Annotated in this window: 51 protein-coding genes and 1 pseudogene (2 of these 52 cut by a window edge); 26 read left to right on the forward strand and 26 right to left on the reverse strand. The window is 63.4% G+C overall.

Features of this window, described 5'->3' with window-relative positions:
• Positions 1-697, reverse strand: the start of a protein-coding gene (locus BLU39_RS05625; RefSeq protein WP_092710784.1) for a CTP synthase. Its footprint begins 956 nt before the window's first position; the window shows 697 of its 1,653 coding nt (coding positions 1-697); its start codon is at positions 695-697; the stop codon falls past the left edge of the window.
• 244 nt (positions 698-941) lie between these two features.
• Between BLU39_RS05625 and BLU39_RS05630 the strand changes: the two genes are divergently transcribed.
• A complete protein-coding gene (locus tag BLU39_RS05630) occupies positions 942-1,349 on the forward strand; it encodes a PRC-barrel domain-containing protein (protein WP_092710787.1) in 408 nt (135 codons plus the stop codon).
• Between the two features lie 93 nt (positions 1,350-1,442).
• Here the strand turns inward: BLU39_RS05630 and BLU39_RS05635 are convergent, their stop codons facing one another.
• From BLU39_RS05635 to BLU39_RS05655, 5 genes are all read right to left on the reverse strand, one after another.
• Positions 1,443-3,701 carry a TonB-dependent receptor domain-containing protein gene (locus BLU39_RS05635; protein ID WP_092710790.1) on the reverse strand — a complete coding sequence of 753 codons (2,259 nt, stop codon included), beginning with the start codon at positions 3,699-3,701 and terminating at the stop codon, positions 1,443-1,445.
• A 30-nt stretch (positions 3,702-3,731) separates the two neighbouring features.
• On the reverse strand, positions 3,732-4,511 hold the full coding sequence (locus tag BLU39_RS28515) for an energy transducer TonB family protein (protein WP_092710793.1): 780 nt from the start codon (positions 4,509-4,511) through the stop codon (positions 3,732-3,734).
• Positions 4,508-4,933 (reverse strand): TonB system transport protein ExbD, encoded by a 426-nt coding sequence (gene exbD, locus BLU39_RS05645; protein ID WP_092710796.1) that lies wholly within the window; start codon positions 4,931-4,933, stop codon positions 4,508-4,510. Before exbD ends, BLU39_RS28515 begins: the two co-directional genes overlap by 4 nt.
• A gap of 3 nt (positions 4,934-4,936) precedes the next feature.
• The gene (exbB, locus tag BLU39_RS05650; protein WP_092710799.1) at positions 4,937-5,683 is read right to left on the reverse strand and encodes a tonB-system energizer ExbB; all 747 of its coding nucleotides are present in this window, start codon (positions 5,681-5,683) and stop codon (positions 4,937-4,939) included.
• A 141-nt stretch (positions 5,684-5,824) separates the two neighbouring features.
• Complete coding sequence (locus tag BLU39_RS05655; RefSeq protein WP_092710802.1) at positions 5,825-6,742, reverse strand: ChaN family lipoprotein; 918 nt, start codon at positions 6,740-6,742, stop codon at positions 5,825-5,827.
• Positions 6,743-7,018: 276 nt separating this feature from the next.
• On the opposite strand from BLU39_RS05655, the gene BLU39_RS05660 reads away from it, so the two are divergent.
• Positions 7,019-8,335 carry an FAD-binding oxidoreductase gene (locus tag BLU39_RS05660; RefSeq protein WP_254788909.1) on the forward strand — a complete coding sequence of 439 codons (1,317 nt, stop codon included), beginning with the start codon at positions 7,019-7,021 and terminating at the stop codon, positions 8,333-8,335.
• A 75-nt stretch (positions 8,336-8,410) separates the two neighbouring features.
• Here BLU39_RS05660 and BLU39_RS05665 read toward each other — a convergent pair whose 3' ends face one another.
• Both BLU39_RS05665 and BLU39_RS05670 read right to left on the reverse strand, forming a co-directional pair.
• A complete protein-coding gene (locus tag BLU39_RS05665; protein WP_254788895.1) occupies positions 8,411-8,884 on the reverse strand; it encodes a GNAT family N-acetyltransferase in 474 nt (157 codons plus the stop codon).
• Between the two features lie 39 nt (positions 8,885-8,923).
• The gene (locus BLU39_RS05670; protein ID WP_092710808.1) at positions 8,924-12,064 is read right to left on the reverse strand and encodes an error-prone DNA polymerase; all 3,141 of its coding nucleotides are present in this window, start codon (positions 12,062-12,064) and stop codon (positions 8,924-8,926) included.
• A 97-nt stretch (positions 12,065-12,161) separates the two neighbouring features.
• On the opposite strand from BLU39_RS05670, the gene BLU39_RS05675 reads away from it, so the two are divergent.
• A complete protein-coding gene (locus tag BLU39_RS05675) occupies positions 12,162-12,947 on the forward strand; it encodes a PhzF family phenazine biosynthesis protein (RefSeq protein WP_092710811.1) in 786 nt (261 codons plus the stop codon).
• Between the two features lie 165 nt (positions 12,948-13,112).
• On the forward strand, positions 13,113-15,515 hold the full coding sequence (locus BLU39_RS05680) for a TonB-dependent receptor plug domain-containing protein (RefSeq protein WP_092710814.1): 2,403 nt from the start codon (positions 13,113-13,115) through the stop codon (positions 15,513-15,515).
• 73 nt (positions 15,516-15,588) lie between these two features.
• On the opposite strand, the gene BLU39_RS05685 is transcribed toward BLU39_RS05680, so the two are convergent.
• Both BLU39_RS05685 and BLU39_RS05690 read right to left on the reverse strand, forming a co-directional pair.
• The gene (locus BLU39_RS05685) at positions 15,589-15,978 is read right to left on the reverse strand and encodes a GNAT family N-acetyltransferase (RefSeq protein ID WP_217635051.1); all 390 of its coding nucleotides are present in this window, start codon (positions 15,976-15,978) and stop codon (positions 15,589-15,591) included.
• A 114-nt stretch (positions 15,979-16,092) separates the two neighbouring features.
• A complete protein-coding gene (locus BLU39_RS05690) occupies positions 16,093-16,641 on the reverse strand; it encodes a histidine phosphatase family protein (RefSeq protein ID WP_092710820.1) in 549 nt (182 codons plus the stop codon).
• Between the two features lie 145 nt (positions 16,642-16,786).
• Between BLU39_RS05690 and BLU39_RS05695 the strand changes: the two genes are divergently transcribed.
• Together BLU39_RS05695 and BLU39_RS05700 are read left to right on the forward strand one after the other, a co-directional pair.
• Positions 16,787-18,985 (forward strand): OsmC domain/YcaO domain-containing protein, encoded by a 2,199-nt coding sequence (locus BLU39_RS05695; RefSeq protein WP_092710823.1) that lies wholly within the window; start codon positions 16,787-16,789, stop codon positions 18,983-18,985.
• A 23-nt stretch (positions 18,986-19,008) separates the two neighbouring features.
• Positions 19,009-19,608, forward strand: coding sequence for a 2-hydroxychromene-2-carboxylate isomerase (locus BLU39_RS05700; RefSeq protein WP_092710826.1), 600 nt, complete (start codon positions 19,009-19,011; stop codon positions 19,606-19,608).
• Between the two features lie 2 nt (positions 19,609-19,610).
• Here the strand turns inward: BLU39_RS05700 and coaD are convergent, their stop codons facing one another.
• The 5 genes from coaD to BLU39_RS05725 form a co-directional block, all read right to left on the reverse strand.
• Positions 19,611-20,759 carry a pantetheine-phosphate adenylyltransferase gene (gene coaD, locus BLU39_RS05705; protein ID WP_092710829.1) on the reverse strand — a complete coding sequence of 383 codons (1,149 nt, stop codon included), beginning with the start codon at positions 20,757-20,759 and terminating at the stop codon, positions 19,611-19,613.
• A 94-nt stretch (positions 20,760-20,853) separates the two neighbouring features.
• Positions 20,854-22,188, reverse strand: a complete 1,335-nt coding sequence (locus BLU39_RS05710) for an ATP-binding protein (RefSeq protein WP_034750754.1) — start codon at positions 22,186-22,188, stop codon at positions 20,854-20,856.
• Positions 22,189-22,190: 2 nt separating this feature from the next.
• On the reverse strand, positions 22,191-22,850 hold the full coding sequence (locus tag BLU39_RS05715) for a response regulator (RefSeq protein WP_034750756.1): 660 nt from the start codon (positions 22,848-22,850) through the stop codon (positions 22,191-22,193).
• 104 nt (positions 22,851-22,954) lie between these two features.
• Complete coding sequence (locus BLU39_RS05720; RefSeq protein ID WP_092711321.1) at positions 22,955-24,469, reverse strand: Do family serine endopeptidase; 1,515 nt, start codon at positions 24,467-24,469, stop codon at positions 22,955-22,957.
• A gap of 284 nt (positions 24,470-24,753) precedes the next feature.
• Entirely contained in the window at positions 24,754-25,215 is a 462-nt protein-coding gene (locus BLU39_RS05725) for an Hsp20 family protein (protein ID WP_092710832.1), read from the reverse strand.
• 222 nt (positions 25,216-25,437) lie between these two features.
• Between BLU39_RS05725 and BLU39_RS05730 the strand changes: the two genes are divergently transcribed.
• Positions 25,438-25,788: a hypothetical protein gene (locus BLU39_RS05730; protein WP_034783462.1), complete on the forward strand. Its 351-nt coding sequence runs from the start codon at positions 25,438-25,440 to the stop codon at positions 25,786-25,788.
• 74 nt (positions 25,789-25,862) lie between these two features.
• On the opposite strand, the gene BLU39_RS05735 is transcribed toward BLU39_RS05730, so the two are convergent.
• The 4 genes from BLU39_RS05735 to imuA all read right to left on the reverse strand — a co-directional run bounded on the left by BLU39_RS05735 (position 25,863) and on the right by imuA (position 29,604).
• Positions 25,863-26,621 carry an alpha/beta hydrolase family protein gene (locus BLU39_RS05735; protein ID WP_092710835.1) on the reverse strand — a complete coding sequence of 253 codons (759 nt, stop codon included), beginning with the start codon at positions 26,619-26,621 and terminating at the stop codon, positions 25,863-25,865.
• Between the two features lie 70 nt (positions 26,622-26,691).
• Positions 26,692-27,396, reverse strand: coding sequence for a glutathione S-transferase N-terminal domain-containing protein (locus BLU39_RS05740; protein WP_092710838.1), 705 nt, complete (start codon positions 27,394-27,396; stop codon positions 26,692-26,694).
• 80 nt (positions 27,397-27,476) lie between these two features.
• On the reverse strand, positions 27,477-28,964 hold the full coding sequence (locus BLU39_RS05745; RefSeq protein WP_092710842.1) for a Y-family DNA polymerase: 1,488 nt from the start codon (positions 28,962-28,964) through the stop codon (positions 27,477-27,479).
• Complete coding sequence (imuA, locus tag BLU39_RS05750; protein ID WP_092711324.1) at positions 28,894-29,604, reverse strand: translesion DNA synthesis-associated protein ImuA; 711 nt, start codon at positions 29,602-29,604, stop codon at positions 28,894-28,896. Before imuA ends, BLU39_RS05745 begins: the two co-directional genes overlap by 71 nt.
• 206 nt (positions 29,605-29,810) lie before the next feature.
• Here imuA and BLU39_RS05755 point away from each other — a divergent pair, with 206 nt between their 5' ends.
• A complete protein-coding gene (locus BLU39_RS05755; RefSeq protein ID WP_092710845.1) occupies positions 29,811-31,076 on the forward strand; it encodes a putative Na+/H+ antiporter in 1,266 nt (421 codons plus the stop codon).
• 50 nt (positions 31,077-31,126) lie between these two features.
• Here BLU39_RS05755 and BLU39_RS05760 read toward each other — a convergent pair whose 3' ends face one another.
• The 3 genes from BLU39_RS05760 to BLU39_RS05770 all read right to left on the reverse strand — a co-directional run bounded on the left by BLU39_RS05760 (position 31,127) and on the right by BLU39_RS05770 (position 35,969).
• On the reverse strand, positions 31,127-33,160 hold the full coding sequence (locus tag BLU39_RS05760; protein ID WP_092710848.1) for a GNAT family N-acetyltransferase: 2,034 nt from the start codon (positions 33,158-33,160) through the stop codon (positions 31,127-31,129).
• An 83-nt stretch (positions 33,161-33,243) separates the two neighbouring features.
• A complete protein-coding gene (locus BLU39_RS05765) occupies positions 33,244-34,458 on the reverse strand; it encodes an MFS transporter (protein WP_092710851.1) in 1,215 nt (404 codons plus the stop codon).
• 311 nt (positions 34,459-34,769) lie between these two features.
• Positions 34,770-35,969 (reverse strand): extracellular catalytic domain type 1 short-chain-length polyhydroxyalkanoate depolymerase, encoded by a 1,200-nt coding sequence (locus BLU39_RS05770; RefSeq protein ID WP_092710854.1) that lies wholly within the window; start codon positions 35,967-35,969, stop codon positions 34,770-34,772.
• 238 nt (positions 35,970-36,207) lie between these two features.
• Between BLU39_RS05770 and BLU39_RS05775 the strand changes: the two genes are divergently transcribed.
• Positions 36,208-36,795 (forward strand): PRC-barrel domain-containing protein, encoded by a 588-nt coding sequence (locus tag BLU39_RS05775; protein WP_092710857.1) that lies wholly within the window; start codon positions 36,208-36,210, stop codon positions 36,793-36,795.
• A 206-nt stretch (positions 36,796-37,001) separates the two neighbouring features.
• Here BLU39_RS05775 and hrpA read toward each other — a convergent pair whose 3' ends face one another.
• A complete protein-coding gene (hrpA, locus tag BLU39_RS05780; RefSeq protein ID WP_092710860.1) occupies positions 37,002-41,207 on the reverse strand; it encodes an ATP-dependent RNA helicase HrpA in 4,206 nt (1,401 codons plus the stop codon).
• Between the two features lie 57 nt (positions 41,208-41,264).
• Here hrpA and argA point away from each other — a divergent pair, with 57 nt between their 5' ends.
• Positions 41,265-42,575 carry an amino-acid N-acetyltransferase gene (argA, locus tag BLU39_RS05785; protein WP_046685875.1) on the forward strand — a complete coding sequence of 437 codons (1,311 nt, stop codon included), beginning with the start codon at positions 41,265-41,267 and terminating at the stop codon, positions 42,573-42,575.
• Between the two features lie 51 nt (positions 42,576-42,626).
• On the opposite strand, the gene kdsA is transcribed toward argA, so the two are convergent.
• Entirely contained in the window at positions 42,627-43,472 is an 846-nt protein-coding gene (gene kdsA, locus BLU39_RS05790) for a 3-deoxy-8-phosphooctulonate synthase (RefSeq protein ID WP_034750794.1), read from the reverse strand.
• 219 nt (positions 43,473-43,691) lie between these two features.
• Here kdsA and BLU39_RS05795 point away from each other — a divergent pair, with 219 nt between their 5' ends.
• Positions 43,692-43,964, forward strand: a complete 273-nt coding sequence (locus BLU39_RS05795) for an oxidative damage protection protein (RefSeq protein ID WP_034750797.1) — start codon at positions 43,692-43,694, stop codon at positions 43,962-43,964.
• Between the two features lie 167 nt (positions 43,965-44,131).
• The gene (locus BLU39_RS05800; protein WP_092710863.1) at positions 44,132-44,668 is read left to right on the forward strand and encodes a DUF6622 family protein; all 537 of its coding nucleotides are present in this window, start codon (positions 44,132-44,134) and stop codon (positions 44,666-44,668) included.
• A gap of 47 nt (positions 44,669-44,715) precedes the next feature.
• Here the strand turns inward: BLU39_RS05800 and rpiA are convergent, their stop codons facing one another.
• On the reverse strand, positions 44,716-45,393 hold the full coding sequence (gene rpiA / locus BLU39_RS05805) for a ribose-5-phosphate isomerase RpiA (protein WP_092710866.1): 678 nt from the start codon (positions 45,391-45,393) through the stop codon (positions 44,716-44,718).
• Between the two features lie 208 nt (positions 45,394-45,601).
• Between rpiA and BLU39_RS05810 the strand changes: the two genes are divergently transcribed.
• Genes BLU39_RS05810 through BLU39_RS05820 form a run of 3 tightly spaced genes read left to right on the forward strand, consistent with a single transcriptional unit; the run spans position 45,602 to position 47,564 of the window.
• Positions 45,602-45,970: a response regulator gene (locus BLU39_RS05810; protein ID WP_092710869.1), complete on the forward strand. Its 369-nt coding sequence runs from the start codon at positions 45,602-45,604 to the stop codon at positions 45,968-45,970.
• A gap of 2 nt (positions 45,971-45,972) precedes the next feature.
• Positions 45,973-46,599, forward strand: coding sequence for a chemotaxis protein CheC (locus BLU39_RS05815; protein WP_092711326.1), 627 nt, complete (start codon positions 45,973-45,975; stop codon positions 46,597-46,599).
• A gap of 5 nt (positions 46,600-46,604) precedes the next feature.
• Positions 46,605-47,564, forward strand: coding sequence for a GGDEF domain-containing protein (locus BLU39_RS05820; RefSeq protein ID WP_175539229.1), 960 nt, complete (start codon positions 46,605-46,607; stop codon positions 47,562-47,564).
• A 5-nt stretch (positions 47,565-47,569) separates the two neighbouring features.
• Here BLU39_RS05820 and BLU39_RS28890 read toward each other — a convergent pair.
• Positions 47,570-47,884, reverse strand: a pseudogene (locus BLU39_RS28890) (IS1595 family transposase); the annotation flags it as partial.
• A 467-nt stretch (positions 47,885-48,351) separates the two neighbouring features.
• Between BLU39_RS28890 and BLU39_RS05830 the strand changes: the two are divergent.
• The 11 genes from BLU39_RS05830 to BLU39_RS05875 form a co-directional block, all read left to right on the forward strand.
• Positions 48,352-50,019, forward strand: coding sequence for a sensor histidine kinase (locus BLU39_RS05830; protein ID WP_139178178.1), 1,668 nt, complete (start codon positions 48,352-48,354; stop codon positions 50,017-50,019).
• Positions 50,016-50,717 carry a response regulator gene (locus tag BLU39_RS05835; RefSeq protein WP_232731176.1) on the forward strand — a complete coding sequence of 234 codons (702 nt, stop codon included), beginning with the start codon at positions 50,016-50,018 and terminating at the stop codon, positions 50,715-50,717. Before BLU39_RS05830 ends, BLU39_RS05835 begins: the two co-directional genes overlap by 4 nt.
• Before the next feature lie 251 nt (positions 50,718-50,968).
• Positions 50,969-51,115 (forward strand): hypothetical protein, encoded by a 147-nt coding sequence (locus BLU39_RS28520; protein WP_157808810.1) that lies wholly within the window; start codon positions 50,969-50,971, stop codon positions 51,113-51,115.
• A gap of 83 nt (positions 51,116-51,198) precedes the next feature.
• A complete protein-coding gene (locus BLU39_RS05840; RefSeq protein WP_092710879.1) occupies positions 51,199-51,381 on the forward strand; it encodes a Flp family type IVb pilin in 183 nt (60 codons plus the stop codon).
• 92 nt (positions 51,382-51,473) lie between these two features.
• Entirely contained in the window at positions 51,474-51,647 is a 174-nt protein-coding gene (locus tag BLU39_RS05845) for a Flp family type IVb pilin (RefSeq protein ID WP_092710882.1), read from the forward strand.
• Positions 51,644-52,714, forward strand: coding sequence for a phosphatase PAP2 family protein (locus BLU39_RS05850; protein WP_092710885.1), 1,071 nt, complete (start codon positions 51,644-51,646; stop codon positions 52,712-52,714). The genes BLU39_RS05845 and BLU39_RS05850 overlap by 4 nt, the downstream gene beginning before the upstream one ends.
• On the forward strand, positions 52,711-53,298 hold the full coding sequence (locus BLU39_RS05855) for an A24 family peptidase (RefSeq protein ID WP_198511201.1): 588 nt from the start codon (positions 52,711-52,713) through the stop codon (positions 53,296-53,298). Before BLU39_RS05850 ends, BLU39_RS05855 begins: the two co-directional genes overlap by 4 nt.
• Before the next feature lie 40 nt (positions 53,299-53,338).
• Positions 53,339-53,959 carry a methyltransferase family protein gene (locus tag BLU39_RS05860; protein ID WP_092710888.1) on the forward strand — a complete coding sequence of 207 codons (621 nt, stop codon included), beginning with the start codon at positions 53,339-53,341 and terminating at the stop codon, positions 53,957-53,959.
• Positions 53,960-53,990: 31 nt separating this feature from the next.
• Entirely contained in the window at positions 53,991-55,337 is a 1,347-nt protein-coding gene (locus BLU39_RS05865) for an ATP-binding protein (protein WP_198511202.1), read from the forward strand.
• The gene (gene cpaB, locus BLU39_RS05870) at positions 55,334-56,182 is read left to right on the forward strand and encodes a Flp pilus assembly protein CpaB (RefSeq protein WP_092710891.1); all 849 of its coding nucleotides are present in this window, start codon (positions 55,334-55,336) and stop codon (positions 56,180-56,182) included. Before BLU39_RS05865 ends, cpaB begins: the two co-directional genes overlap by 4 nt.
• Before the next feature lie 22 nt (positions 56,183-56,204).
• Positions 56,205-57,027: the 5' portion of a type II and III secretion system protein family protein gene (locus BLU39_RS05875; protein WP_092710894.1), read on the forward strand. The gene runs 770 nt beyond the window's last position; 823 of the gene's 1,593 nt are visible here — the first part of the coding sequence; it begins with the start codon at positions 56,205-56,207; the stop codon falls past the right edge of the window.

Consider the following 57,027-nt stretch of genomic DNA (forward strand, 5'->3'; position numbering starts at 1 on the left):
CGTCTTCCTCGATGTTCGAGAACAGCGAGATTTTCGCGCGTTCGTCTTCCGGGATGGCGCGGTCGGCGCGGCACAGCAACGCGTTTGGCAAGATGCCGATTTCGCGCAGCTTTTGCACCGAGTGCTGGGTCGGCTTGGTTTTCAGCTCACCGGCCGAGGCGATGTAAGGCACCAGGGTCAGGTGGACGAAGGCCGTGTTCTTGCGGCCGGCGCGCAGGCTCAGCTGACGCGCCGCTTCCAGGAATGGCAAGGATTCGATATCGCCGACGGTGCCGCCGATTTCGCACAGGGCCACGTCGTAGCCTTCGGCGCCACGGCGGATGTAATCCTGGATTTCATTGGTGATATGCGGAATCACCTGCACGGTCTTGCCCAGATATTCGCCCCGGCGTTCCTTGCGGATCACCGATTCATAGATCTGGCCGGTGGTGAAGTTATTCACCTTTTTCATGCGGGTGGAAATGAAGCGCTCGTAGTGACCGAGGTCGAGGTCGGTTTCGGCCCCGTCGTCGGTGACGAAGACTTCACCGTGTTGCATAGGGCTCATCGTGCCAGGATCGACGTTGATATACGGGTCGAGCTTGAGCATGGTGACTTTAAGGCCGCGCGATTCGAGGATCGCAGCGAGGGAGGCGGCGGCAATCCCTTTTCCAAGGGAAGACACAACGCCACCAGTGACGAAGACAAATTTGGTCATTGCAGATGGTGCCGAACGGCACGTGCGGGAAATTGAAATTATACACTAAAGCCCGCCTGCGTCGCCCCCCGCGCGCGGAAATTTGCGCCAAATACCGACTATCCCTCCCCCTCCTGCTGTCTACGCACAACAAATGCGCGATGAGAAGAATTGAAATATTTCCCATTCAATATTTTGTGTGGGAGAGCGAACAGACCCTGCCGCACCCTGGCGGCAGACTGGCATTTTCAACAGGAGGTCCATCATGAGCTACGAAGAACGCGACGCCTACGGCATGTATGTCAACCGCGGCCACAAGGGTCCCGGCCCGGAACTGATGGGTGCCGACACCCTGATCGGCGACCATGTGCACAACGCCAAGGATGAGCATCTGGGCGAAATCAAGGAAATCATGATCGACATGCGCAGCGGCAAAATCGCCTACGCCGTCATGTCCCACGGCGGCGTTTTCACCATCGGCGAAAAGCTGTTCGCCGTGCCGTGGGAAGCGCTGCTGCTCGACACCGTCAACAAGCGCTTTATCCTCAACGTCGACAAGGAACGCATCGAGAACGCGCCCGGCTTCGACACGGATAACTGGCCGAACATGGCGGACCAAGCCTGGGCGACGTCGATCCATAGCTATTATGGAACGACGCCACGCGAGTATTAAGAGAGTATTAATTAACCCAAAACGAAGAGCTGGGGTCGTACCCTGCAGGGGGAATCCGAAGGAAACGACCCCAGTATTTGCACTTGGGCTTAACTAAAACCGGTACTCCAGCCCCGCCACATATGTCCTGCCCCGCGCCGTACTCATCGGCGTATTGTCGTTCGACTGCGACGGCATCGAGTTCAGCCGGTTCAGCGCTTCCGAGTAATTCTTGTCCATCGCGTTCTGCACGGACAGGCGCAGGAACAGGTTGTTCGTCACTTGCCAGCTCGCATACAAATCGATCACGGCCGGGATCTTCGGATTGTCCACCTTCGCCACTTCCCCCGTCACCTCATCGGCTTCGTTGTCCGGCGACAGGCGGCGGTTCGATCCCGTGTGCTTGATGATGGCGCCGATTTCCATTTTATTGTCCAGCAAGCGCGTGCCCACGTCGAGGTTGTAGTAGGTGCTGGGCAGCTCACTGATGTCGGACGCGCCAAACCACGCGCTGGCGATCGAGGTGGGCTGGCTGGTCTTTTCACGCGTGTACGACAGCCGCGCAAAAGCCGGGCCCAGCTGGTACTGCGCTTCCAGTTCCCAGCCGCGCGTATGCACGGGCGTGGCCGAGTTGATGTAGATATACATATTGGTCACGTATTCGTCGACCGTCTCCCAGTCCGTGGCGATCACTTCCGACATATTGCACTTGCGCCCGTTGTCACAGACGAGGAAGGATTGGCTGGTGATATAGCCGTCGATCTTGCTCTTGAAATACAAGGCCTTGAAGTTCAGCGCATCGTTGGCGCTCAGCAAACCGTGCAGGCTGGAATTGAAACCCAGCTGATAGGTCGTCGCCTTTTCTCCCTTCAGGAAGGGGTTCATCGAGGCCCCGCCGTCGTTCGAGAAAAACACTTCCTGCGGATTCGGCCCGCGCATGGTGCGGTCGGCGCTGGCAAATGGCTGGAACCACGGCGTCATCTGTGCGGAAACGAGCAGCGAGGGATTGATCCCGTGTTCGTTCAGCGCGATATTCGCCTCCCCTTGCGGGAAACATTTCACGCGCTCGTCACAAGCCGGCTTGTAGCCCGTCAATTCGAAACGCGTGTAATTGAGCCCGGCATTGATCTGATAGATACCGCGGTTGTATTGCAGGCCCGCATACAGGCTGTCGATCTTTTGCTTGCCGGTGGGGCCAAAAATATTGTTTTCAATCGACTGCCGGTTGGCATCCGGATTGTCGGGATCGTCGACGAGGCTTTCCACGTGCTTGCTGTATTGATTGCGCATCCGCTTGCCGCCCACGGTCACCAGCGCGTCGCCGCCCGCCAGCTTGAAACTGCTCGTGTTGTTGATGTCGAACGCGTCGGCGCGATTGGCCGTGCTCGTGTTGACGAAATTGATCAAGGCTTCCGGCATGTATTTCTGCCTGCCGCGGCTGCTGCTGGCCACCACATTGAGGTCGATCAATTCCGAAAACGGCGTGTAGTGATATTTCACATAGTAGTCATCGCTACGGATATCGCGGCGCGTGAACGTATTGCGGTAATCGCGCGCCGACAGTTCCAGCGCATGGAAGTCGCTCAGTTTCAGGTCCAGCTTGAGCAATTGCGACTTCGGCTTTTGTTGATAGAAACGGTTGTAGCCGAAGCCGAATTGCTCGCTGTCCGTGCCCTTGCCATTCTTGTAGTTGTTGCCGATCACGCTCGCGCTCGTGGCGGCCATGAAGCCGACGCTCCCGCCATCGAAGGCGGGGTTTTTCATGGCCACGGCCAGCATGGCGCTGCGTCCCACGCCGTTATTGCCAGCAGACATCTTCGTGCGCGCGCCCATCTTCTCGCCCGCAAACACCACGTCATCGACGCCGATGGTGCGGAAGTTGGCGCTGCCGCCCAGCGCATTGACGCCGTCGCCGCCGACGGCATTACCGCGCGACACGTCCACGCCGATGATGAAATTCGGGTCGATCAGGGCGCCGAACTGACTGCTGGGCACGCTACCATGCGCCACTTCCGACGGGGCGCTGCCATAGTAATTCTGCGTCACGCCATCGACCATGGTGTTGACCCGGCCAAAACCAGACAGGCCGCGGATGTTGACGCTGACAGCCCCTTGCGCGGGATCGATCTGGGTAAACGTGCCCGGCATGCCGCGCAGTATCTGGTCGACCGGCTGCAAGCGCGTATCGGCGCCGCGCGCGCTGACGGCGCCCGGTTTTTCCAGCGCCTGCTGTTCCACGGGCACCGTTTCACCCGAGACATTCAGTGGCGAAAACACGACCTTGCCATTCTCTTGTGCCTGTTGCGCCCATCCCTGCTGCGCGAGCAACGCCGTACAGATGCCCACAGCCTGCGTCATTGTCTTGATATGCATACACCCTCGATTTCTTATGTGATTGAAAATTCAGCTGGTGCCGTGGCCGCTCTCGGCGTCGAGCTTGAACGACACGGGCAAGGTCACCGTCACCGTGCCCTGGTGCAGGACGTCGTCGGGCGGCGCCGGCAGCGGCTGCGCGCGCTGCAGCACTTGCAGCGCTTCGCGGTCGAGCAGCACGGTGCCCGATGAGGTGACCAGTTCGCTGGCCAGCAGCTTGCCGTCGCGGTCCACCTGGAAACGTACCCAGGCGGCGCCAGCCCGCTTGCGCTGGCGCGCGTCGCCCGGATAGCGCTTGAAATGCGCCAGATGGCCGAGCACGCGGCTTTGCCAGCTGGCGGGCGCCGCATTGGTCGACGGCGTATCGCTATCGAATGGTGCCGCCTGCGGACCACGCACGGCGGCGGGCGCCGGCGTGGCGCTGCTGCTGGCTTGCGCGGGCACGGACACTTCCTTCGCGGCATCCTTGCCCGGCTCCGCCGACGGAATCGCTTCCGCCTTCGCTTCTTTTTCTGCGGCGACGATATCCGGCGCGGCGGCGCGCGCCAGCACGGGCAGCGCCTCTCGCCGAGTCGTACTCTTTGGCGGCCGGGAATCGCTGGACGCGGCCGACTGGCGCACCCCTGCCGCTGCCGCCTGTTGCATCTCCGGCGACATCGCTTGCGCGGCAAACACCACCATCACGCTGGCGGGCGGCTGCGTGAGAGCGACGCTGACGGGCTGCCAGCCGGCCCACAGCAGCAGCGCCAGCACGGCGGCCACTACCAGCGACGTGGCGACGCCCCAGCTCAATATCGGACGCGGATTCACCCGCCCTCCCGGCCCACCAGGCCCACTTTCAGATAGCCGGCCTGGCGCAGGGCATCCATCACGCCCAGCACGTCTTCATACGCCGCTTGCTTGTCGGCCTGGAAAAACAGGGTGCGCTGACGGTCACCGCCCGTTTGCGCGTCGAGCAAACTGCCTAACTGCTCGCGCGCCACGGGCGCTTCGCCCAGGTACAGGCTGCGGTCGGCTTTCAGGGAAACGAACAGGGGCTTGTCGGGGCGCGGTGCCGGCTTGGTCGTGGCAGCCGGCAGGTCGATTTTCAGGTCGACGGTGGCCAGCGGCGAGACCACCATGAAGATGATCAACAGCACCAGCATCACGTCGATGAAAGGCGTGACATTGATCTCGCAGAGTTCCGGCATGTCGGCCGTATCGTCGTCCGACGAAGGAAACAGGGACGCCATGATTCAGGCCTGCTTGCGCGTGTCGAGGTCGCGGCTCAGCATCAGCAGCACTTGCGCGGAAGCGGCGCGCAGCTGCGCCTTGTACTGGTTGATGCCGCGGCTAAGTACGTTGTAGATGACGACGGCGGGAATCGCCGCCACCAGGCCCAGGGCGGTGGCCAGCAAGGCTTCCGCGATGCCGGGCGCGACGGTGGCCAAATTCGTGCTCTGGCTGACGGCGATGCCGATGAAACTGTTCATGATGCCCCACACGGTACCGAACAGGCCGACGAACGGCGCCACGGCGCCGATGCTGGCGAGCAGACCGATGCCTTGCGTCATGCTGCGTATATTGTGCGCAATCCACTGTTCCTGGCGAAAGCCAGCCCGCTCCTTCAGGGCCGGCGCCGGCGCGCTGGCGTGCGACAGAGTCAGTTCCTGCTGCACATCGCCGAGCAGCTGTTGCGCCAGCACGGACGCCCCGCTCTTTGCCGCCGCGTCCGGCAGCGAGGTGGCCATCTTCAGCACGGCGACGGCTTGCGACGCTGCGCGCCGCGCCTGCAGCAAACTGGCGCCCTTCACCAGCAAGACCACCCAGGTGGCCAGCGCGGCGACCAGCAAGCCGACGAGCACGCTTTTGACGACCTGGTCGGCAGCGAAGAACATGCCCAGCGGCGACATATCGTGCGGCAAGGCAGACGCTTGCGCCGTGGCATGCAACAGGGAAAGAACGACGCCGCCAGCGGCGGCTTTGAGACAGGAGATACGCATGGAAGCTTCAACAGGTAACAGGCATGGCTGCGCCAACGGCGCGCACGCGCATGCAAAAAAATCGGACGGACTACCTGGCTGCTGCGAAGAAGCTTGCTGGGGGAGAATGCCGGGCTGAACGCCCGGCGGAGGTGCTACGGCTTACTTGGCGCTGGCGACGGCGGGCGCCACAACTGGCGTGAACCAGACGAAATCGGCCTGCGGCGCCAGCACCGTCGCGCCCTGCTGGGCCAGGACCAGCACCAGCGGCGCGGGACCGCCCGTCAAGTCCTGCACGTGCAGCGGCACGCCCAGGTCCTTGTGCGCATGGTAGGCGCCGGCGATCAGCACGGCAGGCGCGGGCGCGGCCAGCAGGCGCTCGGCCATCCGGCGGTCGCGCTGCTGCTGCACCGACAGCATGGCGGCCAGGCGCGGCTCGTCGATCTGGTTGTCGTGCATGACGCGGATAATGTCTTTCAATTTTTCATGCACCTTGCCATCGTTGGCCAGGTTCGAATGCTTGCCCTGCACGGCCGGCTTGTCGATGAACAGTTGCTTGATCTCGCTTCGGTCCAGGTTGGCCGACCAGACGGGATACGGCGCGCGCATCACGGTCATCACCAGGTCGCCATACTGCGCCCATTTCCAGTTCGGCTGCCAGGCCAGCAGCTCGGCCACGTGTTCGGGGCGCACGACGGGATCCGTCTGCAGCCACGGCTTGACCTTGTCCACCTTGGCCTGCTGGTCCGGGTTCAGCATTTCCAGCAGCACGCTGCCTTGCGGACGCTGGCCCTGCAGTTGCTGCAGCAGCCATTGCTCGATCTGGTGATGGCTGAGCTGGTCATGCTGCTCGCCCACGATCACCCGCGGCGCGGCGGCCAGCTGGGCCAGCAATTGCTCGGCGCTCACGCGCTGGCCGCTGCGCAGGTCGACGATCTGGCCCAGCTGGCGCACGTCTTGCGCCGCGGCAGGCACAATGGCGGTGGCGCCGGCACCGGTGACGGGTGCGACGCTGCTACAGGCGCTCAGGGCCAGTACGCAGGCGGGCAGGACGGCGGCGAAGGACAGGGGAAATCTCATGGGCATGGCCTTTCGGGTTGAAGCACGCATTGCAAAATAACTACTGGCGGGCATTTTAATAGAAATGATTCTCATTTACAACCAATGCACGACACACCATGCAGATTTTTTTACGACTGGCAAAAATGGGGCTTCGGTGAAATCTCCAGGTGCGGGGTAGAATAAAAAAAACGGAGGACTTGCGTGAATCAAACTGACCAGTTGGCGGTACTGAAAAAACCGCTGCCAGACTCTCTTGCTGCCGTACTTTCCCTGATCTTTGCCGACCGCTTTTCCATGACGCAAGCCATGCGTGCACACCATGGCCGCGACGAGTCGAGCTATCCCCCCATGCTGCCGGATGCCGTCATCTTCGCCCATTCCACCGAGGAAGTGGCGGCCGCCGTCAAGCTGTGCAGCGCGCACGACGTGCCCATCATCGCCTACGGCAGCGGCACCTCGCTCGAAGGCCACGTGCTGGCCCTGCACGGCGGCGTGACGATTGATCTGTCGCAAATGAATCAGATGGTCGCCGTGCATGGTGAAGACTTGACGGCCACCGTGCAGGCGGGCGTGACGCGCAAGCAGCTCAATGAAGAAATCCGCGACACGGGCCTGTTCTTCCCCATCGACCCGGGCGCCAATGCGTCCTTGGGCGGCATGGCGGCCACGCGCGCCTCGGGCACGAACGCCGTACGCTACGGCACCATGCGCGAAAACGTGCTGGCTCTGACCGTGGTGACGGCCGATGGCCGCATCATCAAGACGGGAACCCGGGCGAAAAAATCGTCGGCCGGCTACGACCTGACGCGCTTGTTCGTCGGCAGCGAAGGCACCCTGGGCATCATCACGGAAGTGACGGTGAAACTGTATCCGCTGCCGGAAGCGATCTCGGCGGCCGTGTGCTCGTTTCCCGGCACGGGTGAAGCCGTCAGCGCCGTGATCCAGACCATCCAGATGGGTATTCCTGTGGCGCGGGTCGAGTTTCTCGATGAAAATGGCGTGAAAGCCATCAATGCCTACGACAAGATGGCGCTACCGGAAAAACCCTTGTTGCTGTTTGAATTCCACGGCACGCCGGCCAGCGTGGCCGAGCAGGCGCAGCTGGTGCAAGCCATCACGGCCGAACACGGCGCCAGCGATTTCGAATGGGCCAGCCGCCCCGAAGACCGCTCGCGCCTATGGGCCGCGCGCCACAACGCGTATTTCGCCCTGCTGCAGATGCGCCCCGGCAGCCGCGCCATTTCCACCGATTGCTGCGTGCCGATTTCGCGCCTGGCCGAATGCATCCTCGCCACCAAGGCCGATTGCGAAGCACAGGGCCTCGTCTACGCCATCATCGGCCACGTGGGCGACGGCAATTTCCACGTGCAGATGCTGGTCGACCCCGACGACCCGGCCGACATCGCGCGCGCGGAAAAGGTCAACAGCGACATGGTCACGCGCGCCATCGGCATGGATGGCACGTGCACGGGCGAGCACGGCGTGGGCATGCACAAGATGGCGTTCCTCGTGGAAGAACATGGTGTAGGCGCCATCGACACCATGCGCGCCTTGAAACATGCGCTGGATCCGAAGAACATCATGAACCCGGGGAAGATCGTGCGCTGGTAATCAATACCAACCCAAAAAGCAAATGCCGGGGTCGTACCCTGAGGGTACGCCCCCAGTCCTTGTCGTTGGGGTGATTTACAATTCCATGCGCATCGGCACGAAGGCAATCCCGCCCGTCTCCACCTTCGGCCCCGTGGCGACAAAACCCAGGCTTTGGTACAGGGGCAAGGCATACATCGAGGAATTGACGGTAAAGGCCGTCACACCGCCCCTGGCCAAGGACGCATCGCGGGCTGCCTGCCACAAACGGCGCGCCATGCCGCGCCGGTGCAGGGCGCGCGGCACGAACATGTGGAACAGATGCGTGTTGTCGCGCATGGCCACGACGCCGGCCAGTTCGCCGTCGATATGCGCGAGCTGGTAATGATAGTTCGGCAGCGACAGGTAATTTTCGATGGCCGGCTGGCGGCAGTTTTCAATGAACTTTTCCGCCCCCGCACCGTCCGGATGCAGGGTCAAAAAGGGCATCAAGTCGTCAATCAGGGCGACGATGGCGGGCGCGTCGGCGACGAGGGCGGGACGCAGTGTCGGTTCGGGGAATGTTGTCATTCTTAAATAATGCCATGCCTTGGTCAAACAAGACAATTCTCAACAGAAATCACGGCTGCTGGTGCGCAAGCGTCCCAGCAGATGCGACATGTCGACCAGGCGCTTGGCCACCAGATTGCGCACGATGCCCTCGCGCTGCCACACGCCGTACACGCCCAGCAGCGGCGCACTCAGCACTTCGCGCCGCTGGCTTTCCACCAGGTCGGGCCAGACGATGACGTTGACCGTGCCCGTCTCGTCTTCCAGTGTCATGAAGATGACGCCCTTGGCCGTCCCCGGCCGCTGGCGCACGGTGACGATGCCGCAGGCACGCGCCACTTGTCCGCTCGTGTACGTCATCAGCGTGGACGCCGGCATGAAACGCTGTTCCAGCAATTGCCTGCGCAGCAGCGCCAGCGGGTGGCGGCCCAGGGTCAGGCCTTGCGTGCGGTAATCGCTGACGATGCTCTCGCCTTCCGTGGGCGCGGCCAGCACGGGCAAATCTTCCTCTTGCGTCGTGGCGCGCAGCAAATCCTTGTCGGGCACGGCGCCGGCCGCCTGCCACAGCGCCGCGCGCCGGTGGCCGGCCAGCGCGTGCAGCGCATTGCCGGCAGCCAGCACCTGCAAGTCATGACGATCCAGGCCGCCACGCCGCGCCAGGTCGGCCACGTCGACAAAAGCGGCGATGGCGCGCGCATCCTCGATGCGCCGGGCCGCCTCGGCACGCATGCCGAACAGGCTGTTCAAGCCCAGGCGCACGGCGGGCGGGGCGTCCTGCCCTTCCTCCAATGCCGCTTCCCAGGCGCTGACGGCCACGTCGACGGGCAGCACTTGCACGCCATGCCGGCGAGCATCCTGCACCAGTTGCGAGGGACTGTAAAAGCCCATGGGCTGGCTGTTGAGCAAGGCGCACAGAAAGGCGGCAGGTTCGTGGCATTTCAGCCAGGAACTGGCATACGTCAGCAGGGCGAAACTGGCCGCGTGCGACTCGGGAAAGCCGTATTCGCCAAAGCCCTCGATCTGGCTGAAGATGGCCTCGGCAAACTTTTTCTCATAGCCATTGTCCACCATGGCATCGACGATGCGGTCATGGTAATTGTTCATGCCGCCCTTGCGTTTCCAGGCAGCCATGGCGCGCCGCAACTGGTCCGCTTCACCGGGCGTGAAATCGGCTGCGATGATGGCCACCTGCATCACTTGCTCCTGGAAAATGGGAATGCCCAGAGTGCGTCCCAGCGCCTTTTCCAGGCCCTTCGGATACTCGACCGGTTCTTTCTGCTGGCGGCGCTGCAGATACGGATGCACCATGCCGCCCTGGATGGGGCCGGGGCGCACGAGCGCCACCTCGATGACGAGATCGTAGAATTCACGGGGCCGCAGGCGCGGCAGCATGCTCATCTGCGCGCGCGACTCGATCTGGAACACGCCGATGGTGTCGGCCTCGCACATCATGTCGTAGGTGGCAGGGTCTTCGCGGGGAATATCCTGCAGGCGGAACTCCTCGCCACGCCGCGCACCGACCAGTTCCAGGGCGCGGCGCAGGGCCGACAGCATGCCCAGCGCCAGCACGTCGACCTTCATCAAGCCCAGTTCCTCGAGGTCGTTCTTGTCCCACTCGATGACGCTGCGTTCGGCCATGCTGGCGTTTTCAATCGGCACCAGGCGCGACAACTTCCCGTGCGCAATGACGAAGCCGCCCGGATGCTGCGACAGATGGCGTGGAAAGCCCAACAACTGCTGCGCCAGGCCGGCCCACTGCTGCGACAATGCCGCTTCCGGGTCCAGACCGCATTCGGCCAGGCGGTCCAGCAGATCACGCTTGCCGTCGAACCAGCGATGCGCCTTGGCCACTTTTTCCACGATGGCCAGGTCGATCCCCAGCGCCCGGCCGCTGTCGCGCAAGGCGCTTTTCGGCCGGTAACTGATCACCACGGCGGCCAGCGCGGCCCGCTCGCGCCCATATTTGCCGTAGATATATTGGATCACCTCTTCGCGCCGCTGGTGCTCGAAGTCGACGTCGATGTCGGGCGGCTCGTTGCGCTCGCGCGACATGAAGCGCCCGACCAGTGAATTGCCGCGCGCCGGATCCACTTCCGTGATGTGCAGGCAATAGCAGACGGCCGAATTGGCGGCCGATCCCCTGCCCTGGCACAGGATGTTTTGCGAGCGGGCAAAGCGCACGATGTCGTACACGGTCAAAAAGTACGCTTCATACGACAACTCGGCGATCAGCTCCAGCTCCTGCTCGATCTGCTCCTGCACGTTGGCTGGAATACCCAGCGGAAAGCGGATACGGGCGCCCGCATACGTTTCCTCGCGCAGATAGGTGGCCGGCGTGTGGCCGCCCGGCACCAGCTCGTCGGGATAGTCATAGCACAGACTGCCAAGGGAAAATTCGCACAGCTTGGCGATGCGCACGGTTTCCGCCAGCGCTTGCGGCGGATACACATTGGCCAGACGCAGGCGCGCGCGCAGATGCTGCTCCGCGTTTTGCGCCAGCGCATAGCCGCACTCGCTCACAGGCTTGCCCACGCGGATCGCGCACAAGGTGTCGAGCAAGGGCTTGCGCGAACGCACGTGCATGCACACGTGGCCGATGGCCACCACGGACAAGCCCAGCGCCTGCGCCGCCTCCTGCACGGCGCCGCGGTGCGCGTCATCCTGTGCCCGCTGCAGCAGGTTCAGGCCAATCCAGCTGCGCTCGCCGCCAAAGGTGGCCGCCATCCACGCGCCTTGCGCGCGCAGCGTTTCGGGCTGGGCCGGATAGCTGGGCAGCAAGATCATCAGGCAGCCGGGCAACCCCCGCAAATGGGCAAACTCGGCCGAGGGCGCGGCGAAATCGTCTGGCGTCAGCAGATAGCGCCCCTTGGCCGCCCGCGTGCGCGCCATCGTGATCAGCTCCGACAAGTTGCCATAACCATCGATGTCTTGCACCAGCGCCAGCAAGGACAGGGCCGGACTGCCGTCGGCCTGCGTCAAATGAAAATGCGCGCCGATAATCAGCGGAAACCCGGCCCGCTTGGCCGTCGCATGCGCCCGCACGACACCCGCCAGCGAGCACTCATCCGTAATGGCCAGCCCCTTGTACCCGAGCTGGACGGCGCGCGCCACCAGCTCTTCCGCATGCGAGGCCCCATGCAGGAAGCTGAAATTGCTCAGGCAGTACAGCTCAGCATACTCGGGTAAGACGGCGCCCCACATGATCTACCTCAATACTGTATATAAACACAGTATATTATACTCATCTGCAATCGGACTTATCGTTTATGCTCGTGTTTTACCTTGCACATCGCGCGCCATGATCGTCCACTTATTAAAATGTTTCGGCGCCGCACCCGGTGGCGGCAATGCGGCGCTGGTCGTGGAAAATGACCATGGCAGCGAAACGGCGCGCCAGCAATTCGCCCGCGAGCGCAATGTGAGTGCCTGCGTCTTCCTCGACCGGCAAGCGGACGGCGGCATCGTGCTCGACTATTTTTACCCGCACACGCGCAGTCCCCTGTGCCTGCACGCCACCCTGGCCGCCGCGCACGTGCTGCTGACGGCGCTTGGCGCCCCGGCAGCCTTGACGGTCACCACGGCCATGCGCGGGCAAGCCTTGCGGCTGCTGCGCCGCGTAGAAAATTTATTCATTGGCCTGGCACAGCAGCCGGCGCCGGCCGTCATGGTGGAAAAATATGTGCCGTCGGAACTGATGGGCCAGCACATGCACTTGCTGTCGCCGCCCGTGGTCGCCTCCGTCGGCAGCCCGAAGCTGCTGCTGGAAGTGGCCGACAGCACCATCCTGCGCGCGCTGCGGCCGAACCTGGAACTGATCGCCGACTGGAGCGCCTTGCACAAGGTTAACGGCTGCTATGCGTATTGCCGCACGGGCGAGAACACATACGAGGGACGCAATTTCAACCACCTCGACCCGGCACTGGAAGACAGCGCCACGGGCGTGGCGGCGGGCGCGCTGTCAGCGCACAGGCAACAGTCGCTGCATCTGCATCAGGGCCACGTGACGCAGCAGCCGTGTCTGATCGAAGTGCAATACAGCCCTGCGGAAATCCTGGTGGGCGGCATGGTGCAGCGCAGCACCTGAACGGGGCATGCCGCACCAGTACAAGGCAAGCCGGGCAGCGGCGAAAAGATAATCAACCAGGAAACAACAGTTACTACAAATTTGTAATAACAAAACAAAGTATCGCTGGTGAATGATGAAATGATGGCACTAGAATCAAGTCACAATACCACTTGGAGATACTGCGTGCCGACCCTCACCACCTTGCGTAAAGCAGTCCTCATCAGCCTGTACGGCAGCGCCGCCCTGGCCGCCTTCAGTCCCGCCGCCATGGCGCAGAGCAACGATCCTGCGGCCACGGAAGGGCCCGTGCAAACGGTCAGCGTGGTCGGCTCGCGCCGGGTCGCCAGTTCCGCCACCGATACCATGGTGCCGGTCGATATCATTCCCATTTCCAAGGTAGCCGAGCAAGGCGGCCAATTCGACCTGGCGCAATCGTTGCAATACATCTCGCCTTCGTTCAATTCCACGCGCCAGACGGGCGCCGACGGGGCCGACCTGATCGATTCGGCCGCCCTGCGCGGCCTCGGCTCCGACCAGACCCTCGTACTGGTCAATGGCAAGCGGCGCCACACGACGGCGCTCGTCAACCTGTTCGGCGCGCGCAACCGCGGCAATACGGGCACGGACATGAATGCGATTCCCTTGTTGGCGATCAAGAACGTGCAAGTGCTGCGCGATGGTGCCGCCGCCCAGTACGGCTCGGACGCCATTGCCGGCGTGATCGACATCGAACTGAAGAAAAACCTGGGTTGCGAAGCGGTGGCCGGCTACAGCCAGTATTCCGCAGGCGACGGCAAGAATTACATGACCTCCGCCTACTGCGGCATCGCGCTGGGCGACAAGGGCACGCTCGCCATCACGGGCGAATACCTGGACCGGGGCCGCTCGAACCGCGCCGATTCCGACAGCATGCGCATCATCGGCGACACCAAGTCCAAGAACAAAACCCTGTACGTCAATGGCGACTACGCCACCAGCGGCACGGGCAAGCTGTACTTCACGGCCGGCACGCAGACGCGCGACGCCTCGAGCGCCGCGTTTGGCCGGGGCGGCATCGGCAGCGACGACATTCCGTCGCGCAATTCGGCGGCCATGTACCCGGACGGTTTCGTGCCTTTCATTAACGGCAAGATCGACGACCAGTACGCCACCATTGGCCACCGCAGCCAGATCGGCGAATGGCATGCGGATTTCTCGCAAACCTATGGCTACAACAAGATGCGCTACGACATCAGCCATACCCTGAATGCCTCGATCGCCAACCGCGATCTGATGAACGGCGGCAAGGGCATCAGCGCCAGCAACTTTGACGCGGGCGGCTTTTCGTTCCAGCAGCTGACCAGCAACGCCGACTTCAGCCGCTACTACGACACGGTAATGAGCGGCATGAACGTCGCTTTCGGCGCCGAATACCGCAGCGAGGAATACAAGATCATGGCCGGTGAAGCGGCTTCCTACATCGACGCCGACGGCGTGGGCGTGGGCGGCAATGCGGGCAGCCAGGGCTTTCCCGGCTTCCAGCCCGGCGACGCCACCAAGGCCCGGCGCCACAGCATCGCCGCGTATGGCGACGTGGAACTGGACTGGACGGAACGCCTGAAAACCCAGGCCGCCCTGCGCTATGAAAAATTCAGCGACTTCGGCTCCACCGTGACGGGCAAGCTGGCCGCCAGCTATAAAGTGGCGCCGAACGTGCTGCTGCGCGGCTCGGCCAGCACGGGTTTCCGCGCGCCATCGTTGCAGCAAGTATATTTCTCGTCCACCTTTACCGACTTCATCGGCGGCGTGCCCACCGACGTGGTGCTGGCGCCGAACGGCGGCACCGTCGCCAACGCGGCCGGCATTCCCAAGCTGAAAGAGGAAAAATCCACCAGTTTTACCTTGGGCACCACCTGGACGCCCACGCAAGCCATTTCCGTGACGGCCGACTTGTACAACATCAAGATCAAGGACCGCATCGTGCTGTCGGGCCGCTTCAATGCCGACAATTACCCTGACCTGGCCGCGCGCCTGGCCCTGCTGGGCGTGGGCGAGGCGCAATTCTTCGTCAACTCCATCGACACGCGCACGCGCGGCCTGGACCTGACGGCGTCGCACAAGGGCGAACTGGCAGGCAACCGCCTGACCACCTTCCTGGCCTTGAACTTGAGCAAGACGGAAGTGACGAAAGTCAAGACGCCCGCCTCGCTGACGGGCTTCGAGGATGTCCTGTTGTCCGAGCGCGAACGCCTGTTCATCGAACAGGGCGGCCCCCGTTCGAAAGCCACCCTGGGCTTCGACTACGTCACGGGCAAGCTGGAATCGGACTTGCGCATCATCTACTTTGGCCCGCAAACCCTGGGTACCTTCAGCGGCACGGCCGCCGGCGTACCCAACGCCCATTACGCGGCCAAGACCTCGGCCGACTTGAGCTTTACCTACAGCATCAACAAAAATACCAAGCTGACCTTTGGCGGCAACAACATCTTCAACGTCAAGCCGACCACGCAAAACGCGGATGAAACGGACAACGGCTTCAAATACGACAGCGTGCAGTTCGGCCTGAACGGCGCCTCGTATTTCGGACGGCTGTGGGTGAAGTTCTGATCACCGTGTCCGCCTGAAAAAACAGCGGCTGCGCCAGCATGGGCAGCCGCTGTTTTTATGTCGGCATCACCATTCAATGCTCCTCGCCCGCATAGATCCACATGGGCTCTGTTTTCCCGGCGCGAACAAATCCCATGGATTCGTAGAACGCGATGGCCCTGCCGTCCGCCGTCAGCATTTGCTGGTGAAACCCCGCGTATCTTTCCAACATGGCCGCCATCATCTTTCTGCCGACGCCCTGGCCTTGCGCCATGGGATCGACAAGCATATGCGGAAAGTAGACAACCAGATGGCCATCGGAAATGGCATTGCCGATGCCAATCAATTTGCCATCGGCACGGGCCGTCACCAGGCTGTGGGAATTGCGCAGCGCGGCCATCAACTCCCTGGGTTTTTCCGCGGACGACCAGTGATTGGCCTTGTAGAGGGCTATCACTTCTTGCTCAGCGATCACATCATTCATGGAAATTTGCATCGGCACGGCCTTCTTTATGGATGACGCTGACCTTCGCAACGGGACGGTCCCAGCGTTTCGATCACATCACCATCTATTGTATCGATCCACGCCCACAAGTTCTCACAGCTCATACACACCCATGCTCCAGTAGCGGCTGCCTTGCCTGTTGCGGGCAAGCCAACCCAATGCCTGCAGTTCCTTGCCGATCAAACGATTCATGATGCCATGCCCGACCAGCAGCACAGGCCCCTTGGCGGCCAGCGCAACAAGCCGCCCGGCGGCAGCCCTGGCACGCTGCCGGGTGATCGTCAGCGAGTCCGAGCCGCGCGCATAACCGCAAAGCCAGAGCAGGCGAAAAATCGCTGCCCAGGCTGGAGGCGGCAGCCAGGGCGCTTTCCAGAGGGCAAAGGGAAGCTCCGCTTCCGTGAAAATCGCCTCTTGTGTGAAGGGGAAATCGCCCAGCGCCCTGGCCGTCGAGCATGCCCTGGGCGCCGTACTGGCCACGATGGTCGACGCGGAAAACGCTGCCACGGGGCACTCCGCAGGGATGCCGCCTTCCTTGATCAGCGATTGATTGTAGAGATCAATCCACTGTGCCATTTGCATGGGCGCTATCCAGCCACCCTTGGCGAGTTGCGGCTCGCCGTGACGCATCAATGTTATACGCATGTCGTCAGATCACCTCGCACATTTATCAGTCCGTTTCATTGCCCTGCGGCTCCCGGCCAGCACGGCCGTCATGAACAATCTTTGCCCTGCGGCGGAAAGCACGGATAATAGCGCCTAACTCATAAGCACTGTATTGGATTACCTCATGGAAATTAAAGTCAACTTTCTCGACAAGCTGCGTCTCGAAGCCAAGTTCGACGATTTTACGGTCATCGCCGACCAGCCCATCCGCTACAAGGGCGATGGCTCGGCGCCTGGCCCGTTCGATTACTTTTTGGCATCGTCGGCCCTGTGCGCGGCCTATTTCGTGAAGTTGTATTGCGATACACGCAATATTTCCACTGAGAACATCCGCCTGTCGCAAAACAATATTGTCGATCCGGAAAACCGTTACCAGCAGATTTTCAAGATCCAGGTCGAGTTGCCGGCCGATATCTCGGCCAAGGACCGCCAGGGCATCCTGCGCTCGATCGACCGTTGCACGGTGAAAAAAGTGGTGCAAACGGGCCCCGAGTTCGTGATCGAAGAAGTCGAGAACCTGGACGCCGATGCCCAGGCCTTGCTGGCCCTGAATCCGGCCCCTGGCGCGAATACCTATATCGTGGGCAAGGATTTGCCGCTGGAACAAACCATCGCCAATATGTCGGGCCTGCTGGCGGGCCTGGGCATCAAGATTGAAATCGCCTCGTGGCGCAACATCATTCCGAACGTGTGGTCGCTGCATATCCGCGATGCGCATTCGCCCATGTGTTTCACCAACGGCAAGGGTGCGACCAAGGAAAGCGCGCTGGCGTCGGCCCTGGGCGAGTACATCGAGCGCCTCAGCAACAACCATTTCTACGCCGGGTCGTTCTGGGGCGAGGACATCGCCAACGCGCCATTCGTCCACTACCCGAACGAGCGCTGGTTCAAGCCGGGGCGCAAGGATGCGTTGCCGAAGGAAATTCTCGATGAGTATTGCCTGGACATCTACAACCCCGATGGCGAACTGCGCGGCTCGCACCTGATCGACACCAACTCCGGCAATGCCGAGCGCGGCATCTGCTCGCTGCCGTATGTGCGCCACTCCGATGGCGAGATCGTGTATTTCCCGTCGAACCTGATCGAAAACCTGTACGTCAGCAATGGCATGAGCGCCGGCAATACCCTGGTCGAAGCGCAGGTGCAATGTCTGTCGGAAATTTTTGAGCGGGCCGTCAAGCGCGAAATCCTCGAAGGCGAAATCGCCCTGCCCGACGTGCCGCAGGAAGTGCTGGCGAAATACCCGGGCATCGTGGCCGGCATCGCCGGCCTGGAAGAGCAAGGCTTCCCCGTGCTGGTCAAGGATGCGTCGCTGGGCGGCGTGTACCCGGTGATGTGCGTCACCCTGATGAACCCGCGCACGGGCGGCGTGTTCGCCTCGTTCGGCGCGCACCCGAGCCTGGAAGTGGCGCTCGAGCGCAGCCTGACGGAATTGCTGCAGGGCCGCAGCTTTGAAGGCCTCAACGACTTGCCGCAGCCGACGTTTGCCAGCGAAGCCGTCACCGAACCGAACAACTTCGTCGAACACTTCATCGATTCGAGCGGCATCGTCTCGTGGCGCTTCTTCAGCGCGAAAGCCGACTACGATTTTGTCGAGTGGGATTTTTCCGGCCACGGCGAAAACTCGAATGCCGAGGAAGCGGCGACCCTGTTCGGCATCCTCGCCGGCATGGGCAAGGAAGTGTACACGGCCGAGTACGACCAGCTGGGCGCCACGGCCTGCCGCATCCTCGTGCCCGGTTATTCCGAGGTGTATCCGGTCGAAGATCTGATCTGGGACAACACCAACAAGGCGCTGCTGTTCCGCGCCGATATCCTGAACCTGCATAAGCTGGACGATGCCGGCCTGGAAGACTTGCTCGATCGCCTGGAAAACAGCGAGCTCGACGAGTACGGCGACATTGCCACCCTGATCGGCATCGAATTTGACGAAAACACGGTCTGGGGCCAGTTGACGACCTTGGAATTGAAGCTGCTGATCCATCTCGCCCTGCAGCAGTTCGAGGAGGCGAAGGAACTGGTGGAAACCTTCCTGCAGTACAACGACAACACGCTCGAGCGCAAACTGTTTTACCAGGCCATGAACGTGGTGCTGGAAGTGGAGCTCGACGACGCGCTGGAACTGGACGATTACGTCGTCAATTTCCGCCGCATGTTTGGCAACGAACGGATGGATGCAGTGCTGGGCTCGGTGGACGGCAGCGTGCGCTTCTTCGGCCTGACCCCGACCAGCATGCAGCTGGAAGGCCTCGACAGGCACCAGCGCCTGATCGACAGCTTCAAGAAACTGCACGCGGCGCGCGCCAAGGCGGCGGCCCGCTAGCATCACCACCTGGAAGCGATGCCATGGCCACACTGGAATTCTGGTTCGATTTCGGCAGCAACTACAGCTACCTGAGCGCCATGCGCATCGAAGCGCTGGCGCGTGAAAAGAAGGTGCACGTGATCTGGAAACCCTTCCTGCTGGGCGTCGTCTTCAAGGCGTTGGGCTGGCAGACATCGCCCTTCATCTTGCAAAAACTCAAGGGCGACTACACGTGGCGCGACATGGCGCGCCAATGCGAAAAGTACGCGTTGCCATGGCAGCAGCCGAGTTCCTTTCCCCGCACGGCCCTGTTGCCCATGCGTGTCGCCTTGATCGGCGCGGACCAGGGCTGGATTGCGTCCTTTGCGCGCCGCATGATGGCGATGAATTTTGCCGCGGACCGCGATATCGACAACATCGAGGCCGTCAGCGAAGCCTTGGAGGAGCTGGGCCTCGATGCGCGCGCCGTGCTGGCGCTGGCTTTGACACAAGATAACAAGCTGCGGCTGCGCCACCAGACCGAGCAGGCACAAGCGCTGAACCTGTTCGGCGCCCCCAGCTTCGTCAGCGCTGGGGAATTATTCTGGGGCAATGACCGGCTCGAGGATGCACTGCTGCATGCAGCAGCCAGCCACCGTTAAGCTCAATTCCCCGCCAGCGCCGCGATCTCTTTGCGCATGTTGTCTATCGCCCGCTCGTTATACTGGTCGGCGAAATACGCATCGCCAAACAGCTGGCCCGCCTGCGCCTTGCCGCACAAATGCTGCAGGGCCAGGCCCCGCTGCTGGTTGAAGCGCACGGGGTCCACGTGCGCGTATTCTCTTCCGATGGCTTGCGTGTAGGCTTGATACACCTCTTCATCCTGCCCCAGGATGGCCAGGTCGGCGCTGAGCATGGCGTCCTTCAGCGCGTGGCTGATGCCGGGTCCCTGGAAATGGTCCGTGGCGCGTATCAATTGCGCCACATCGAGGTTGTCGCCCGCATCAAGGCCGCTGGCCAGCCACAGCTGGGCGCTCGCCTCTTCGCTCGAATACAGGGCATCGTCGTCGTGGCTGTAGACGGCGTCGTGGAACCAGAACGCTTTCTTGACCAGCGCGCTGTCGCGCTTGGGTGCAAAGGTATTGTCGGCCCACACGCGGATCTCGGACAGGCCGTGCACCAGGTGGTCGAGGTTGTGATAGTGGCGATCCGCGCCGCCATACGCCTGCGGTCCCGTCAGGTGGGCGAACCAGTGATCCGCCAGCGCGATGTCGGCCTGCGACGCGGTGGCATAATTCCACAGCGCTTCCCACTCCTTGCGCAGACAGTCGAGTATCCACGCCTGGTAGGCCGGGCCGGGGACGAATTTCTTCATGGTCCAGTTCCAGCCGACGGGCCCTTCCAGCGCCTTGACGAAGCTGGAACTGACGGAGCCGAGGTCGCGCGGCGGCATCACGAAGATGGTCTTGGCGCCCTGCAGCACATCCACATTGGTTTGCTGGATCAGGTTTTCATAGTCGAAATCGGCCGTCGTGCGGATGCCGCGTATCAGGTAGTCGCAGCCGTGCTTTTTCGCCGCGCGCGCCGTGTAGTCGCCCTTGACGATGACCACCTGCACATTGTCCCAGCCGCACTCGCGCGCGCTCTGTTCGATGATACGCTTGCGGTCTTCGGCGGGAAATTGGGGGCGCTTGGCGGGGTTTTGCGACAGGAAGACGATCACCTCGTCGGCGAGCGAACGCGCTTCGCCGATCACCCACATATGGCCGTTGGTGATGGGGTCGAGGGTTCCTGAAAAGCCGATCTTCTGCATGCTGCGCTCCGTTTGCTTGATTGCTTATTGCGCAGACAATATATGCCAGCGGCGCGCGCGTCAATGCAACATGCCAAAGATCATGATCAAAACATTATTTTTTCACGGCTTGCGGGAATTCCACACGCACGCACAGGCCGCCCAGACGCTCGGATTTGTCCAGCACCAGGCGCGCGCCGTGACGCTCGGCAATGGCCTTGATGATGGCCAGGCCCAGGCCGCTGCCGTTGGCGTCCGTGCCGGGCACGCGGTAGAAGCGGCTGAAGACGCGTTCGCGTTCCTCGGGCGGGATGCCGGGGCCGCTGTCCTCCACCGACAAGGTCACGCCGACGGGGCTGGCGCGCAGGTCGATGTCGACCGTGCCGCCCTGCGGCGTGTATTTGATGGCGTTGTCGACCAGGTTGCGCAGCATGATGTTGAGCGCGTCGGCCTGGCCCGCCACCTTGGCCGCGTCCATGTGATGCAGGCCCAGGTCGATCTTGCGCGCCTGCGCGATGCCGGCCATGTCGCCCAGCGCGCGCTTGACGACGTCGTTCAAGTCCACCGCCTGCAACTGGTCGCCGCTGGCGGCGCTCGCTTCCTGGCGCGCCAGCACCAGCAACTGCTCGACCAGGCGCGTGGCCCGTTCGATGCCGGCGCTCACGCGCGAAATGGCCAGGCTGCGCTTTTCCTGCGATTCGGCCCGCTCCAGGCTCAATACCTGCAGCTTCAATGCCGCCAGCGGCGTACGCAATTCATGCGCGGCATCGGCGACGAAATGCTGCTGCGCGTCGAATGCCGTTTTCACGCGGCCGAACAGCAGGTTCAGCTCATGCACGAGGGGGCGCACTTCGTCGGGCAAGCCCGCTTCCGAAACGGGCGACAGATCGTCCGCCTGGCGCGCCGCCACCTGCTTGCGCACGCGCGAGACGGGCGCCAGCGAACCGCTGACGACCCACCACACGACGAGCATCAATATCGGCGCCATCAGCGCGATGGGACCGACCGTGCGCAGCGCCAGGCTGCCGGCCATGCGCTTGCGCACGGCCATGTCCTGGGCGATCTGCACGGTCTGGGAACTGGTTTGCACGGAGAAGATGCGGTAAGTGGTGCCGTTGGCCTTCACGTTGGAAAAGCCCAGCACGGCGCGCTGCGGCAGTTCCGCGCGCGTGATCGAACGGAACACCTGCACGCCGTCCGGCGTCCACACCTGCACCACCATGTCGTTGTTGACGGGGTCGGCCGGCAAGGCTTGCGCATGGTTGGCCAGCGGCGCGCCGGAGCGCAGCGACAGGGCCATCTGCTGCATGTGATAGTCGAATATCTGGTCGGCGTCGTACAGGGCGCTGCGGTAGGCGATCGATGCCTGCGCCAGGGCCGCCATGATGATGGCCGCCAGCAAAAACCACAGCAGGCGGCCGCGCAGCGAGTGCGTCACCGTGACCTTCATCCTCATGCCTTGGGCACCATGTAGCCGAGACCGCGCACGTTCTGGATCAAGTCGCTGCCCAGTTTCTTGCGCAAGCCGTGGATATACACTTCCACGGCATTGCTGTTGACTTCATCCTTCCAGCTGTACAGTTTTTCTTCCAGCTGCGCGCGCGACAGCACGATGCCGGGACGCGCGATCAAGGCTTCCAGCACGGCCCATTCGCGCGCCGACAGGTTGACGGGATGGCCTTCGGCGATCACTTCGCGTGTCAGCGGATTGATGGAGACGCCCTGGTGTTCGAAGACTGGTTCCGGCCGCCCCGAGGCGCGCCGCAACAGGGCGCGGATGCGCGCCAGCAGTTCGTCGAGGTCATACGGTTTGAGCACGTAATCGTCGGCGCCCGCGTCGAGGCCGGCGATGCGCTGCTCGATGGCGTCGCGCGCCGTGGCCACCAGCACGGGCGTGTCGAGCTTGCGCAAGCGCATCGAGCGCAGCACGTCGAGGCCATCCTTGCGCGGCAAGCCCAGGTCCAGCAGCACCAAATCATAGGTCTGCGTCTGCAGGGCCGTATCGGCCATGTCGCCATCCTTGACCCAGTCCACCGCGTAATGCTCGGCGCGCAGCAAATCGAGCACCACCTCGCCGATCATCGTATCGTCTTCTACCAGCAATAAGCGCATGGCTTGCCTCTCTATCTTGTTATGCTTGCTTTCACCCCGACGGGGGAATGTGCCCCAATGGGACACATTCCGATCACGAAGTGACTGCCCCCGGTACTCATTAATTAACCTAAACGCACGGGAATAAAAATCTTGTCGGGTCCCCGCTGTATCAGCAAGGCGACCGATTTGGCGGATTTTTCCACCACGTCGCGCACCTGCTCGACCGTGTTGACGGGGCGGCCATTGACCGACAATAGCACGTCGCCCGGCTGCACTCCGGCATTCGCGGCAGCGCCGCCCGCATCTTCCACCAGCAGGCCGGCGCTGATGCCCGCCTCGCGTTTTTCATCCGATTGTAACGGACGCAGGGCCAGACCCAGCTTTACCTTGCCGGCGGCGCTGTCGCTCTTCGCCACTTCGGCCACCTTGTCGGCCGCATTGCCCAGTGTTGCCGTCAGGCTCACGATCTTGCCGTCACGCCAGACATCCATGGTGATCTTGTCACCTGGCAAGGACGTACCCACCAGCGCCGGCAAGTCGGCCGAGCCGATGATGCGCTGGCCATTCACCTTGCGCACCACGTCGCCCGATTTCAGGCCCGCCTTGTCGGCCGGGCTGCCCCGCTCCACGTTGGCCACCAGCGCGCCTTCCGGCGTGGCCAGCTTGAACGAATCGGCAAAGCCCTGGTTCACTTCCTGCACCGTCACGCCCAGCTTGGCGTGGCTGGCCTTGCCCGTGGCAACGATCTGGTCCTTGATGCGGCCGGCCAGGTCGATGGGGATGGCGAACGACAGGCCCTGGAAGCCGCCCGTCTGGCTGTAGATCTGCGAATTGATGCCGACCACTTCGCCACGCGTATTGAACAGGGGGCCGCCCGAGTTGCCGGGGTTCACCGCCACGTCCGTCTGGATGAAGGGCACGTTGCTGTCGTCCGGCAGGGAACGGCCCTTGGCGCTGACCACGCCGGCCGTCACCGTGCTGTCGAAGCCATAAGGGGAACCGATGGCCAGCACCCACTCGCCCACTTTCAGGTCGCTCGAATGGCCGAGCGGCACGACGGGCAGGTTGTTGGCGTCGATTTTCAGCACGGCGATATCGGTCTTCGGATCCGTGCCCAGCACCTTGGCGCGGAATTCGCGACGGTCGTTGAGCTTGACGGTCACTTCGCGCGCATCGCGCACCACGTGGGCGTTCGTCATGATGACGCCGTCCGGGCTGACGATGAAGCCGGAACCGAGGCCGTGCGTGGGCACGTCGCGGCCACCGCGTTGCCCGCCTTGCGGCCCCTGGAAGCGGCGGAAGAATTCGAAGAAGGGGTCGTTGCCGAAGTCGTCATTGCCGGCCTGGGCCGATGGGTCGTAGGCCACCTTGGTGCTGCCCGTGACGCTGATATTGACGACGGCAGGGCTGTTGCGCGCGGCGATCTGGCTAAAGTCGGGCAAGGCCACCAGCGGCGCGCTGGCGGCGGGCGCCACGGCGGCGGCCACAGGGGCGGCGGGCGAGCCAGCGGCGGCGTTCGCGCCGGCATTGTTCTGATGCACCACCATGGCGCCACCGGCACCCAGCACACCGATCGCGGCCAGCGCGGCTACGGTGCGTTTGATTTTCAGGGATGCGGTATTCGTTTGCTGTTCCATGAATTGCTCCTCATTCAATGAGATTTTGATGTATGCAATAGTGGGCCACGAGTCTTAGGCGGTGCTTAACATTTTTCCATTTGGAAACAGGCATTTGCGCCTTTAAGCATGGCTTAATCTGGCCTGCCGCACGCACCTTGCATGGCGCTCAATGAAGGGCCCGAACGGGCTCCAGACGTGACACTGGCCGGATCAACCGGCCAGTATTTTACTGCATGGGGAAGGAGAAAACCCTCCCGGCCGCCAAGGCGCCCGAAGGGACGCCGAGGTCAGCTCACCTCAGATCAAGCTGCCTGACGCTGTTCCAGGGTGCTGACGGTGGCGCCAGTGCTGGTGCCGATCTCGATCTTGCGCGGTTTCAGCGCTTCCGGCACTTCACGCACCAGGTCGATGGTCAGCATGCCGTTTTCAAACGTGGCGCCCGTGACCTTCACGTGGTTGGCCAGCTGGAAACGCTGTTCGAAATCGCGGGCAGCGATGCCGCGGTGCAAGAACGTGCGTTCGACGCCATCTTTCTGCTTGCGGCCAGTGACGTGCAGGGAGTCGCGTTCGGTGATGATGTCGATCTCTTCACGCGAGAAGCCGGCCAGTGCCATCACGATGCGGTACTTGTCTTCCGACACCAGTTCGATGTTGTACGGCGGATAGCTCGGTTGCGCATCGGCGCGTTGTTCGTTGAGCAGCTGTGCCAGGCGGTCGAAGCCAATGGCGGAACGGTAGAGGGGAGCAAGGTCAAAAGTACGCATGATAAATATCCTTTTCAAATGAAGCGATAAGAGGGGCGGACCTCACCGTGAGCATCCGCTTGTTACCGATATACGGCCTCTCCAGCCCCTTTCAAGGCCTTGAAATTGGCGAAAAACGCCCCAGAGACCGCTCAATTTGTAAGAAATTTTTACATGGCCAGCCCAGGGGGATTTTGCATGACCGCCCCTATGCGCGGCCGGCTTTTGGTGTATGCTGGCGACATGAACAATGACACCGACATCCAGCTCAGCGGCCCCTTCAAGGCCACCGACGGCTCCGGCCGTGCCCACGACATCAAGGCCATCCGCATCTTCGACGAAGGCTACGGCATCATCGACGTCTACGTCGATTTCGCCGCCCCGCTCGAAGCGGGCGCCTACAAGGACAAGACCCTGGTCGGCCACATCCTGGCCCGCCTGCGCAGCCTCGGCTACGTGGGCCCCGACTTCGGCCATGGCGACCTGGGCTTGCAAGACAAGAAACTGATCGTTCTGGAAGCGCCCGAGGAATTCTCGGCCTTTGCCGTGAGCAAGGGCTGGAAAGATCTTTCGGCCGAGTTTGACGAAGACTGATCCGTTTTCTCCCCCATCTGCGCCGCGCCAGCTTCTGCTGCCGCGGCGTTTTTCATGGGCGGCCGCTTAGTGACTTAGCTGATATAGCGCGCGCTCCACGCGGCGATGACGTTGGCGACGTAGGCCGCGTCATCGCGCCCCGTCAACAGATGGTCGGCGTCGTCGAGCGAAACGAAGCTTTTCGGGTGCTTGGCCGCCGTAAAGATATCCATCGCATTCGACAGGCTCACCGTCGTGTCGTTCGGCGCGTGCATCACCAGCAGGGCGCGGCGCAGGCCGGCGATGTGCTCTTTTAAGCTGTGGCTGCCCGCGTCATCGACGAATTGCTGGCGGATGCGGAAGGGCCGCCCTTCCAGCTGCACCAGCGCTTCGCCCTCGGTGGCGATTTTCTCGAGGTGGTCGCCAAACATGCGCGTCACGTAGGCGGGCGTGCCCGGTGCGGCCAGGGTCACCACGGCCGTCGCTTCCGGCACTTGCGACGCGGCGGCCAGCACGGCGGCACCGCCCAGGCTGTGGCCGATCAGCAATTGCGGCGCGGCGTGCCTGGCCCGCAAAAAGTCGGCGGCGGCGACCAGGTCGGCCACGTTCGACGAGAAATTCGTGGCGGCGAACTCGCCCTCGCTGGCGCCCAGCCCCGTGAAGTCGAAGCGCAGCACGGCGATGCCGTGCTCCGTCAAGCCTTGCGCGATGCGCCGCGCGGCCAGCACGTCCTTGCCGCAAGTAAAACAGTGGGCGAACAGCGCGTGGGCACGGATGGCGCCGTCGGGCGCATCGAGCCGCGCCGCCAGCACATGGCCGTGCGCGCCGGGAAAATCTTGCCTGGTCGATTTCATTGTCTCGTATCAAAGCTGCCGCGCAGCGCGGCCGATGGCGCATTGTAGCGCCGCCCGGCCACTGCCTGCGTTAATCCCTCTTCGGAATATTGACGCCTTTGGCAACGGCTGGCCTGGCCAGGAACGCATCGAGCACGCGCTGCACGTTCGGGAAATTTTCAAAACCGACAAGGTCGCCTGCGCCATAGAAACCCACCAGGCAGCGCACCCACGGGAAGATGGCGATGTCGGCAATCGTGTACTGGCTACCCATGATCCAGTCGCGGCCCTGCAGGCGCTGCTCGAGCACGCCCAGCAGGCGCTTGGCCTCGCCGATGTAGCGTTCCAGCGGACGCTTGTCCTCGTAATCCTTGCCGGCAAATTTATGGAAGAAGCCCACCTGGCCGAACATGGGGCCGATACCGCCCATCTGGAACATCAGCCACTGGATGGTTTCATAGCGCAGGCCCGCGTCCTGCGGAATGAACTTGCCCGTCTTTTCGGCCAGGTACAGCAGGATGGCGCCTGACTCGAACAGGGCCAGCGGCTTGCCGTCGGGACCGTTCGGGTCGAGGATGGCGGGAATCTTGTTGTTGGGATTGAGGGACAGGAACTCGGGCGATGTCTGGTCGTTCTGCTCGAAGCTGACCAGGTGCGGCTCGTACGCCAGGCCCAGCTCTTCCAGCAAAATCGAAACCTTGATGCCGTTCGGCGTCGGCAGCGAATACAGCTGCAAGCGTTCGGGATGCAGGGCAGGCCATTTTTGGGTGATGGGGAAGTCGGAAAGCTGTGTCATGGATATCCTTCGTTTCAATTAAGATGCGGCGCCGGGAAGCCAGTATAGCCAAGCACGGCAGTTTCAGCAGGACAGCGCATTCAGCCAAACAAACCATGCAAAAACCAGCGCGGCGCGGCGTCTTCTCCGCTGCCGGCGATGCGCTCGCGGTAGACCCAGTAATGAGCATGGTCAAGGCCTTCGGCGATGAAATAATCGCGCGCTTGCGACTGGCCCCACCAGCCCGCCTCTATGCGTTCGGCAACGGACACCATTTTCAAGGGCGAGCCATAGAATGGCCGGTGCTCGCGCATCAGCAGGGCGATGGGCTGGGCCAGCAGCCAGCCGGGACGGGGCATGCCGGCCAAGCCGGGCGGCAAGTCCGGCTGGGCGTTCCTGGCGCCAGGCTTGGTCGGCAGCGGCAGCCACTGGTTGGCCGCTTCGGGACGGTAATCGGCGCGTGGTGCTGCCTGCAAGACATTGTCGCTCCCCAGGCGCGCCACCAGCAATTCCAGCAAGCGCTGGCGCTCCTGCGGCGTGCCGCCCGGCTCGGGGAACAGGCTGTCGCTGGGCGGCGCCATCGGCTGCACCTGCAGCGCTTCCAGGGTCAGGCCGATCACGGGGGCGTCCAGCGTCAGCTGGGCCAGGCGCTCCTTGAGCAGGCGCACCAGATGCTCGTCGCGCCACACGGCCTCGCCCAGCGCCAGGTCGATGATGGTGGGCGCGCGCGCCACCCTGCCCCGCTCGTGCGCCAGCAACAGCTGGATGCGCTCGACGGCAAATTGCCGCGCGCACAGCCAGCCCGTCATTTGCTGCAGCAGGCGGCGCGCGCCGAACAGCAGCGCGTCGGCGTGCTCCACGCGGTCGAACAGTTCCAGGCTGGCGCGGAACGTGGGCGGCGCTTCCAGCCACACGAACAGTTCCGTGCTGTGGCCATGCGCATCGTCGAGCATGTCGAGCAAGGCCCCGCCGCAGCGGCGCTGCAAGCCGGGCCGGGGCAAGTGGCGCAGCTGCCCCAGGGTGCGGCAGCCGATGCCCTCGAACCAGTCGAGCCAGGGGCGCGCGGGCGGCAGCAAGGCGCACGGCAAGCGGTCGAGGCGGCGCACGAGACTGGCCATGCCCAGCACGCGGCCCTGGCGCGTACCGGCGCGCGCCAGCAGCCAGGCGCCGCGCGCCGTGGGCGCGCACGACAGCTGGGCCGTGTAGCCGAGTGCGCGCAAGCTGGCCGCGATGTGCCGGCACAGGGCGCGCACGCCGCCGAACAGGCGCAGGCTGGCGCCCGCATCGACCAGCAGGGTCGCTTCCTCGCCCAGCGCCACCAGCGGCGAATATTGCAGCAGCGCCAGCGCCACCGCTTGCAGGGCTTGCGCTTCCAGTTCAGGAGAGCGCTCGTGCAGGCGCGCCTGCGGCGCCAGCATCAGCGCGCCCGCGCGGCGCATGCCCGGCCGGATGCCGGCCGCCAGCGCCAGCGGCGACACGGCCATCACTTGCTCCTGCTCCAGCACCACGCTCAGGTGGTCAGCCGACCAGCGCGGGCAAAATACTTCGAGCGGGAGCCGGGGCAGGCACAGGCCGATCCAGAGTCGCATGACGCAGCAATAAAGAAGGTGGTTGCAGGGGCAGGAACAGGGGCGCGTCGCGCTGCGGTCCCCGGCGCTTGATGAAACCGATGTCGATACCGCCGGCGGCCGGGCGCACGGACAGGCGCAGCGGCGCCGGCGACGCATCCTGCGCGCCGTGCAGGGGGCGCAGCATGCAGAACAGGGTGTTGCCGCTTTGCGCGGCCAGGTGCAGACGGCGCAGGCTGTCGGCGCGCACGTGCTGCTGCCAGAACAGCAAGGCGCCGCACGTACCGCTGCGCAAGATGTTTTCCGCCGCCCACAAGGCATCCTTGCTGCCGGCGCTTTTAAGCCACAGCAGCTGCGACGGCGCCAGCCCCTGCGCGGCCAGGGCCAGCGCTTGCGGCGGATGGGGCGGCTGCAGCAGCACGATGGGCAAGCCCTGCAGTTGCGCCAGCGCGGGCGCCAGCAGCCGCAATTCGCCGCTGCCCGGCTGCTGCACCAGCAGGTCGATCAGGCTGCCGCTGGGCCAGCCGCCACCGGGCAACTGCGCGGACAGGGCGGCAAAACCCGTGTCCAGGCAGCGCGTGGCGCCCTGCCCCAGCTGCGATGCACGCCATAAAGACGGGTGCAAGGCTTCCGGCGAGGCCATCAATTGAGAATGTTGCATCATTGGCTAGATAGATAAATACTGTATGCATATACAGTACTATCCAGGCCCGCTTTTGGCAAGGTTTATCTCACTGCCGCTGGCGCCGGGGCCGCTCCGCCATGTCCGAAAAACCCCGTTTTTGGTATCGATTGCTGTACCATAAGCACTCTCCTTACCGCTCGGCAATGCACCGGGCGGCTTCCTCCGTCCATAAGGAAACGCATTTGACCACCATCCAAATCATCAGCGCCATCGTCTTCGGCCTCGCGCTCATCCACACTTTTGCCGCCAAGTCGTTTGAAACCTTGTCGCGGCGCCATCCCCGCCATGCGGGCTTGCTGCACTTGCTGGGCGAAGTGGAAGTCGTGTTCGGCTTCTGGGCCTTCATCCTGATCATCATCATGGCCTTTGTCTCGGGCAGCGATGCGGCCATCGAGTATGCCGAGTCGCGCCATTACACGGAGCCGCTGTTCGTCTTTGTCGTCATGGTCGTGGCCGCCTCACGCCCCGTGCTCGACGCCGTGCAGCGCCTGTTGAAAGGCGTGGCGCGCGTCATGCCGCTGCGCACGGAACTGGCCCTCGTCTGGCTGGGACTGGCGCTCGTGCCCCTGACGGGTTCATTGATCACGGAACCGGCCGCCATGACCCTGGCAGCGCTGATGCTGGCGCCGCAAATCTTCCGCCCGGGCATCCCCGAATGGCTGAAATATGGCGCGCTGGGCGTGCTGTTCGTCAACGTTTCCATCGGCGGCACCCTCACCTCGTACGCGGCGCCGCCCGTGCTGATGGTGGCCACCACGTGGAACTGGGACAGCGCCTACATGGCCAGCCACTTCGGCTGGAAAGCCGCCATCGCCGTGCTGATCAACGCCACGGGCGTAAGCATATTGCTGCGCAAATATCTGCACAGCAACACTTCCGACATCAAGCCGAAGGCCGGCGAGGTGGAAGCGCCAAAAGTGCCGCTGGCCGTCAGCCTCGTGCACATGATCGTACTGGCCGGCGTGGTGACACTGGCGCACCATCCCGTGCTGTTCATCGGCCTGTTCCTGTTCTTCCTCGGCTTCGTGCAGGCGTACGAACGCTATCAAAGCCCGCTGATCCTCAAGGAAGGCTTGCTGGTCGGCTTCTTCCTCGGCGGCCTGGTGGTACTGGGTGGCATGCAGCAATGGTGGCTGCAGCCCATCGTTTCGAGCCTGAAACCGCTGGCCCTGTTCTTCGGCGCCCTGGGCTTGACGGCCATTACCGACAATGCGGCCCTCACTTACCTCGGTTCGCTGATCGTCGGCATGACGGATGAAGCGAAATACATGCTGATGGCGGGCGCCGTGGCCGGTGGCGGCCTGACCGTCATCGCCAATGCGCCGAATCCGGCCGGCGTGGCCCTGCTGCGCCGCGGCTTCAAGGATGAATCGATCGGCGCCGTCGGCCTGCTGGCCGGCGCCCTGCTGCCGACGGCCGTGGCCGGCCTGGCCTTCCTGGCCCTGTAAGTCTTCACGGGGCGGCTGCCGGCCGCCCCTGCTCCCTTCAGTTTCCCGCCTCAGTTGCCTTCATACACCAGGAAATGCAGCCGGTCATAGAACAGGCTGTAGGCGTAGTCGAACGTGCCCACGCTGCGAAAACCCTTGTGCAGATACACTTGCAGCGCTTCGCTCTTTTCCCACACGGTCAGGGCGACGCGCGCGCAGCCCTTGCGGCTGGCCAGGTCGCGGATCTCATGGAACATTTGCCTGAATAAACCCTGGCCCCGGTATTTCTCGTCGATGGCCAGGCTGCTGACGAAACAATCGTCGGCACGCGCATGCGCGAGCACGAAGGCATCATAGGCATCGTCGAGCGCCTTCATGTCGTCGCGGTAATAGGAGACGGCGCCGCAGGCCTGGAACTCGTCCATCGTCGCGGCCGTGAAGAAGCCGATGAAGCGCCCGTCCTCGTCATGCAGGCCGTGGATGTGCGCCAGGTACGGATCGATGTTTTGCCGCCGCTGCAATTCGACGAATTGCAGATTGAGTTTATTGCCGAACGAGCAGTATTCCAGGTAGCTGGTGGCAAACAGCAGCTTCGCCATGCGGTTCTTCGACTCGTCGTCCAGCAGTTCGCCCGGCACCAGCGTGAGCGGCGCATGCGACAGCAGGTCCGCCTGCGCCTCGTCACTTGGCGGGGCGGCATCGCCGGCGGCCGGCATGCGGCTGCCGTGGCGGCCCACGGTGGGACGCCAAAAATTGCCGGCGGCAATATGCTGCGAACGGTGGGCCAGCAGGTAGCGGCAAAAGACGCTATTCACGCGGTCGAGCTGCGGGTCGTCCGACAGCACCGAATAATAGTGAAAATGCTCGATGTCGGCCCGCAGCTGGGCCGCATACGCCATGCGCGGCACTTCCTCGATGTCGAACACGTCGACGATGTCGGGCAAGCGCAAAGGATCGTCGAGCCGCCAGCCGATCTCGTCGAGCCGCGCCACGCAGCGGGCATACGCGCGCCGTTCCTCGTCGCTCAGGGGAATGTGCATGCCGGTAATGATATCGTCCAGCAAGCGCATGCCGCGGATACCGCCCGCCACCGCTTCGCGCGCGCCGTCATACAGCACGCAATAGCGCTGGTAGAACTCGGCATGGCTGAGCACGGTCACGCCCAGGTTTTTCTTCCATTCCGCATAGAACTGGCCAAACAGCTGCCCCTCGAATTGCGGGCAGGAACGGGGAACCTGCGCAGCGATGCCCGCATAGGCAAGGTTCACATTGCGCTGGATCTCGCGCAGCGCCGCATCGTTCTTCTTGGCGATCAGCATGCCCGTTTCATCGAGAAACAGATTCATCCAGCTGACGTGCCGTCGCTCCTCGCCCTCGCCTTCCCCGCGCTGGAAATAGTCGGGCACTTCCGGCTTCATCAGGAAAATCGTCGCCGGATTATGCGGAATCGTATCGACATCCATATACAGGCCGCCGTATTCGCACATGATGAGGATGCGGAAATAATCGGACAAGGTGGCGAAGTAGCGCTGCGTATGCAGCGTGTCGAGGATGTCGAAGCGGGCCGGCGCGAAATCGAGCGCCAGCGCGCGCAGCGAGTTGATGTGCAGGGTCGTGCCGCCGATGGCGTAGCGACCTATGGTGTAGCGCCCGGCGCCGCCCGTGGGACTGAAGCGCTCGTCATTGCGTAGCTGCTGCGCATCCCACACCCACAGGATGGAGACGTACGGCGCGCCGCCGTTGCGCCGCACTTCTTCCAGCGCCGCGCCCCACTGCCCGATCGCTTCCGCTGCGATGGCCGGCAAGGGTCCGCCCATCCAGATGCGGTGCAGGTAGCGCTCGTCATCGCCGAGCGCGCGCGTGGGGATGCAGCTGAGCGAAGAGCAGCTTGCCGCGTTTAAATGGTTGAAATTCTGGGCGACGAAGCTGCGCAGGGCCGCGATGCCCGCCTGGTGCTCCGCGGCCAGTTGCCCCAGGTCGCTGCCGGCCGGCCGGACGTCGGCCAGCGTGATGTAATCGAGTTTCAGCCGGTGGATGCGAAACTCGTATTCGAGGTTGAAAATCTTTGCTTGATCGTGTTTCGAGGCCAGGTCATCTATTTTCATGGGCGCACCATTTTCCGCAGGAGAGTGTCAATAAACTTCGCAGGAGGTAAAACAAGGTCGAGAGCAAGCGCATCGTTGCGCCATCAGTGCCGGGCCAGCCGCACCCCGCTTTCCCGGCGTCCCGCCATGCCCCGCGTAAACAGCAGCAGGCAGGCCGTGATGACCACGATGACGGGGATATTGAGCAGCGCATACGTTTCCAGCGCATAGCCGAAGCGCTGGCACAGCACGTTGTACAGCTGCAGCCAGGCGGACAGATAAATGCAGTACAGCAAGCTCATGGCCGCCGTCGTCAAGGTCATCGATTCCTTGCTGGCCGTGATCGCGCTGCGTATCAACGCGCCGTTGAACAGGCCGAAGCCGATGGAATAGACAAACATGCAGGCGGCAAACACGCCGACGTGGTGGCGGCCCGCGCCGGCGCCCAGCATGCCGGCGGCCGCGATCAGCCCGCCCAGGCGCAGCAGGGAGACGAGCGGGAAATCCTGGCGCAGGCGCTGGATGGCAATGCTGCTGAGAACAAAGCCCGACAAGATCACGCATTGCAGGGCGATATACGTGGCGTACGAGGCGCCCATTTCCTGCAGCACGAAGATGGGCGAAAAGCCGATCCAGGCCGTCAGGGGCACAGTGGCCAGACCGGCCGTGAACATGCCGAACATGAAGCGCCCGTTGCTGAAAATGGCCGCATAGCTGCGCACGATGGCGGCCAGGTCCGGGCGCGTGACCGGCGGCGCCGTGCGCGGCATGGTCTTGAACAGGCCCAGCAAGGACAGCAGCGCCAGCAGGCCCGAGAGGAAAAAGACGTAGCGCCAGTCCAGCCGGCTGATGATGGCGCTGCCGAGGATGGGGCCGGCCAGCGGTGCGAGGATGGTGGTGCTCGACAGGATGCTGCTGAGCTTGACGGCCGCCATGTCGTCGAACAGTTCATGGATCATGGCATAGCCGACAAAGATGAAACAGCAACCCATGCCCTGGATGAAACGCACGGCGAGAAATTGCTCGATCGAGGCCGTCAATGGCACGGCCAAGGTCGCCAGCAGGAACAGGGTATTGCCAGTGAGTACGAGCTTGCGCTTGCCGATGCAGTCGGCCAGGGGCCCGAGGAAAATCTGCAGCGAGCTGCCGCCCAGCAGATACAGGCTGAGGGACAGGGGAACGAACTTTTTCTCCGCCTGGAACTCCTCGACGATGCCCAGCATCGCCGGCATGATCATGTCGTTCGACAGATAGATGTTCAGCTCAAAGACGAGGAAAAACGCAAAAAACCACAGCAACTGCTTGGACTTGATGGACATGGCGCGTTCCGTAACGTGGGTGGCTGCCGTCAGTGCGTATCTGCCGTCGGGGCATGGGACGGCGGACACGGCTTCACACTGAAAACGTGTACCAATTGTATACCAGTTCGTATTTTTAACGCCTGTTTTTGTGTTTTTTAAATACCGAAGCAATACCACTTAAGTGAAATACAGGGAGCTGCGGGATGAGGAATCTGCGCTGAAAAAGGCGCGGCCAGCGTGCCGGCGCGCGGCAGCGGCCCTGCGGAGGAAGGGAAAAGCGATGCGTACCAGTGCCTGTCGCACCGTTGCGGCGCGGCAGGCACTGCCGCTTACCGGCGGCGGTGGCTGGCGAAGAAATCGAGCAGCATCTTGCTGGCGTCGGGCTTGGCCTTGTCGTTGAATGGCAGGCTGGCGTCGCCGCCGCTCCACGCGTGCTCGAGGTACTCGACCTGCGCCACGCGCAGCAGCACGTCCTTGCCCACCTGATACTCGTGCAGCGCATAGGCATGGGCCGGATTGCGCCCGCCCGCCGCGCCGCCGGGCAGGCGCTGCGCCGTCACCACGGTATCGGACGGCAAGCGGTTGACGCGCACGCTCTGGCGCACCAGCTGCGTCTGGTTGATGGGCCGCACCACCTTGTCGGCCAGCCCTTGCAGCAGGATGGTGGGCAGGCGGGGAAACGCGGGCTGGCGCGCCAACACTTCATCGATGGCCGCATCGGCACGGGCGCTAGCGCCATGCTGCATCACGCCCAGCGCGCCGATCAGGTTATGCCCGGCGCCAAACACGGGCCCGGAATGCAGGCCCAGCGCCGCGAACAGATGGGGATGGTTCAAGGCCACGATATGCGCCATGCCGGCGCCGGCGGAAATGCCGCAGATATAGATGCGCGCGCGGTCGATCGCATAGCGGGCCGCTACCTGCTCGATGGCGCCGACGATCAGGCGCACGTCGCCGCCGCCCTCCTGCGTCAGCTTGTCGTACCACTTCCAGCAGCGGCGCGCATGCGAGCGCAGCGATTGCTGCGGATACAGCACGGCGTAGCCCTTGCGCTCGGCCAGGCGGTTCATGCGCGTGCCGTCGGCAAACTGCGTGGCGCTCTGCTCGCAGCCGTGCAGCATCACTAGCAGCGGCCGGCCCCGGCTGCGCATGGCGGCGCTCGGCGCCTTCTCGGGCAGGTACAGGAAATACGGCAGGCGCCGGCCCGGCAACTGCCCCAGTTCCGGCAACGGCGCATAGTGGGCGGCCAGCCACTTGCCTGGCGGCGGCGCCGTTCGCTTGCGCACGCGCGGCGGCGACAGGGGCGTGGCAAAGGGCGCCAGCGAGGGCGTCGCATCGCCAGCCGGTCTGGCACGCGGCTTGGCGATTGTTTTGGCCTTGGCCTTGGCCACGGGCTTGCTGCGGGGTTTGGCCGTGGGCTTGGCCGGCGCGGGGCCGAACAGCACCTTGGCCAGCCGGGTCGCCGTGCGCTGCTGCGCCTTACCGGCGCGCAATAGCCCGCGCAGCCATTTGGTGGCGGGCTTTACCATGGCACGCGGCGCGCGTGTCGTTGTGGAGCATACCGCAAGTTCATCCTACTGCAGCGTTGCGTCATCAGCATGTGCGGCTCCTCCTTGGAACGCATAGAGTACCGCAATTGGCTGACAGCACCGTACGTTTGCACACGGATAAAAGTGCCGCTGGCACCATTGAGGCAGATCAAACGCGACATAGTGCGTATGCTTAATCTGGATGTTCGATCAGCACTTCACACGAGGAGAGAACACCATGAGCTATCTGGACCGCGATATCCTGGGCATGTACCGCAACCACGACGGCCCGGGGCCGGCCCTGATGGGGGCCGATACCCTGATCGGGGACGATGTCTACAATCACAACGACGAGGAGCTGGGCGACATCAAGGAAATCATGCTCGACATGCGCACCGGCCAGATCGCCTATGCCGTGCTGTCCTTCGGCGGCGTCCTGGGCATGGGCGACAAGCTGTTTGCCGTGCCCTGGGAACGCCTGACCCTGGACACCGTCAACAAGCGCTTCCTGCTGAACGTGGACAAAGACTTGCTGAAAAACGCTCCCGGCTTCGACAAGGACAACTGGCCCGACATGGGCAGCGAAGCCTGGAACCAGCAGATGGAAGCGTTCTACGGCAGCGGCACGCGCTACGGCAGCATGGCAGGCAGCCACATGCCATCGGGCAGCGACCTGCGCGGCGGCGCCAGCCTGCAATCGGGCAGCGAAGGCAGCATGTCCGGCAGCTCCATGAGCGGCAGCCGCGCCGGCACGGGCAGCAGCCAGGGCGACCTGGGCTCGCGCTCCTCGCTCGGCGACGATGATGATCTCAATAGGCGCACTTGAGAAACCGGGTGAAGGCAGGTCGGGTAGATCAGGTAGGTCGGGTAGGTCGGATTAGCGGCGCAGCCGCGTAATCCGACACCACCGGCGACACTATTAACACCACTAAACCGCCAAACCGTTAACCCGGCTGGCACCGCTAACCCTATCCACCGTCGCGCCAACGATATTGTCGGATTACGCGTGCCCTTCGGACGCGCTAATCCGACCTACCGCTGCATCGACTCCCATACCTTTTGCAGGCGCTTGGCCGACACCGGCATCGGCGTGCGCAATTCCTGCGCAAACAGCGACACGCGCAGCTCTTCCAGCATCCAGCGGAAGTCGACGAGTTTCGGGTCCGTGTTCTTGCCGGCCTGGCGGTCCTTGGCCTGGCGCAGATACGGCGCGGCGGCCGATTGCCATTCGGCCATGAGCTTGGTGTCGCGCGCAGGGTCGGCGCGCAGCTTTTCCAGGCGCACGTTAATCGCCTTCAGATAGCGGGGGAAATGCGCCAGCTGCGTGTACTCGTTTTCCGTCAGGAAGCGTTTATGTACGAGTCCCTGCAGCTGCGACTGGATATCGGTGGCGGCCGCGGCCGGGATATTTTGCAGGCGCTTGGGCAAGCCGTGGAATTCCGTCAGCACTTGCGACAGCAAACGGGCGATTTCATTGACCAGCAAGACGAGGCGCGACTTGCCCTCCGCCTGGCGCTTGGCGAACGAGGCGGCATCCAGCGGCAGCGGATCTTGCAGGCAGGCGATATCGAGCGCCTTGTTGATGATTTGCTCGCGCAACTCTTCCTGCGAACCGAGGGCCATGAATTGCATGCCCATCTGCTGCAGGCCGGGAATGCTTTTCTCGACGTACTTGATCTGCTCTTTCATTTGCAGCGCGAACAGGCGGCGCAAACCGATCTTGTGCGTGCGGGCGGCCACGGTCGGGTCGTCAAACACTTCCAGGTCGCAATGCGTGCCCTTGTCCACCAGCGCGGGGAAACCGATCAGTGTCAGCTTGCCCTGCACGATTTCTAGCAGCTCCGGCAATTCGCCGAAGGTCCAGGCCGTCAAGCCCATGTGCTGCGAGACGGTGGCGTTGCCTGACGCCGGCGCGGCCGCAGCGGCTGCGCCCTTGGCCGGCGCGCCCCCCTTGCCCGCCGCCGCGTTGACGGCGGCGCCCTGCGCTTGCGCCTGCAGCCGCGACGCCACTTGCGCGCCCGCCACCTTGGCACCCGGTGTGCCCGTGCCGGACACGCCCGATACTTCGGCCAGCTTCTGGAAACTCTGGCGCGCCTGGCCGCCGAATTCCGCTTGCAGGGTGGCCAGGTTGCGGCCCATGTCGAGCTGGCGGCCATGCTCGTCGATCACCTTGAAATTCATGAAGTGATGGGCAGGCAGGGTTTCCGGCTTGAAGTCCGTCGTCAGCACGTTGATGGTGATCTGCGTGCGGATATCAAGAATGATGGCGTCGACCAGGTCACCGCGGCCAAACACACTCGCTGCATGCACGCGCTCGCAGAATTTCGCGGCGTAATCGGGCAGCGGCACGCAGTGACGGCGCAGCTTTTGCGGCAGGGATTTCAACAGCAGATGCACTTTTTCCTTCAGCATGCCCGGCACCAGCCATTCGCAACGCTCGCGCGGCAACTGGTTCAAGGCATACAGCGGCACGCTCAAGGTCACGCCATCGCGCACGCTGCCCGGCTCGAAGTGGTACGTCAGGCCCATTTCCAGGCCCGTCACGGACATGGTTTTCGGGAACAGGTCGGTCGTCACGCCGGCCGCCTCGTGGCGCATCAGCTCTTCGCGGTTCAAATACAGCAGCTTCGGATTGTCGCGCGTGGCTTCCTTGTGCCACTTCTCGAAACCGGCGCCATTGCACACGTCCGCCGGCAGCAGCTTGTCGTAGAAGGCGGCGATCAGTTCATCGTCGACCAGCACGTCCAGGCGGCGCGATTTATGTTCAAGGTTTTCGATGTCCTTGATCAGCTTGTGGTTGTGCGCAAAGAAAGGCGCGCGCGTGTCGAAGTCGCCGCCGACGAGCGCGTCGCGAATGAAGATTTCACGCGCTTCCGGCAAGTTGAAATTGCCGTAGTTGATGCGGCGCTGGCTGTACACCACCAGGCCATACAACGTTGCCCGCTCGGACGCCGTTACCTGCGCCGAACGTTTTTCCCAGCGCGGCTCGCCCCACGATTTCTTCAGCAAATGCACGCCGACTTTCTCCAGCCACTCGGGCTGGATCTGCGCCACGCAGCGCGCGTACAGGCGCGTCGTGTCGACCAGTTCGGCCGCCATGATCCACTTGCCCGGTTTTTTCAGCAGCGAGGAACCGGGCCAGATATGGAACTTGATGCCGCGCGCGCCCAGATAGCCGGCGCCCGGCTCGTCCTCGCCCTTGAAACCGATATTGCCCAGCAAACCGGTCAGCAAGGCCATGTGCAGGTTGTCGTAGGTGGCCGGCGCTTCGTTCAAGCGCCAGCCCTGCTCCTTGACGATGGTCAGCAACTGCGAATGCACGTCGCGCCATTCGCGCAAGCGCATCTGCGACAGGAAATTCGTGCGGCAATTGTCCTGCAACTGGCGGTTGGTTTTCTTGTGCTCGATGGCGGACTCGAACCAGCGCCAGATTTTCAGGTAGCTCAAGAATTCCGACTTTTCATCGGCGAATTTCTTGTGCGCCTCATCGGCCGCCTGCTGGTGTTCCATCGGGCGGTCGCGCGGGTCCTGCACGGACAGGGCCGAAGCGACGATCAGCACTTCCGTCAGACAGGCGTTATCGAGCGCGGCGAGTATCATGCGGCCCACGCGCGGGTCCAGCGGCAGCTTGGCCAGCTTGTTGCCCAGCGGCGTGAGTTTATTGACTTCATCGACGGCGCCCAGTTCCTGCAGCAGCTGGTAACCGTCGGCGATCGCGCGCGCCAGCGGCGGCTCGATGAAGGGGAAGGTTTCCACGTCCGTCAGGTGCAAGGACTTCATGCGCAGGATGACGGCGGCCAGCGAGGAGCGCAGGATTTCCGGCTCCGTGAATTTCGGGCGCAGCAGATAATCCTGCTCTTCGTACAAACGGATGCAGACGCCGTCGGCCACGCGGCCGCAACGCCCGGCGCGCTGGTTGGCGGCGGACTGGGCGATCGGCTCGACCTGCAATTGCTCCACTTTATTGCGGTAGCTATAGCGCTTCACGCGCGCCAGGCCCGCGTCGACCACGTAGCGGATGCCGGGCACGGTCAGCGAGGTTTCCGCCACGTTGGTGGCCAGCACGATGCGGCGCGCATTGCTGGTCTTGAAAACGCGTTCCTGCTCTTCGGCCGACAGGCGGGCGAACAGGGGCAAAATCTCCACGTGCGGCGGATGGTGCTTGCGCAACGCTTCGGCGCAGTCGCGGATTTCGCGCTCGCCCGGCAAGAACACCAGCACGTCGCCCGAACCGATGCGGCACAGCTCTTCCACGCCATCGACGACGGCATCCATCAGGTCGCGCTTTTCACGCGCGGCGGCCGTCCTCTGTCCTGGCTTGTCGGCGTTCGCGCCCGAGCCGGGCATGGCCACCTGTTCGCGCTCGACGGGACGGTAGCGCACTTCCACCTGGTACAGACGGCCCGACACTTCGATCACGGGCGCCGGTTTTTCCGGCGTGCCGAAATGGCGCGCAAAACGTTCCGCGTCGATGGTGGCCGACGTGATGATGATTTTCAGGTCGGGCCGGCGCGGCAGCAGCTGTTTCAGGTAGCCGAGCAGGAAGTCGATGTTCAGGCTGCGTTCGTGCGCTTCATCGATGATGATGGTGTCGTAATTTTTCAACAACGGGTCGGTCTGCGTCTCGGCCAGCAAGATACCGTCCGTCATCAGCTTGACGGACGCGCCCTTCGTCAGGGTGTCGGCAAAGCGCACCTTGAAACCGACCGTTTCGCCCAAGGGCGTACCCAGTTCCTGCGCGATGCGCTTGGCCGTCGACGAGGCGGCGATGCGGCGCGGCTGCGTGTGGCCGATCAGGCCTTTCTGTCCCCGTCCCAGTTCCAGGCAAATCTTCGGCAGTTGCGTCGTCTTGCCGGACCCCGTCTCGCCCGACACGATGATGACCTGGTTTTCCATCAAGGCCTTGGCGATTTCCTCGCGCCGGCCCGAGACGGGCAAGTCTTCCGGATACGTGATCGGTGGCAGCGGGTTGCGGAACGCCTTTTCCGCTTCGCGCGCGGCGCGGGCGGCATCCCGGCTTTCCCGGCCATCCTGTCCCTCGCGCGGCGCGCGCTGCTGCTGTTGCTGCCGCTGTTGTTCTTTCGGCTGCTCCGCGCGCGGCGGCTGCTGCCTTTGCTGGCTCACGGGCGGGCGCTGGCGGCCCTGCGCAGGCGTGGCGGCAGACGTGGAAACACCCCCGCTGACGGGCACATTTGCAACGTTGGAAGGAGGGGAAGACTTATTGCTGGCTGAAGACATTGTTTTTTTACAGGTATTTTAAGCGCGCACATCGCGCAGCGAATTATAATGCGCTTAATGGAAAACCCTACCCAATTCGTCCAATGGCTGCGCTCCGTCGCGCCCTACATCCACGCCTTTCGCGGCAAGACCTTCGTGGTCGCCTTCCCCGGTGAACTCGTCAGCGCCGGGGCGCTGCAGGTGCTGGCCCATGATTTGTCCCTGCTGCATGCGCTGGACATCAATGTCACCGTCGTCTACGGCTCGCGGCCGCAGGTGGCGGAACAGCTGGCCCTGCGTAACGTCGAAGGCCGCTTCCACAACGGCGTGCGCATCACGGACATCGCCGCGCTGGAATGCGCGAAAGAGGCCGCCGGCGAGCTGCGCCTCGATATCGAGGCCGCGTTCAGCCAGGGCTTGCCGAACACGCCGATGTCGCATGCGGCCATCCGTATCATTTCAGGCAACTTCATCACGGCGCGTCCGCTGGGCGTGATCGATGGCGTGGACCTGGAACTGACGGGCATCACGCGCAAGGTCGACGCCGAAACCATCCATTCCATCCTCGGTTCGGACGGCCTGGTGCTGCTGTCGCCGCTGGGCTTCTCGCCCACGGGCGAAGCGTTCAACCTCACCATGGAAGACGTGGCGTGCAGCGCCGCCATCGCCCTGCACGCGGACAAACTGATTTTCATTACCGAAACGCCAATGATGGAAGACGCGACGGGGGTGGAAATCCGGGAACTGTCGTCGCACCAGGCCGAAGCCGTGCTGATGGCCGGCTTCCTGCCCGACGCCACGGCGTTTTATTTGAAACATTGCGTCAAGGCTTGCCACAACGGCGTCGAGCGCTCGCACATCGTGCCGTTCTCGATGGACGGTTCGGCCCTGCTGGAATTGTTTACCCATGATGGCGTCGGTACCATGATCAGCCATGAAAACCTGGAAAGCCTGCGCCAGGCCACCATCGAAGACGTGGGTGGCATCATCAAACTGATCGAACCGCTGGAAGCGGACGGCACTTTGGTGAAACGTGGCCGCGAGCTGATCGAGCGCGAGATCGATTATTTCTCCGTCATCGAGCATGACGGCGTGATCTTCGGCTGCGCCGCCCTGTACCCGTTCCCCGCGCAAAAGATGGCGGAAATGGCATGCCTGACCGTCAATCCTGAAGTGCAAGCCCAGGGCGACGGCGAGCGCATCCTGAAACACATGGAAAACCGCGCGCGCGCCGCCGGCCTGAACAAACTGTTCGTGCTGACCACGCGCACCTCGCACTGGTTCAAGAAACGCGGCTTCGTGCCGGCCACCGTCGACGATTTGCCGAAGGACCGCCAGCATATGTACAACTGGCAGCGCAAGTCGCAGGTGCTCATCAAGACCCTGTAACCCTGAACAAAGAAAAAGCCCGGCATGCCGGGCTTTTTTACGTTGGAACCGTTATTTGATATTCAGCGGCGCAAACGATTTGACCAGGTCGTCGAGCGCCTTCAATTGCGCCAGGAACGGTTCCAGCTGGTCCAGCGGCAAGGCGCTGGGACCGTCGCAGCGGGCGTTGTCCGGGTCAGGATGGGCCTCCAGGAACAGGCCGGCGATGCCGACGGCCAGGCCGGCACGGGCCAGGTCCGCCACTTGCTGGCGGCGGCCGCCCGATGCGGCGCCACCAGGGTCGCGCTGCTGCAGCGCGTGCGTGACATCGAAGATGATGGGCAAGTCGTCGCACGTCTTCTTCATGACGCCAAAGCCCAGCATGTCGACCACCAGGTTGTCGTAGCCGAGGCAGGTGCCCCGGTCGCACAGGATCAATTGATCGTTGCCCGCTTCCTTGAATTTCTCGACGATATTGGCCATCTGGCCAGGGCTCAAAAATTGCGGCTTCTTGATGTTGATGACTTTGCCGGTTTTCGCCAGGGCCACGACGAGGTCCGTCTGGCGCGCGAGGAAGGCGGGCAATTGCAGCACGTCGACCACTTCGGCCACCTGCTGCGCCTGCCATGGCTCATGCACGTCGGTAATCACGGGCACGCCGAACGCCGCCTTGACGTCCTGGAAGATGCGCATGCCTTCTTCCAGGCCCGGGCCGCGGTAGGAATGGATCGATGAACGGTTGGCCTTGTCGAAGCTGGCCTTGAACACATAGGGAATGCCCAGTTTTTGCGTCACGCGCACATATTCTTCGCAGGCGCGCATGGCAAGATCGCGCGATTCGAGCACGTTGATGCCGCCAAACAGCGCGAAGCTGCCCGTATTGCTGACGTCGATGCCATGGACTTTCACTGAGGTCATAGGGATTCCATATTGGTTAATTGTTACTACTTGCTTGGAAGAGGCGCTGCCAGCGGCTGGCGCGATAAGGCATCTTACTAGCTGGGGCGTCGCAGATCAAATTTGATCCAGCGCAAGGGCGCGGCAAACGGCGTGTCGCCAGGCCGCGACGGCCCCGCGAGGGCCGGCGCAAAGTGCCTTATAATCACGCTTTATCTCTACACTGATTCAGGAGCACAGATGGCCCGCACGATCCACTGCATCAAACTCAACAAGGAAGCCGAAGGACTGGATTTCCCGCCGTACCCGGGCGAACTGGGCAAGAAGATTTACGAATCCGTGTCGAAGGAAGCATGGGCTGCCTGGCTCAAGCACCAGACCATGCTGGTCAATGAAAACCGGCTGAACCTGGCCGACGCGCGCGCCCGCAAATACCTGGCCACGCAGATGGAAAAGCATTTCTTCGGCGATGGCGCCGATGCGGCCATGGGTTACGTGCCGCCAACGGAGTAAGTTTTATCGCTTGCCCGTGACCACGTCACGGGCAGTTTCCCCTGCGTTTCACGCCCGCCCCCGCCGATTCACGGCCATCCTTCCCCGTTTCGTCGCACACCGCTCGCCGCCCATGCCGCCCGCTGGCACAGTACGTCCATCGACAACCTCATTCCAAGGCGGACACCATGTTGCAGCAAATCTTCAGCCACACTCCCCTCTACGTCTGGGCCATCCTGGGCTTTCTCGTCTACCGGGGCGTGCTGGCCAGCCGGGCGCGCGAAGTGACCTTGCGCAAGCTATCCATCATTCCCCTGGTGATGCTGGCGCTGTCGCTGAGCGGCGTGCAGGGCAGTTTCGGCTTCGATGGCGTGGCGCCGTTCGCCTGGATAATCGGCGCCCTGGCCGGTGCGGCGCTGGCCTGGACGCTGACCGATGCGCGCAAGATCGTCGCCATACCCGAGCGGGCCAGCGTGCGGCGTCCCGGCAGCTGGGTGCCGTTGGCCCTGATGATGAGTATCTTCTGCATGAAATATGCGGTGGCCGTGACCCTGGCCATCGCCCCGGCCTATGCCCACGCGACCGGCTTCATCGCACCCGTGTGCCTCGCCTATGGCTGCTTCAGCGGCATCTTCCTCGGCGGCTTGCTGCGCACCATGGCTGTGTACCGGGCTGTGCAAAGTGAAGGCTGGGGTCAGACCCGGCGGGGGAATGCGCCCCAGTGAGGCGCATTCCGATCACGCAGTGACTGACCCCGGATTTCTGCTGCGTATCAGTATGCCAAAGTACGCACGCCTTCCGGCATGCCCAGCAGGCAGACATTGGCGCCGCGCACGGCAAACAGGCCGACGGCGATGACGCCGACGATCTGGTTGATCTGCTGTTCCAGCGCCACCGGGTCGGCAATTTTCAAGCCCAGCACGTCGATGATTTCGCCGCCATTGTCGGTAATAAACGCTTCCGTGCTGCCAGCTTTCAGGCGCAAGCGGGGCGTGCCGCCCAGCGCAGCCAGCTGGCGCGAGACGGCGGCGCGCGCCATCGGCACCACTTCCACGGGCAGCGGGAAGGCGCCCAGGGTTTCCACCAGTTTCGAGCCGTCGGCGATGCAGACGAACTGTTTCGCGACGGACGCGACAATCTTTTCACGCGTCAATGCCGCGCCGCCGCCCTTGATCATGGCGCCGCTGGCCGTGATTTCATCGGCGCCGTCGATGTAGACGGCGATCGATTCGACGTCGTTCAGGTCGAAGACGGGAATGCCATGGCCTGCCAGACGGGCGGCCGTCGCTTCGGACGACGCGACCGTCCCCCTGATGCGGTCCTTGATCTTGGCCAGTTCATCGATGAAAAAGTTGGCGGTGGAACCGGTGCCGACACCGATGATTTCACCGTCCACCACATAGTCTATGGCGGCGCGGGCTACGGCTTGCTTCAATTCGTCTTGGGTCATGGCAAAAAAAGGCTAAAGTGAGGAATACCGCTATTTTAACGGATTGCCGGGCCGGCCAGCCGGCCATGATGACGGGCCATGCGACGGGATACAACAGGCAAGCTGGAAAACTTTGCCCCAGAGCAATTCCCAAGCCGATTACTCTCTATGCCCTTTAAAATATGCGAAAATGGCACGATAGCCCGATATGACGTTCCAGGAATAGCACATGAATCACAGTAAACAGGTACTTGTTGTCGATGACAGCCGGGTTTCACGTTTGATGTCGCATCAGTTCATCCTCAGCAAACATGCCGACTGGCAAGTGATTGAGGCGGCGACGGGTGAAGAAGCCCTGGAAAAAGTCAAGACCGTCAGCCCTGTGCTGATATTGCTGGATGTCAACATGCCCGGCATGGGCGGCGTGGCGGCGGCGGAACAATTGCGCGCGCTGTGCCCGCAAACACACATCGTTCTCGTTACGGCCAACGTGCAAAACGCAATCCGCAACCGCGCCAGCGAACTCGGCGTCGGCTTCATGGAAAAACCGATCACGGAAACGCGCATTCACCAGCTGATCGAGTCACTGGGACTGTGAGCATGGTCAATCTCTCCGAACTCGAGAACGACGCCCTCGTGGAGATATTCAACATCGGGGTGGGCCATGCGGCCGCCGCGATGAGCGAGATCGTCAATGAAGAAGTCACCATGTCGGTGCCGTCGATCACCTTCCTGAACCGTGCAGACGCGGCTGCCTTGCTGGGCAGCAAGAAGGATGGCGAACGCATCTGCGGCGTCAGCCAGCATTACGATGGCGCCTTCGCCACCGAAGCCATCCTGATGTTCCCCGAAGACAAAAGCCTGGAAATCGTGCGCCTGATGGTGGGCGACGCCATGCCGCTGCAGGAGCTGACGGAGATGGAACAGGAGGCGATGAGCGAAATCGGCAACATCATCCTCAATTCCTGCGTGGGAACTTTGGCCAACCTGTTCGACAGTGAACTGCATGGCTCGCTGCCCCTGTACCACGTGGGCACCAGCGCGGAAATCCTGTCCTCGTTCGGCGGCCACGACGACGACGCCGTCGTGCTGATGCTGCATATCGACTTCGTGCTGTCCAAGCACCAGATCCACGGTTATGTGGCATTCGTGCTCGACCTGTCCGCCTTGCACGACCTGAAGCAGCAGGTCAGCCGCTATCTGGCCAAGGTCCTGGGACAGGCGTGACGATCATGCCGGATGCCTTGCACCGCCTCGCCCTGCTCGAAAGCATCATCGGCGCCGTCAACCTGGGCGCCATCGTGCTCGACGAGCAGCACCGGATCGTGCTGTGGAACCACTGGATGGCGCGCCACTCGGTGTGCCGGGCCGGCGCCGTGCTGGGCCAGGATTTTTTCGCCGTCTATCCGGAACTGCGCCACAAGCGCATCGCTTCGGCCATCACCCAGGCCCTGCGCGACAATTTCCAGTCACTGCTGTCACAAACCCTGCACAAGGCGCCGTTTCCCCTGTACACGCATGGCACGGCCGAAGGGCGGGAGCGCATGCAGCAGGCGATTGCCGTCACGCCGATCAATTTGCCCGGCTCGCCGCGCCACTGCCTGATCCAGATCAATGATGTCACCATCGCCGTGGGCCGCGAAAAGCTGCTGCGCGAACAAACCATGGTGCTGCGTTCGCAAACCTTTGCCGACGGCTTGACGGGCATTGCCAACCGCCGCCACTTCGACGTGGCCATCGAAAAGGAAATGCGGCGCGCCATGCGCACGGGCAGCCCCCTGTCGCTGCTGATGATCGACATCGACCATTTCAAGGATTACAACGACCATTACGGCCACCAGCAGGGCGACGATTGCCTGATACGAGTGGCGGCCGAACTGGCCGCCATGCTGCAGCGCCCTACCGACCTGCTGGCCCGCTATGGCGGCGAGGAATTTGCCGCCATCCTGCCAGACACGGACGCGGCGCAGGCGCTGCGCATGGCCGAGACGATCCGCCAGCATGCGGCCGGCCTGCGCATTCCCCACGCCAAGACGGGTAATGACCTCAAGCACATCACGGTCAGCATCGGCATCGCCACCCAGCATCCGCAGCAGCAGCCAGCCGTCGCCGCCCTGATCGGCGCCGCCGACCGCGCTCTGTACCTGGCCAAGGGCGCGGGGCGCAACCGCGTGATGGTACAGCCGCTGTAAAAAAGCTATGTCATCGTCAAGTGTGGGAATGCGCCCAATGTTGCCTTCAATAACGTTTCGGGTGAGCGGATGCGCCTGGCATCGAGTATCCAGCGCCATCCCAGATAGTTCGGCAGGTAGCGCGTCGCCACGCCATGAAACGGCCCCAGCCATTGTCGTAATCGGCTGTGATAGGCGTTGACGTTCTGCACGTGGGCGGCGCCCTGCACGCGGATGCCGGCGCGCAAGTTGACGGCCTGGTGGCTGATACGAGCTTCCCTCGCAAAAGCCCGGTAGGCGGCATGGCCATCGGTGACCAGCAGCACGTCCTTGTCGATGACGGGCAACAGGCAATGATGCAACTGCGCCTTTGTCAGCGCCCCTTTGCCCGCAAGTGGTCTGAATGGCAGGCGGGACAGGCCAATCGCGGCTGGGCCACATTTTCCAGCAGTGCGATGGTCGTGCCGTGTGGCTGGTTACTACGCAGCAGGGCAATGCCTGCTTGCCGCTGACGTCGGCTCAACCGGGCAAACTGCGCAATCAAGGTGATCCATTCGGCTGGCCGCATGATTGGCTCCCGCAGAGTGAGTATGCAGAGTCAGACAGCACGGCCACAGGAAGATTCCGGCATTTCCCCTACTTGCCGATGACAGAGCCTAAAAAAGCAACGCAGGGCAAAGGATTCCAGTAGACATCTTTACGGCGTGTGCGTAGACTCGTCAGTGATTGCAGCAACAGTAACAAGAATTTATCTGTGGTATCTATCCCTGCGCATGGCTCACCATGCGGGACACGGCCAGGAGCGCTTGTGAATCTCGATCCTCCCCTCAGATCCGGCTTGCCGGGTGCCGGCATGGATACGACCATGGTGAACGGCATGCGCCTGCTGCTGTCGAGCGCCACCTTGCTGACCCTGTTCATCGATCCCGAAAGCGCCGGCAAGCTGAGCAAGATCACCTGGCTGATCTTTTCCGCCTACACCATGCACAGCCTGCTGCTCTACGCGCTGGCCGTCCTGGGCTTCAGCCTGCCTCAGGATATCTTGCTGTATTGGCTGGACGTGGCCTGGTATGCGCTGATCGTGTTTTCCACCAGCAGCCATAACAATTTATTCTTCCTGTTTTTTTTCTTTGCCATCCTGACCTCGTCGTTCCAGCGGGGCTTCGAGGAAGGCGCGCGCGTCACGCTGGCCTCGGCCGGCCTGTTCGCCGCCACGGCCCTGTTCGGCGAAACGGATGCGGAACTGTCGCGCCTGCTGCTGCGCACCACCTTCCTGCTGGCGCTCGGCTACATGATCGCCTACTGGGGCGGTTCGGCCATCACGCAGCGCAGCCACCTGGCGCTGCTGCGCGATGTCAGCCAGCTGTCCAATCCGCGTTTCGGCGTCGACCAGACCATTACCTCGGTGCTGGAAAAAACCCGCAGTTATTTTAACGGCCGCAGTTGCCTGCTGGTCATGCAGGACAAGGGGACCCGGGTCTGGTCGCTGCGCAGCGTGCTGCAAACGGCGACGGGCGTCGTGCACACCAGCTCGCTCCTCAGCGACGACGCGGCCAGTCCCCTGCTCGCTTTCCCGCACGATAAAATCGCCCTGTACAACCAGCCCGCAGGCCCGTGGCTGCCGTGGATAGGTGGCGCGCGCATGCTCGACCCGGACAGCGGACGCTGGCTGCGGCACGACGACGCGGCAGGCGCCCGCCTGGCGGAACTGCTCGAGGCGCACGCCTTCATCAGCGCGCCGCTGCCCCTGCGCAATGGCAAAGGGCGCATCTTCATCGTCTCCGCCACCAGCATGAGCAAGACGGACGCCCTGTTCCTCAGCCATATAGGCGCGCAGGCGTTTCCCGTCATTGAAAACATCGATTTGCTCGACCGCCTGGCGTCGCAGGCGGCCTCGCGCGAGCGCGAAAAGATCGCGCGCGACTTGCACGACACGGCCGTCCAGCCGTATATCGGCTTGCGCCACGGCCTGGCCGCCCTGCGCAACGAAGCCACGCCGGGCAATCCGCTGCTGCCGGAACTGGAAAAGCTGATCATCATGTCGGGCCAGGTAATCGCCGACCTGCGCAGCTACGCGCGCACATTCAAGAACGGGCAAGTGCAAAGCGAGCCGGAACTGCTGGTCGCGCTGCGCCGCCAGGCCACGCAGATCCGCGAATTCTATGGCATCGACATCGCCCTGCAGATCGAAGGCGACCTGCACATCAACGACCGCCTGGCAGCCGAGGTATTCCAGATCGTCAACGAAGGCATGAGCAATATCCGCAAGCATACGTCGGCACGCCACGGCGCCGTCAAGCTGACCTGCGTGCAGGGCGCGCTACACATCAGCATCGACAACGAATGCGCCGCCGCGCACGTCCCCGATTTCCTGCCCGACTCGCTGGCCGAGCGCGCCGCCGCCCTCGGCGGCACGGCCCGCGTCACGCACGGTATGCTGGGCAACACCTCCGTGCAGATCGAGATCCCCATATGAATGACTTACGCCACATGCCGCCGGCCAGCCACGTCATCAGCGTGATGCTGGTGGACGATCACAAGACCATGCTGTGGGGCCTGGAGCGGCTGATCGGCGGCGAACACTCGGGCATGCGCGTGGTCGCCACGGCGTCCGACAGCAGCGAGGCGCTGGAGCAGGCGAAGGCACTGCAGCCGGACGTGATCGTGCTGGACCTGGACCTGGGCGGCATCAGTTCGCTGGCCATCCTGCCCGCGCTGGCGCAGTGCGGCGGCACGCGTGTGCTGGTGCTGACGGCCAGCCACGACCAGGCCATCCTGGACCAGACGGTGCTCAAGGGCGCGCGCGGCATCGTCAGCAAGGATGCGCCGGCGGAAATGGTCCTGAAGGCCATTGAAAAGGTGTACCAGGGCGAGCTGTGGCTGGAACACGCGATGCTGGGACGCATGCTGACGCAACTGACCCAGCCCGGCGGCGGCTCGGCGCAGGCGATCGCCATCGCCAGCCTGACCCTCAAGGAACGAAAGATCATCGCCGCGCTGGTACACGGCAGCGGTACGCCGGCCAAGCTGCTGGCGGATCAGCTGTTCATCTCCGAACATACCTTGCGCAATCACCTGACGTCGATCTACCGCAAGCTGGGCGTGTACAACCGCCTGGAACTGTACGCCTACGCCACCAAGCACCAGCTGGGCCAGTTGCCGCCCGGCACCTGATCCCGCCGCTACCCTGCGCGGCCACGGCCGCGCACTCCCGCCCTACTCCCCCTTCGCCAGCCGCTGCACGGCCTGCGCCCCTGCGCACGCATGTGCGCCAGACTCGACCATGACAATTGTCACGAAAAAAACAAGCAGTTCCTCCTTGCAATAAAAGGATGTTCTTCTGATGTAGATCAAGGTGCCAACTTCTATAGTGGTTTTACCGGAGTGCAAATCACCGCACGGCCCACCACGACACGGAGCACAGCATGCGCCTTGACAAGTTTCTTCCGACGTCCCTGATCGCCTATTTCCAGGGCAAGGAAAAAGCTGCGTTCTACCGCTATGCGCTCGTGGCGGCCCTCATGGCGGTGGTGTGCATCATCGGACTGCTGGCACTGGGCGAAAGTCCATGAACGCGCCAGGTCGTAGCACCAGGAAGCAACACCGCCATGCCGTTTCATCCACCGCTGTACCTTAACCACCACCAGGAGCTGTCATGAACCTCATCAAAAACTTTATCCGCGAAGAAGATGGCGTCACCGCAATCGAGTACGGCCTGATCGCTGCCCTGATTGCCGTCGTGATCATCGCCGCCATCACCATCGTCGGCACGCAGCTGAAAAAGACCTTCAGCACGATCGGCACCAAGCTGACCACCGCCAACTCCGCGGCAGCCTGAACACGGTAACCGGGCTGGAACAACGTCAGCCCGGTTACCGCCCAGTTAGCACCACAGGCCAGTTTTTCCTGCTTACCTATCAGAGGCCCATCGTGAAATCTCTCTTCAGCCGTTTATCCGACGACTCCGCCGTCACAGCGATCGAATACGCGCTGCTGGCGGGCCTGATCGCGGTAGTGCTGGTCATCACGATCACCCTGCTTGGCGACCAGGTCAAGCAGCTGTTTGTCTACGTCAAGGACCAAGTGGTCCTGGCCCTGTCATGAACGCCCTGCGCGCCTCGCTGCGCACCCACCGCGTCCTGCTGCTGATCGTGCTGCCATACGCCGCCGCGGCGATGCTGCTGGCCGGCGGCCTGCCCAGCGCATCGGAGATCCTCAACGTGCTGGCCGGCTTCCTCGTGGCCATCCTCACGGGTCCCGTCTTCATTCTGTGCGGCTACACCATCCACGTCATGGTGATGAAACGCCCGCACCGCCTGTGCCACTATCTGTACCACGACCTGCGCCGCTACCTGAGCAACGAGCGCCTGCTGCACGCGCTGCCGGCCATGCTGCTGATCCCCGTGTTCGCGTCCAGCTTTACCGTCTTCAAGAGCGCCATCCCGCGCCTGCATCCCTACACCTGGGATACCACCCTGTCCGCCTGGGATACCGCGCTGCATGGCGGCATGGCGCCGTGGGAAAGGCTGCAGCCGCTGCTTGGCCATCCGCTGGTCACGGGCTTGCTCAACTTCAGCTACCATTTCTGGTTCTTCCTGTTCTACGCCATCCTGTACTGGCTCATCCTCGACACGCGCCGCCCGCTGCTGCGCATGCAGTTCCTGCTCAGCTTTGCGCTGACCTGGATCGCCCTGGGCAGCATCCTGGCCGTGCTGTTTGCCTCGGTCGGCCCCTGCTACTACGGCCACTTCCACAGCAGCGACCCGTATGCGCCACTGATGGCCTACCTGCATGAGGCCAACCAGCACGTCCCCGTCTGGGCCCTGCAGGTGCAGGAGATGCTGTGGCAAGGCTACCAAAGCAAGGGCGCGAACGGCGAACTGGGCATCTCCGCCATGCCCAGCATGCATGTGGCCACGGCCGTGCTGATGGCCATCGTGGGCTGGAACGTCAGCCGCGCCGCCGGGATCGCCCTGTCCGCCTTCGCCGTGCTGATCCTGCTCGGCTCCATCCACCTGGGCTGGCACTATGCGCTCGACGGCTATGTCGGTGCGGCCGGCGCGGCGCTGGTGTGGCGCCTGGTGGGGCGGATGCTGGGCAGCCAGGCCACGGTACCGGCCATGCACATGGCCACGGCGCCCTGCATGAGCAAGGAAGGACTGACATCATGAACGCCCACCTGCCCATGCTGCTGTGCCTGGCCGTACTGGCCACCCTGCTGGCCGCCGCCCTGTGGCACGACCTGCGCACGCGCCGCATCCCGAACCGGCTGGTGCTGTGGGGCACCCTGGCGGGATTGATCCTCAACAGCTTCGTGCCATCGGGCGCCGGCCTGTTCGACGCTTCCTTCGGCGGCCTGGGCCTGCTGCAGGCGCTGGCAGGCGCCGCTGCCGGACTGGCCCTGCTGCTGCCCATGTACCTGCTGCGCGCCCTGGGCGCCGGCGACGTCAAGCTGATGGCCATGTGCGGCGCTTTCCTCGGCCCCGACGCCGTGCTCGAAGCGGCCCTGCTCACCTTCCTGTGCGGCGGCGTGCTGGCCCTGGCCGCCGCGCTGGCGGGCCAGCGCCTGCGCCAGGTGCTGAAAAACACCTACCACATGATGCTGGGCGCGCTGCTGCACAGCCTTGCCGGCGGCGCCGCCACGATCGCCGAACCGCCGCCCGCCACCGGCAAGCTGGCCTACGCCTTCGCCATTGCCGGCGGCACCGGCTTGCAGGTGTTCCTGCAATACAACCACCTGTGGAGCCTGCGCTGAAACGCGCCGCTCCGACGACCCGCCACCATAGGACCTGACCATGAACGCCCTCGCCATCCTCTGCCACTCGCGCCACGCCAGCCTGTTCACCAGCATCGCCATGGCTTGCCTGTGGACGTTCTTCGCCAGCGCCCACGTGCTGGGATTCCTGCACAGCGGCGACTGGAGCTATCTGCTGTTCTGCGCCGCCGAAACCCTGGCCGCCCTGTTCTTCATCGTGCGCTCGACTCCCGTCAGCGTCTCGACCGATGCGGGCGACTGGCTGCTGGCCATCGGCGCCACCTTCGCCCCCTTCCTGCTGTCCCCCGCCGACATGGCCATCTGGCCCGGCGCACGCTACCTGCTGGCCGTCGGCAGCCTGCTGCAGATCGCCGGCCTGCTGTCGCTGAACCGCAGCTTCGGCCTGGTGGCGGCGCAGCGCGAGATCAAGACGGGCGGCGTCTACCGCGTGATACGCCATCCGCTGTATGCCAGCTACCTGATTTCCCTGAGCGGCTACCTGCTGTCCAACACCTCGCCCGCCAACGCCGTCATCTATGTCGCGACGATGAGCATGATGGTGATGCGCCTGCTGCGCGAAGAGCGCTTCCTGTCCGCCGACGTGCGCTATCGCGTCTACATGCGCCAGGTGAAGTACCGCCTGCTGCCTTTCATCTTCTGATATCCGGCCACCCGAGCGAGGAGTACCCATCATGCCTGACACCTATCCAGAACGCAGCGACGGCGGCGGCGTCGAACCGGCCGCCAAGCGCGCGCCACGCACGGTCGAGGAAACGGGATTGCCCTTCCTGTTCCTGGTCGAACTGCTGGTCAAGATACTCTTCCTGCGCGGCCAGATCGGCCTGCCCGCCCTGTCGACGCACGTGAAACTGGGCGCCGGCGTGCTCGAACCGCTGCTCACCTTCATGCGCGCCGAAAAACTGTGCGAAGCGCGCCGCAACGGCGGCAGCGGCACCGACGCCGACCTGTACTACCTGCTGGGCGACCAGGGCCGCCTGCGCGCCGCCGAGTACATGCGCCGCAATGCCTACAGCGGTCCCGCCCCCGTCACCCTGGCCGATTACAGCAACCAGGTGCTGGCGCAAAGCGTGGCGGACATGCAGGTCACCCGCGACGATGTGCAGCGCGAATTCCGCGACGTGGTGGCCAGTTCGGCCGTGCTCGACCAGCTGGGCGCGGCCATGAATTCCGGACGCGCCCTGTTCTTCCACGGCCCCGCCGGCAGCGGCAAGAGCTACCTGGCCGAGCGCCTGAACGGCCTGCTCAGCGGCGCCATCGCCCTGCCCCATGCCGTGATGGTCGACGGCGAAGTGCTGCCCTTCCTCGACCCCATGCTGCACACCCTGTCGCGCGGCGGCCCCGTGCCGTCCGACCCGCGCTGGGTACGCGCCGAGCGCCCCGCCGTGCTGACGGGCGGCGAGCTGACGCTCGACATGCTGGACCTGCAATTCGACCAGGGCAACCGCCTGTACCAGGCGCCGCCGCACCTGAAGGCCAACAACGGCATCTTCATCATCGACGACCTGGGCCGCCAGCGCTGCTCGCCCGTGGAACTGATGAACCGCTGGATCGTGCCGATGGCGCGCCACATCGATTACCTGTCGCTGCACACGGGCTACAAGTTCCCCGTGCCCTTCGACGTCATCGTCGTGTTCTCGTCGAACCTGGCGCCGCAGCACCTGGCCGACGACTCCTTCCTGCGCCGCATCGGCTACAAGATCCATGTCGGCCCCCTGAGCGCCTACCACTACCTGGCCGTGTTCCGCAGCACCTGCGCGCAGCTGGGCATCAATTTCGACGAAGCCTCGTACACCTACCTGCTGCACCTGCACAGCCAGTACGGGCGACCCCTGCTGGCCTGCTATCCACGCGACATCCTGGCGCAGGTGTGCGACCAGGCGCGCTATGAAGACCACGCGGCGCAGCTCAATCCGGAAGTGCTGTTCTGGGCATGGCAAAACTATTTCGGCAGCGATGACGACCTTGCAAGCACACATAACGGACCGGCAGCGGTCCAGCACAAAGGGGAAGCAAAATGAGAAACGCACGCGCTCTGACGATGATGGCCATCGCGGTCATCCTGGCGTTCGCCGCGGTCATCGTGGCCGCGCGCTGGATCAATGCCCAAGCCTCGGGCAACATCAACAAGGTGGCCGTGGCCCAGGTCGACATCAGCCTGGGGGCACGTCTCACGCCCGACATGGTGCGCATGGTGGACTGGCCATCGAACGCGCTGCCGCCCGGTGCCATCAACGATCCGAAACTGCTGGAAACGCGTGTCACGCGCACCAGCATCCAGCACGGCGAACCCATCATGGAAGGCAAGCTGGCGCCTCCCGGCACGCAAGGCGGCCTGTCGGCCGTCGTCGCCGAAGGCAAGCGCGCCATGACCGTGCGCGTCAACGACGTGGTGGGCGTGGCCGGCTTCGCCCTGCCCGGCAACTTCGTCGACATCCTCGTCAACACCCAGGGCGAAGGAGCCCGCAAGACGCCGGACCGCGATCCGAACATTTCCAAGATCGTGCTCGAACGCATACTCGTGCTGGCCATCGCCCAGGAATCGAACCGCGACGACACCAAGCCCAAGGTGGTCAACGCCGTGACCCTGGAACTGACGCCGGACCAGGCGGAAAAACTCGACCTGGCCCGCAGCGTGGGCACCCTGTCGCTGGTGCTGCGCAACCAGGTCGAGGACAAGCCCGTCAACACGGAAGGCGCCACCAAATCCAGTCTGCTCGATGAAAAAGTCGCCGTTGCCGCCCCCGCCGCCATGGTGCAAGCCAAGCCGCTGCCACGCCGCCGTCCCGCCGCCGCACCAACGGCACAGGCCGGCCCGCGGGTCGATGTCATCAAGGGGCTGGAACGCAGCTCCCAACAATTCTAACCTGCACCAGAGGAGTCACGCCATGAGCACATATTGCACAGCAAGCGGAAGCCGGGTACTCAGCCTGGCGCTTGCCCTCGCCATGATCGGCGCCCTGGCGCCCCAGGCACGCGGCGAACCCGTCGCCGCTGCCGCCACCGCCGTTGCCGCCGACACGGGCACCGCCCGCGGCAGCCGGGCCGCCGCCCGGCCCAAGGCCACGCCGCCGCAAAGCGAATCGCGCGCCGGCCGCACCGAGATGGCGCCGCAAATGAGCCTGGCCGAAGGCAAGTCGACCCTGATGCGCCTGCCGTTCGCCGCCAGCCGCATGTCCGTCGGCGACCCGCGCATCGCCGACGTCATCCTGCTCAATCCCAACGAGGTGTATCTGCTGGGCCGCTCCGTCGGCACCACCAACCTGATCCTCTGGAACAAGAGCAATGACGCCACCATCATCGACCTGGCCGTCGGCATCGACAGCAGCAGCCTGCAGGCCCGCATGGCCGAACTGCTGCCGAACGAAAAGATCCACGTCACGGTGGCGGGCGACACCCTGATCCTGTCGGGCATGGTCAGCGACGTCGTCAAGGCCGACCAGGCCCTGTCGCTGGCGAACGCCTACGTGCAGCGCGGCGCCCGCAGCGGCGGCGCCACCTCCGGCGCGGCACCAGCGGCCGGCTCCGCCGCGCCCGCCCCCGCCGCCACACCCGATGCGGGCACGCCGCGCGTGATCAACCTGCTGTCGATCGCCGCGCCGCAGCAGGTGATGCTGGAAGTGAAAGTGGCCGAAGTGTCGAAGGTGCTGGTCGACCAGCTGGGCGCCAGCCTGGGCATCAACAAGACCATCGGCAGCTGGTCGTATTCGC

Origin of the sequence: Janthinobacterium sp. OK676, assembly GCF_900103595.1 — a bacterium.
Taxonomy (GTDB): Bacteria; Pseudomonadota; Gammaproteobacteria; order Burkholderiales; family Burkholderiaceae_D; genus Janthinobacterium.

Excerpts from the sequence above, each read along its gene's own strand:
- BLU39_RS05630 (WP_092710787.1), top strand. The coding sequence starts at position 942 with ATGAGCTACGAAGAACGCGACGCCTACGGCATGTATGTCAACCGCGGC.
- BLU39_RS05635 (WP_092710790.1), bottom strand. The coding sequence starts at position 3,701 with ATGCATATCAAGACAATGACGCAGGCTGTGGGCATCTGTACGGCGTTG.
- exbD (WP_092710796.1), bottom strand. The coding sequence starts at position 4,933 with ATGGCGTCCCTGTTTCCTTCGTCGGACGACGATACGGCCGACATGCCG.
- exbB (WP_092710799.1), bottom strand. The coding sequence starts at position 5,683 with ATGCGTATCTCCTGTCTCAAAGCCGCCGCTGGCGGCGTCGTTCTTTCC.
- BLU39_RS05655 (WP_092710802.1), bottom strand. The coding sequence starts at position 6,742 with ATGAGATTTCCCCTGTCCTTCGCCGCCGTCCTGCCCGCCTGCGTACTG.
- BLU39_RS05660 (WP_254788909.1), top strand. The coding sequence starts at position 7,019 with ATGACGCAAGCCATGCGTGCACACCATGGCCGCGACGAGTCGAGCTAT.
- BLU39_RS05665 (WP_254788895.1), bottom strand. The coding sequence starts at position 8,884 with ATGACAACATTCCCCGAACCGACACTGCGTCCCGCCCTCGTCGCCGAC.
- BLU39_RS05670 (WP_092710808.1), bottom strand. The coding sequence starts at position 12,064 with ATGTGGGGCGCCGTCTTACCCGAGTATGCTGAGCTGTACTGCCTGAGC.
- BLU39_RS05675 (WP_092710811.1), top strand. The coding sequence starts at position 12,162 with ATGATCGTCCACTTATTAAAATGTTTCGGCGCCGCACCCGGTGGCGGC.
- BLU39_RS05685 (WP_217635051.1), bottom strand. The coding sequence starts at position 15,978 with ATGAATGATGTGATCGCTGAGCAAGAAGTGATAGCCCTCTACAAGGCC.
- BLU39_RS05690 (WP_092710820.1), bottom strand. The coding sequence starts at position 16,641 with ATGCGTATAACATTGATGCGTCACGGCGAGCCGCAACTCGCCAAGGGT.
- BLU39_RS05695 (WP_092710823.1), top strand. The coding sequence starts at position 16,787 with ATGGAAATTAAAGTCAACTTTCTCGACAAGCTGCGTCTCGAAGCCAAG.
- BLU39_RS05700 (WP_092710826.1), top strand. The coding sequence starts at position 19,009 with ATGGCCACACTGGAATTCTGGTTCGATTTCGGCAGCAACTACAGCTAC.
- coaD (WP_092710829.1), bottom strand. The coding sequence starts at position 20,759 with ATGCAGAAGATCGGCTTTTCAGGAACCCTCGACCCCATCACCAACGGC.
- BLU39_RS05710 (WP_034750754.1), bottom strand. The coding sequence starts at position 22,188 with ATGAAGGTCACGGTGACGCACTCGCTGCGCGGCCGCCTGCTGTGGTTT.
- BLU39_RS05715 (WP_034750756.1), bottom strand. The coding sequence starts at position 22,850 with ATGCGCTTATTGCTGGTAGAAGACGATACGATGATCGGCGAGGTGGTG.
- BLU39_RS05720 (WP_092711321.1), bottom strand. The coding sequence starts at position 24,469 with ATGGAACAGCAAACGAATACCGCATCCCTGAAAATCAAACGCACCGTA.
- BLU39_RS05725 (WP_092710832.1), bottom strand. The coding sequence starts at position 25,215 with ATGCGTACTTTTGACCTTGCTCCCCTCTACCGTTCCGCCATTGGCTTC.
- BLU39_RS05730 (WP_034783462.1), top strand. The coding sequence starts at position 25,438 with ATGAACAATGACACCGACATCCAGCTCAGCGGCCCCTTCAAGGCCACC.
- BLU39_RS05735 (WP_092710835.1), bottom strand. The coding sequence starts at position 26,621 with ATGAAATCGACCAGGCAAGATTTTCCCGGCGCGCACGGCCATGTGCTG.
- BLU39_RS05740 (WP_092710838.1), bottom strand. The coding sequence starts at position 27,396 with ATGACACAGCTTTCCGACTTCCCCATCACCCAAAAATGGCCTGCCCTG.
- BLU39_RS05745 (WP_092710842.1), bottom strand. The coding sequence starts at position 28,964 with ATGCGACTCTGGATCGGCCTGTGCCTGCCCCGGCTCCCGCTCGAAGTA.
- imuA (WP_092711324.1), bottom strand. The coding sequence starts at position 29,604 with ATGCAACATTCTCAATTGATGGCCTCGCCGGAAGCCTTGCACCCGTCT.
- BLU39_RS05760 (WP_092710848.1), bottom strand. The coding sequence starts at position 33,160 with ATGAAAATAGATGACCTGGCCTCGAAACACGATCAAGCAAAGATTTTC.
- BLU39_RS05765 (WP_092710851.1), bottom strand. The coding sequence starts at position 34,458 with ATGTCCATCAAGTCCAAGCAGTTGCTGTGGTTTTTTGCGTTTTTCCTC.
- BLU39_RS05770 (WP_092710854.1), bottom strand. The coding sequence starts at position 35,969 with ATGGTAAAGCCCGCCACCAAATGGCTGCGCGGGCTATTGCGCGCCGGT.
- BLU39_RS05775 (WP_092710857.1), top strand. The coding sequence starts at position 36,208 with ATGAGCTATCTGGACCGCGATATCCTGGGCATGTACCGCAACCACGAC.
- hrpA (WP_092710860.1), bottom strand. The coding sequence starts at position 41,207 with ATGTCTTCAGCCAGCAATAAGTCTTCCCCTCCTTCCAACGTTGCAAAT.
- argA (WP_046685875.1), top strand. The coding sequence starts at position 41,265 with ATGGAAAACCCTACCCAATTCGTCCAATGGCTGCGCTCCGTCGCGCCC.
- kdsA (WP_034750794.1), bottom strand. The coding sequence starts at position 43,472 with ATGACCTCAGTGAAAGTCCATGGCATCGACGTCAGCAATACGGGCAGC.
- BLU39_RS05795 (WP_034750797.1), top strand. The coding sequence starts at position 43,692 with ATGGCCCGCACGATCCACTGCATCAAACTCAACAAGGAAGCCGAAGGA.
- BLU39_RS05800 (WP_092710863.1), top strand. The coding sequence starts at position 44,132 with ATGTTGCAGCAAATCTTCAGCCACACTCCCCTCTACGTCTGGGCCATC.
- rpiA (WP_092710866.1), bottom strand. The coding sequence starts at position 45,393 with ATGACCCAAGACGAATTGAAGCAAGCCGTAGCCCGCGCCGCCATAGAC.
- BLU39_RS05810 (WP_092710869.1), top strand. The coding sequence starts at position 45,602 with ATGAATCACAGTAAACAGGTACTTGTTGTCGATGACAGCCGGGTTTCA.
- BLU39_RS05815 (WP_092711326.1), top strand. The coding sequence starts at position 45,973 with ATGGTCAATCTCTCCGAACTCGAGAACGACGCCCTCGTGGAGATATTC.
- BLU39_RS05820 (WP_175539229.1), top strand. The coding sequence starts at position 46,605 with ATGCCGGATGCCTTGCACCGCCTCGCCCTGCTCGAAAGCATCATCGGC.
- BLU39_RS05835 (WP_232731176.1), top strand. The coding sequence starts at position 50,016 with ATGAATGACTTACGCCACATGCCGCCGGCCAGCCACGTCATCAGCGTG.
- BLU39_RS28520 (WP_157808810.1), top strand. The coding sequence starts at position 50,969 with ATGCGCCTTGACAAGTTTCTTCCGACGTCCCTGATCGCCTATTTCCAG.
- BLU39_RS05840 (WP_092710879.1), top strand. The coding sequence starts at position 51,199 with ATGAACCTCATCAAAAACTTTATCCGCGAAGAAGATGGCGTCACCGCA.
- BLU39_RS05850 (WP_092710885.1), top strand. The coding sequence starts at position 51,644 with ATGAACGCCCTGCGCGCCTCGCTGCGCACCCACCGCGTCCTGCTGCTG.
- BLU39_RS05855 (WP_198511201.1), top strand. The coding sequence starts at position 52,711 with ATGAACGCCCACCTGCCCATGCTGCTGTGCCTGGCCGTACTGGCCACC.
- BLU39_RS05860 (WP_092710888.1), top strand. The coding sequence starts at position 53,339 with ATGAACGCCCTCGCCATCCTCTGCCACTCGCGCCACGCCAGCCTGTTC.
- BLU39_RS05865 (WP_198511202.1), top strand. The coding sequence starts at position 53,991 with ATGCCTGACACCTATCCAGAACGCAGCGACGGCGGCGGCGTCGAACCG.
- cpaB (WP_092710891.1), top strand. The coding sequence starts at position 55,334 with ATGAGAAACGCACGCGCTCTGACGATGATGGCCATCGCGGTCATCCTG.